Annotated in this window: 46 protein-coding genes and 1 pseudogene; 27 read left to right on the top strand and 20 right to left on the bottom strand. The window is 70.0% G+C overall.

Annotation, left to right across the window (positions count from 1 at the left end; translation table 11 throughout):
• Positions 1-53: 53 nt before the first annotated feature.
• Together ABZV40_RS39660 and ABZV40_RS39655 are read right to left on the bottom strand one after the other, a co-directional pair.
• Entirely contained in the window at positions 54-623 is a 570-nt protein-coding gene (locus ABZV40_RS39660) for a CBS domain-containing protein (protein WP_355454185.1), read from the bottom strand.
• The gene (locus tag ABZV40_RS39655; RefSeq protein WP_355454183.1) at positions 602-1,282 is read right to left on the bottom strand and encodes a hypothetical protein; all 681 of its coding nucleotides are present in this window, start codon (positions 1,280-1,282) and stop codon (positions 602-604) included. Before ABZV40_RS39655 ends, ABZV40_RS39660 begins: the two co-directional genes overlap by 22 nt.
• A 127-nt stretch (positions 1,283-1,409) precedes the next feature.
• On the opposite strand from ABZV40_RS39655, the gene ABZV40_RS39650 reads away from it, so the two are divergent.
• From ABZV40_RS39650 to ABZV40_RS39640, 3 genes are all read left to right on the top strand, one after another.
• The gene (locus ABZV40_RS39650) at positions 1,410-1,679 is read left to right on the top strand and encodes a DUF1876 domain-containing protein (RefSeq protein ID WP_355454181.1); all 270 of its coding nucleotides are present in this window, start codon (positions 1,410-1,412) and stop codon (positions 1,677-1,679) included.
• Positions 1,680-1,689: 10 nt separating this feature from the next.
• Positions 1,690-1,908 (top strand): SHOCT domain-containing protein, encoded by a 219-nt coding sequence (locus tag ABZV40_RS39645; protein ID WP_355454179.1) that lies wholly within the window; start codon positions 1,690-1,692, stop codon positions 1,906-1,908.
• Positions 1,909-1,987: 79 nt separating this feature from the next.
• Positions 1,988-2,548, top strand: coding sequence for a response regulator transcription factor (locus ABZV40_RS39640; RefSeq protein ID WP_355454177.1), 561 nt, complete (start codon positions 1,988-1,990; stop codon positions 2,546-2,548).
• A gap of 224 nt (positions 2,549-2,772) precedes the next feature.
• On the opposite strand, the gene ABZV40_RS39635 is transcribed toward ABZV40_RS39640, so the two are convergent.
• Positions 2,773-4,464, bottom strand: a complete 1,692-nt coding sequence (locus ABZV40_RS39635; RefSeq protein ID WP_355454175.1) for a GAF domain-containing protein — start codon at positions 4,462-4,464, stop codon at positions 2,773-2,775.
• 136 nt (positions 4,465-4,600) lie between these two features.
• Here ABZV40_RS39635 and ABZV40_RS39630 point away from each other — a divergent pair, with 136 nt between their 5' ends.
• A complete protein-coding gene (locus ABZV40_RS39630) occupies positions 4,601-5,605 on the top strand; it encodes a nitroreductase (RefSeq protein WP_355454174.1) in 1,005 nt (334 codons plus the stop codon).
• A gap of 21 nt (positions 5,606-5,626) precedes the next feature.
• Here ABZV40_RS39630 and ABZV40_RS39625 read toward each other — a convergent pair whose 3' ends face one another.
• Positions 5,627-7,000, bottom strand: coding sequence for an MBL fold metallo-hydrolase (locus tag ABZV40_RS39625; RefSeq protein WP_355454172.1), 1,374 nt, complete (start codon positions 6,998-7,000; stop codon positions 5,627-5,629).
• A gap of 152 nt (positions 7,001-7,152) precedes the next feature.
• On the opposite strand from ABZV40_RS39625, the gene ABZV40_RS39620 reads away from it, so the two are divergent.
• The 5 genes from ABZV40_RS39620 (at position 7,153) to ABZV40_RS39600 (ending at position 10,376) form a co-directional block, all read left to right on the top strand.
• Positions 7,153-7,845, top strand: a complete 693-nt coding sequence (locus tag ABZV40_RS39620) for a universal stress protein (RefSeq protein ID WP_355454170.1) — start codon at positions 7,153-7,155, stop codon at positions 7,843-7,845.
• Positions 7,793-8,386, top strand: coding sequence for a hypothetical protein (locus ABZV40_RS39615; RefSeq protein WP_355454168.1), 594 nt, complete (start codon positions 7,793-7,795; stop codon positions 8,384-8,386). Before ABZV40_RS39620 ends, ABZV40_RS39615 begins: the two co-directional genes overlap by 53 nt.
• The gene (locus ABZV40_RS39610; RefSeq protein ID WP_355454166.1) at positions 8,383-9,273 is read left to right on the top strand and encodes an ABC transporter ATP-binding protein; all 891 of its coding nucleotides are present in this window, start codon (positions 8,383-8,385) and stop codon (positions 9,271-9,273) included. The genes ABZV40_RS39615 and ABZV40_RS39610 overlap by 4 nt, the downstream gene beginning before the upstream one ends.
• On the top strand, positions 9,263-10,063 hold the full coding sequence (locus ABZV40_RS39605; RefSeq protein ID WP_355454164.1) for an ABC transporter permease subunit: 801 nt from the start codon (positions 9,263-9,265) through the stop codon (positions 10,061-10,063). Before ABZV40_RS39610 ends, ABZV40_RS39605 begins: the two co-directional genes overlap by 11 nt.
• A 214-nt stretch (positions 10,064-10,277) precedes the next feature.
• Positions 10,278-10,376 carry a DUF397 domain-containing protein gene (locus ABZV40_RS39600; protein WP_355454162.1) on the top strand — a complete coding sequence of 33 codons (99 nt, stop codon included), beginning with the start codon at positions 10,278-10,280 and terminating at the stop codon, positions 10,374-10,376.
• Here ABZV40_RS39600 and ABZV40_RS39595 read toward each other — a convergent pair.
• The 5 genes from ABZV40_RS39595 to acsA are packed head-to-tail and all read right to left on the bottom strand — an operon-like array spanning position 10,360 to position 15,604.
• Positions 10,360-10,602 carry a phosphopantetheine-binding protein gene (locus tag ABZV40_RS39595; RefSeq protein ID WP_355454160.1) on the bottom strand — a complete coding sequence of 81 codons (243 nt, stop codon included), beginning with the start codon at positions 10,600-10,602 and terminating at the stop codon, positions 10,360-10,362. The two genes, ABZV40_RS39600 and ABZV40_RS39595, sit on opposite strands and share 17 nt — an antisense overlap.
• Positions 10,599-11,948, bottom strand: a complete 1,350-nt coding sequence (locus ABZV40_RS39590; RefSeq protein ID WP_355454158.1) for a dihydrolipoamide acetyltransferase family protein — start codon at positions 11,946-11,948, stop codon at positions 10,599-10,601. The genes ABZV40_RS39595 and ABZV40_RS39590 overlap by 4 nt, the downstream gene beginning before the upstream one ends.
• Positions 11,941-12,918: an alpha-ketoacid dehydrogenase subunit beta gene (locus tag ABZV40_RS39585; protein WP_355454156.1), complete on the bottom strand. Its 978-nt coding sequence runs from the start codon at positions 12,916-12,918 to the stop codon at positions 11,941-11,943. Before ABZV40_RS39585 ends, ABZV40_RS39590 begins: the two co-directional genes overlap by 8 nt.
• On the bottom strand, positions 12,915-13,868 hold the full coding sequence (pdhA, locus tag ABZV40_RS39580) for a pyruvate dehydrogenase (acetyl-transferring) E1 component subunit alpha (RefSeq protein WP_355454154.1): 954 nt from the start codon (positions 13,866-13,868) through the stop codon (positions 12,915-12,917). The genes ABZV40_RS39585 and pdhA overlap by 4 nt, the downstream gene beginning before the upstream one ends.
• Positions 13,865-15,604 carry an acetate--CoA ligase gene (gene acsA / locus ABZV40_RS39575; protein WP_355454152.1) on the bottom strand — a complete coding sequence of 580 codons (1,740 nt, stop codon included), beginning with the start codon at positions 15,602-15,604 and terminating at the stop codon, positions 13,865-13,867. The genes pdhA and acsA overlap by 4 nt, the downstream gene beginning before the upstream one ends.
• A gap of 192 nt (positions 15,605-15,796) precedes the next feature.
• Here acsA and ABZV40_RS39570 point away from each other — a divergent pair, with 192 nt between their 5' ends.
• Positions 15,797-16,678 (top strand): hypothetical protein, encoded by an 882-nt coding sequence (locus tag ABZV40_RS39570; protein ID WP_355454150.1) that lies wholly within the window; start codon positions 15,797-15,799, stop codon positions 16,676-16,678.
• Positions 16,679-16,681: 3 nt separating this feature from the next.
• On the opposite strand, the gene ABZV40_RS39565 is transcribed toward ABZV40_RS39570, so the two are convergent.
• Positions 16,682-16,819 carry a hypothetical protein gene (locus ABZV40_RS39565; RefSeq protein WP_355454148.1) on the bottom strand — a complete coding sequence of 46 codons (138 nt, stop codon included), beginning with the start codon at positions 16,817-16,819 and terminating at the stop codon, positions 16,682-16,684.
• Positions 16,820-16,990: 171 nt separating this feature from the next.
• Here ABZV40_RS39565 and ABZV40_RS39560 point away from each other — a divergent pair, with 171 nt between their 5' ends.
• The gene (locus tag ABZV40_RS39560) at positions 16,991-17,416 is read left to right on the top strand and encodes a hypothetical protein (protein ID WP_355454146.1); all 426 of its coding nucleotides are present in this window, start codon (positions 16,991-16,993) and stop codon (positions 17,414-17,416) included.
• A gap of 21 nt (positions 17,417-17,437) precedes the next feature.
• Here ABZV40_RS39560 and lexA read toward each other — a convergent pair whose 3' ends face one another.
• The 3 genes from lexA to ABZV40_RS39545 form a co-directional block, all read right to left on the bottom strand.
• Positions 17,438-18,112, bottom strand: coding sequence for a transcriptional repressor LexA (lexA, locus tag ABZV40_RS39555; RefSeq protein WP_355454189.1), 675 nt, complete (start codon positions 18,110-18,112; stop codon positions 17,438-17,440).
• Positions 18,113-18,957: 845 nt separating this feature from the next.
• Positions 18,958-19,581 carry a TIR domain-containing protein gene (locus ABZV40_RS39550; protein WP_355454144.1) on the bottom strand — a complete coding sequence of 208 codons (624 nt, stop codon included), beginning with the start codon at positions 19,579-19,581 and terminating at the stop codon, positions 18,958-18,960.
• A gap of 138 nt (positions 19,582-19,719) precedes the next feature.
• Entirely contained in the window at positions 19,720-20,346 is a 627-nt protein-coding gene (locus ABZV40_RS39545; RefSeq protein ID WP_355454142.1) for a TetR family transcriptional regulator, read from the bottom strand.
• An 81-nt stretch (positions 20,347-20,427) separates the two neighbouring features.
• Here ABZV40_RS39545 and ABZV40_RS39540 point away from each other — a divergent pair, with 81 nt between their 5' ends.
• The 10 genes and pseudogenes from ABZV40_RS39540 to ABZV40_RS39495 form a co-directional block, all read left to right on the top strand.
• Entirely contained in the window at positions 20,428-21,717 is a 1,290-nt protein-coding gene (locus tag ABZV40_RS39540) for a nucleotide disphospho-sugar-binding domain-containing protein (RefSeq protein ID WP_355454140.1), read from the top strand.
• A gap of 238 nt (positions 21,718-21,955) precedes the next feature.
• Positions 21,956-22,117 (top strand): hypothetical protein, encoded by a 162-nt coding sequence (locus ABZV40_RS39535; RefSeq protein ID WP_355454187.1) that lies wholly within the window; start codon positions 21,956-21,958, stop codon positions 22,115-22,117.
• A gap of 491 nt (positions 22,118-22,608) precedes the next feature.
• Positions 22,609-23,604, top strand: a complete 996-nt coding sequence (locus tag ABZV40_RS39530; protein ID WP_355454138.1) for a sporulation protein — start codon at positions 22,609-22,611, stop codon at positions 23,602-23,604.
• 104 nt (positions 23,605-23,708) lie between these two features.
• On the top strand, positions 23,709-25,007 hold the full coding sequence (locus tag ABZV40_RS39525; RefSeq protein WP_355454136.1) for an alpha/beta hydrolase-fold protein: 1,299 nt from the start codon (positions 23,709-23,711) through the stop codon (positions 25,005-25,007).
• Positions 25,008-25,036: 29 nt separating this feature from the next.
• Entirely contained in the window at positions 25,037-25,543 is a 507-nt protein-coding gene (locus tag ABZV40_RS39520; RefSeq protein WP_355454134.1) for a hypothetical protein, read from the top strand.
• Positions 25,544-25,753: 210 nt separating this feature from the next.
• Positions 25,754-26,980: a heparan-alpha-glucosaminide N-acetyltransferase domain-containing protein gene (locus ABZV40_RS39515; protein ID WP_355454132.1), complete on the top strand. Its 1,227-nt coding sequence runs from the start codon at positions 25,754-25,756 to the stop codon at positions 26,978-26,980.
• A gap of 122 nt (positions 26,981-27,102) precedes the next feature.
• On the top strand, positions 27,103-27,762 hold the full coding sequence (locus ABZV40_RS39510) for a response regulator transcription factor (protein ID WP_355454131.1): 660 nt from the start codon (positions 27,103-27,105) through the stop codon (positions 27,760-27,762).
• Positions 27,759-28,862 (top strand): histidine kinase, encoded by a 1,104-nt coding sequence (locus ABZV40_RS39505; RefSeq protein WP_355454129.1) that lies wholly within the window; start codon positions 27,759-27,761, stop codon positions 28,860-28,862. Before ABZV40_RS39510 ends, ABZV40_RS39505 begins: the two co-directional genes overlap by 4 nt.
• A gap of 126 nt (positions 28,863-28,988) precedes the next feature.
• On the top strand, positions 28,989-31,349 hold the full coding sequence (locus ABZV40_RS39500; RefSeq protein WP_355454127.1) for an HAD-IC family P-type ATPase: 2,361 nt from the start codon (positions 28,989-28,991) through the stop codon (positions 31,347-31,349).
• Between the two features lie 205 nt (positions 31,350-31,554).
• Positions 31,555-31,759 (top strand): annotated as a pseudogene (locus ABZV40_RS39495) (hypothetical protein); the annotation flags it as partial.
• Between the two features lie 445 nt (positions 31,760-32,204).
• Here ABZV40_RS39495 and ABZV40_RS39490 read toward each other — a convergent pair.
• On the bottom strand, positions 32,205-33,266 hold the full coding sequence (locus ABZV40_RS39490; RefSeq protein WP_355454125.1) for a hypothetical protein: 1,062 nt from the start codon (positions 33,264-33,266) through the stop codon (positions 32,205-32,207).
• Entirely contained in the window at positions 33,266-33,766 is a 501-nt protein-coding gene (locus ABZV40_RS39485) for a SigE family RNA polymerase sigma factor (protein ID WP_355454123.1), read from the bottom strand. Before ABZV40_RS39485 ends, ABZV40_RS39490 begins: the two co-directional genes overlap by 1 nt.
• Before the next feature lie 122 nt (positions 33,767-33,888).
• On the opposite strand from ABZV40_RS39485, the gene ABZV40_RS39480 reads away from it, so the two are divergent.
• Positions 33,889-37,449, top strand: a complete 3,561-nt coding sequence (locus tag ABZV40_RS39480; RefSeq protein WP_355454121.1) for a S8 family serine peptidase — start codon at positions 33,889-33,891, stop codon at positions 37,447-37,449.
• 187 nt (positions 37,450-37,636) lie between these two features.
• On the opposite strand, the gene ABZV40_RS39475 is transcribed toward ABZV40_RS39480, so the two are convergent.
• Positions 37,637-38,218, bottom strand: coding sequence for a helix-turn-helix domain-containing protein (locus tag ABZV40_RS39475; RefSeq protein ID WP_355454119.1), 582 nt, complete (start codon positions 38,216-38,218; stop codon positions 37,637-37,639).
• Positions 38,219-38,331: 113 nt separating this feature from the next.
• On the opposite strand from ABZV40_RS39475, the gene ABZV40_RS39470 reads away from it, so the two are divergent.
• On the top strand, positions 38,332-38,766 hold the full coding sequence (locus ABZV40_RS39470; protein WP_355454117.1) for a DUF6069 family protein: 435 nt from the start codon (positions 38,332-38,334) through the stop codon (positions 38,764-38,766).
• A 128-nt stretch (positions 38,767-38,894) separates the two neighbouring features.
• Positions 38,895-39,158, top strand: coding sequence for a hypothetical protein (locus tag ABZV40_RS39465; RefSeq protein WP_355454115.1), 264 nt, complete (start codon positions 38,895-38,897; stop codon positions 39,156-39,158).
• A 61-nt stretch (positions 39,159-39,219) separates the two neighbouring features.
• Here the strand turns inward: ABZV40_RS39465 and ABZV40_RS39460 are convergent, their stop codons facing one another.
• The 4 genes from ABZV40_RS39460 to ABZV40_RS39445 form a co-directional block, all read right to left on the bottom strand.
• The gene (locus ABZV40_RS39460) at positions 39,220-40,224 is read right to left on the bottom strand and encodes a zinc-dependent alcohol dehydrogenase (protein WP_355454113.1); all 1,005 of its coding nucleotides are present in this window, start codon (positions 40,222-40,224) and stop codon (positions 39,220-39,222) included.
• A gap of 91 nt (positions 40,225-40,315) precedes the next feature.
• On the bottom strand, positions 40,316-41,530 hold the full coding sequence (locus ABZV40_RS39455; protein ID WP_355454111.1) for a GAF domain-containing protein: 1,215 nt from the start codon (positions 41,528-41,530) through the stop codon (positions 40,316-40,318).
• A 175-nt stretch (positions 41,531-41,705) separates the two neighbouring features.
• Complete coding sequence (locus tag ABZV40_RS39450; protein WP_355454109.1) at positions 41,706-42,314, bottom strand: DUF4360 domain-containing protein; 609 nt, start codon at positions 42,312-42,314, stop codon at positions 41,706-41,708.
• Positions 42,315-42,449: 135 nt separating this feature from the next.
• Entirely contained in the window at positions 42,450-43,013 is a 564-nt protein-coding gene (locus tag ABZV40_RS39445) for a TetR/AcrR family transcriptional regulator C-terminal domain-containing protein (protein ID WP_355454107.1), read from the bottom strand.
• A gap of 76 nt (positions 43,014-43,089) precedes the next feature.
• Here ABZV40_RS39445 and ABZV40_RS39440 point away from each other — a divergent pair, with 76 nt between their 5' ends.
• From ABZV40_RS39440 to ABZV40_RS39430, 3 genes are all read left to right on the top strand, one after another.
• Positions 43,090-44,343, top strand: a complete 1,254-nt coding sequence (locus tag ABZV40_RS39440; RefSeq protein WP_355454105.1) for an FAD-dependent monooxygenase — start codon at positions 43,090-43,092, stop codon at positions 44,341-44,343.
• A gap of 256 nt (positions 44,344-44,599) precedes the next feature.
• On the top strand, positions 44,600-46,051 hold the full coding sequence (locus ABZV40_RS39435; RefSeq protein WP_355454103.1) for a glutamate decarboxylase: 1,452 nt from the start codon (positions 44,600-44,602) through the stop codon (positions 46,049-46,051).
• A 243-nt stretch (positions 46,052-46,294) separates the two neighbouring features.
• Positions 46,295-49,072: an RICIN domain-containing protein gene (locus tag ABZV40_RS39430; protein ID WP_355454101.1), complete on the top strand. Its 2,778-nt coding sequence runs from the start codon at positions 46,295-46,297 to the stop codon at positions 49,070-49,072.
• Positions 49,073-49,397: the final 325 nt, after the last annotated feature.

The raw sequence follows: 49,397 nt of genomic DNA, 5'->3' as shown, positions 1-49,397 counted from the left end.
CGCCGACGACGAACCGTCGACACCGACCACAACCGGGGCATCAGGTCCCTTCATCACTTTCCCTCCGTCAGCACACGCACGCGCAACACCCCGGGAACCGACCCGGCGAGCGCACTCAGCACGCGTTCGGTCTCGGCGTCGGCGGCCTCCCCGCCGACCACTGCTTCACCGTCCCGCACCACGACCGTCCACTTGCGACTGCCGCCGCTGTACAGGTCGAGCATTCGCTGGGCTTCGGCCGACACGGTCGTGTCCGTGCGGGCGAGGACACGCACGAGATCGCGCCGGGTGACCACGCCGACGACCGTCGATCCGTCCACAATGGGCACGCATCGGATGCGGTCGTCCACGAGCACACGGGCGATCACGGCCCCTTGTGCGTCGGCGTCCATCGCGACGGCGGGAGACGTCATCACCTCGCCCGCGGTCTTGCTGCCGTTGTCGTCGAGGTAGCCGTTGCGCAGCAGGTCGGCCTCGGTGACGATGCCGATCAACCTCTTGTCGTCGTCCACGACCGGCAACGCGGTGAACCCGTGCGACACGAGCAACGCCGCGGCGCCGCGCACCGGCACCTCCGGTCGCACCGTGATGGCCGGACTGGTCATGATGTCGCGAGCACGCATGGCGCTTCTTCCTTCCGGTCCTTGGCACCCACGAGCAGCAGCGCCTGCGGGAAACCCGCCAGCTCGTGACGTTCGATCAGCCCGGCCCGCCACTGCTGCCGGTGCATCAGGTGGACCACCGGACGGACCCGCAGCCCCGCCGGCCGCGCCGCGAGCACCGCCGCCTGCAACGCGGCCCCGCCCCGCACGTGGTCCGGCCGCCCGTCGCCGACCGTCACGACGACAAGGGTGTCGTCGTCGACCGGGTGCAGCTCGGTGCCCGCCCAGTGGCTGGCGGACACGAGGTCCCGCGCCTGCCCGTCTCCGGTGCCCTCGGGCAGCCGCATCGCCTGGTACTGGGAGAGCTCACGCAGGTCCGGAGGTTGCCGCCGGTCGGCTTTCACGACCGCGATCAGGTCCGGGTTCGCCCGGTCGGACGGGAACACCACCTTGGCGTGCCACCCGGCGGCCCGGACCGCGAGCACGACGTGCTCCAGGGCCGCACCGCAGGTCAGCAACCGGTCCATGCCCAGCGGGTCGTGCGACGACCTGTGCCGGACCTCGTAGAGGTACACCGACCGGTTGTGCAGTTCGAGCACCCAGGGTTTGCCCGGGCTGTACACGGGCGCGCTCCTGGCCGCTTCCACGATTTCCGCCGCCTCCGCGGCACTCCAGCGCATGCCTCGACGATCCGGCGAACAGCGGTGTGCCGGACAGGGCGCAGGGTCTCGCCCACCGCGGGACGTTGGACTCTGCGAGCGGGTGCGAGTGCCGTTCCACGCTGGAATCCCCGGACGAGGAGGTTCCATGAGCACCGCCAAGAAGTGGTCGGTCGAGATCCACATCGACGAGCACGAGTCTCGGACCAGGGCGGAGGCGCGCCTGCACACCGCGGACAGGACTCATCTGGTCGGGTTCGGCCTGGCCCGCCTCAACCCCGCGGACCGCGACGTCCCGGAGATCGGCGACGAGCTCGCCGTGTCGCGTGCGCTCGCCGACCTCGCGCACCAGCTGCTCGACGCGGCCGCCGGCGACATCGAGGGCGTCACGCACGCCTCAGCACAGCTGAACAAGTGAGGAGCGGACGATGTACTACGGCACCCCGATGGGCTGGGGCGGCTTCGTGGTGATGACGCTGGGCATGATCGTGTTCTGGAGCGTGCTGCTCACGGTCGTCGTGCTCCTGGTCCGCCGTCGCGACGAGCACGGCGGTGCGGCGCTGCGCATCCTCGAGGAGCGGCTGGCGAGAGGCGAGATCGACACCGACGAGTTCGACCGGGTCCGCAAGACCCTGCGCTCTCGTTGATCAGAGCCTTTGGTCCCTGCGCCGACTCGCCCGTGCGGAGGATCGTCCGATTCGAGGTCGCGAGCGAGAGGTGATGGCGGTGGTTGCGCGAGTCTTCCTGGTGGACGACCTCGAGGTCGTCGGCGAGGCGTCCTCGGTCGCCGAGGCGCTCACCAGGGTGCCCGCGACGGCGCCGGACGTCGCCGTCCTCGACGTGCGGCTGCCCGACGGCAACGGCATCGAGCTGTGCCGGGAGCTGACGTCCCGGTTGCCCGGCCTCAAGTGCCTGATGCTCACGTCGTTCACCGACGACGAGGCGTTGTTCGACGCGATCATGGCCGGCGCGGCCGGGTTCGTGCTCAAGCGGATCGTCGGCACCGACCTGACCAACGCGGTGAAGACCGTTGCAGCCGGGCAGTCGCTGTTGGACGCCCGGTCGACCGAGGCGCTGCTCAACCGGATCCGCCGCGAGCGCCAGACCGGCGACCCGGTGCGCATGCTCACCGAACAGGAGCGCACGGTGCTCGGCCTGATCGGTGAGGGCCTGACGAACAAGCAGATCGCGCAGAAGATGTTCCTCGCCGAGAAGACGATGGAGCGCCGCACGCAGGCTGCCGTGCTCGCGTCGAAGCTCGTCAGAACGATGCCCGGCGAAGGCTGAGCAGGTAGCCGGAACTCGAGTTCGCAACTCGCCGTCTGGTTACGTGGAGAAGGCGCCCTTCATCCACGTGGTATGCAACGCCAGAACTTAAGGGTGCTGGGCGGGTTGTGTCCTGGCGGTTGGTTGTCGCGCCCGAGGTGGCCGTGACGGTGGATGAAGGGCTCCTTGCTCCACCTGGTGTGGATGAAGGCGCCCTTCATCCACGTCACCGCCCAGCAGGCGGGTTACGGGCAAGACGCCTGGTTCAGCGGCACCTGCCACGTCACCCGCGTGCCCCCGCCGGGTTCGTCCGCAACGGAGCAGGATCCGCTGTGCCCTGCCGCGCGCTGTTCCAGGTTGCGCAGGCCGCTGCGGGCCACCTGTGGCGGCATGCCGACGCCGTTGTCGACCATCGTGATGGTCAGTGCGTCCCCAGCCTCGACGGTGAGCGTCAGGTCGGTGGCACGGGCGTGCCGCAGCGCGTTGCTGACGAGTTCCTTCACCACGGCCTCGGCGTGCTCGCCGAGGCCGTCGGACACCAGGTTGTCGATCGTGCCGCTCATCCGCACCGCGGGTGTCACCGCCTCGCCCTCGGTGAGTTCGGCGACGATGTCGAGCAGCCGGCGGCGAAGCCCGCTGTCGTCGGCCGACTGCAGGTCGAAGATCGAGGTCCGGATCTCCAGCACCGTCTGGTCGAGCTGGTTGACCGCCTTCTGCACCCTGCGCTTGGCCTCGGGGTGGTTCACCCACGTCAGCGCGCCCTGCAGGCTCATCCCGGTGGCGAACAGCCGCTGGATGACGTGGTCGTGCAGGTCCCTCGCAATGCGGTCGCGGTCCTCCAGCACGTCCACGAGCCGCCTGGCCTTCTGGTTCTCCGCGAACTCCAGCGCCACCACCGCCTGGTCGGCCAGCGAGGCCAGCAACGGCATCAGGTCCGCCCCGAACGGCACCGCGCCTTTCTCCCGCACCGTCACCAGCAGGCCGGTCACCGCGGTACCCGCGCGCATGGGCACGACGACGCACGCGCCCAGCTCGGTTCCTGGCGAACCGAACAGCCCTTCCAGGTCCTCGACCAGCATCGGCGCACCCGATTCCAGCACCTCGGCGAGAACCGTCCCCGTGGGGTCCATCATGCCGTCGACCAGCGATGCACCTGCCTGGGCCACGGCACGCACACGCGGGTCCGCGCCGTCGGCGAGCAGCACGGCCACGCTGTTCGCGGCCGCCAGCTCCAGGGACCGGTGGACGATGAGCTGGAGCGCGTCCTCCGCGGAGGCACCGCCCAGCAGCTGCGAGTTGATCTCGGCGGTGGCCTCCAGCCACCGCTCGCGCAGCCTCGACCGTTCGAAGAGCCGCGCGTTCTCCACCGCCACGCCCGCGGCCGCCGCCAGCGCTTCCAGCACCACCTCGTCATCCGCGGTGAAGTCCGAGTCGTCCCTCTTCTCGGTCATGTAGAGGTTGCCGAAGATCTCGTTGCGCACCCGCACCGGAACGCCCAGGAAGCTGTGCATCGGCGGATGGTTGGGAGGAAAACCGACGGAGGCCGCGTGCTCGCTGAGGTCGTGCAGGCGGATCGCGCGCGGATCCTTGATCAGCAGGCCGAGCAGCCCCTTGCCCTCCGGCAGATGGCCCATCCTCGACCTCGTCTCGGGATCGATCCCGACGTAGACGAACTGGGAGAGGTTGTCCCGCTGCCCGAGCACGCCCAGAGCGCCGTAACGCGCCCCCACGAGCTCGACAGCGGCCTGGACGATGCGCTGGAGGGTGGAGTCGAGCTCGAGGCCGGCGCCGACCGCCAGGACGGCGTCGAGCAGCCCCTGCATCTTGTCCCTGGTCGAGCCGATCTCGGCGAGGCGCTCGCGCATCTCGTCCAGCAGGTCGTCGAGCCGCAGCCCGCCCAGCAGGCTGCGCGAACGGTTCTCTGCCGACCCCGTCATGGCTCGAAGCCTGACACGTGGTCGTGGCAAGGCCAAGCGGTCCCGGCCAGGTCAGGACCTTTGGCGCTGGAGTGTGCTCCGCGAACGGGTGAACGTTGCGCAAACCGAAGTCGGCAAGCAGCGCACGGGGGGACGGATGGCAGAGATGATCGGGGCGTTGGGACTGGCATCGGAGCAGGTGGAGAGGGTGCTGAGGTCCGCGTCGCTCGCGCCGTCCGTGCACAACAGCCAGCCGTGGCGGTTCCGGCTGTTGCCGGACCGCATCGAGCTGCACCCCGACTTGTCCCGCAAACTGCCCGCCACCGACCCGGAGAACCGCGAGCTGCGCCTGTCGTGCGGTGCCGCGCTGTTCAACCTGCGCATTGCACTGCAAGGTCTTGGCGTGCGGCCGCTGGTCACCGTCCTGCCCGACCAGAACCCGTCCGGCGCATTGGCCACCGTTCGCAGAGGCGGCACGCTCAAGCCCGACGACGAGATGCTGGCACTGCTCAAAGCGGTGCCCACCCGTCGCACCAACCGCCGCCCGTTCTTCGAGTCCGGTGTGGACTCGCGGTACCGGCACGCCCTGGTACGGGGGGCTGAGCTCGAACGCGCGTGGCTGCACATCGTCGGATCCCGCGAGGAAGTGGCCAGGATGAAGGGATTCGTGCGCAAGGCCCACCGGATCCAGCAGGAAGACCCCGGAGTGCGGGCCGAGCTCGACGCCTTCACCGGCCACCGGCCGGGCGCGACCGACGGCGTGCCACCCGCCTCCGCCGGCGCCCGCCCCGAGGCGCAGGACGAGTGGGCGTTCCGGGACTTCCACCCCGGCCAGGAACACGACCGGCTGTCGGGGAAGGACTACGAGTCCAATCCCCTCGTCGCGGTCGTGTGCTCGTACTACGACGGTGCGCTCGCCGAGGTCCAGGCAGGTCAGGCCATGCAACGTGTGCTGCTCACCGCGACCACGCTCGGGCTGTCCGCGTCGTTCATGTCCCAGCCGGTCGAGGTGCGCTCGGTGCGCGAGGAGCTGCGCCGGTCGCTCGGCAGCCTGCTCGTGCCCCAGACCGTGCTGCGGATCGGGTTCAGCACCCCGGTCCCCGCGACGCCGCGGCGACCGGTGGCCGAACTGCTGATGGAGCCCACGATCTCGAAGGGCTGAGCAGTTCTGTGCTGGGCGGGATCACACGAGGACCCGCTCGCCGGCTCTCGGCACCACGGCCGTCCACCCGTGCTCGGCCGCGAGGCGGTCGGCCAGGGTCGCGGCGCTCTCCGGTTCGCCGTGGACGACGTACGCCACAGCAGGAGCGGGTCCGCTCGTGGCCCATCCGATCAACTCGTCCGCGTCGGCGTGTGCGCTGAACGCGTCCAGCACCTGGACCTCGGCCTTCACCGGCACGTACCGGCCGTGGATCTTGATCTCCCGAGCGCCGTCGACGAGGGACCGAGCCCGCGTGCCCACTGCCGCGTAGCCGACGATGAGGACGGTGTGCTTGTTGTTGGGCAGCATGTGCTTGAGGTGGTGCAGCACGCGGCCGCCGGTGGCCATGCCGGACGCGGAGATGATGATCGAGGGCTTCTTCGGGTCGTTGGCCTGCATCGACTGGGTGGCGGTGTGCAGCTCGGCCAACTGACCGGGGTCGAACGCGTCCTCGCCGTCCATCAGCTCCGGCCGGATCTCCGGCCAGCTCTTCGCGATCGCCTGCCGGTAGACCCGCAGTGACGCCAGCGCCATCGGGCTGTCGACGAACACCGGCAGGTCCGGAATCTGCCCCGCGTGCGCCAGCTTCGCGAGCTCGATCAGGATGACCTCGGTGCGGTCGACCGCGAACGCCGGGATCAGCACGCTGCCACCGCGCGCGGCCGTGCGGCGGATGGTCTCCGCGAACAGCGCGGTCGCCGCGGCGTCGTCGTGCGGGCGGTCGCCGTAGGTCGACTCGATCAGCAACGCGTCGCAGGCGGGTCTCGGCTGCGGTGCCAGCAGCACCCGGTGCGCGGGCCTGCCCAGATCACCGCTCACGACCACGCTGCGCTCGCCCAGCGTCAGGTGCGCCCAGGCCGAGCCGAGGATGTGGCCGGCACGGCCGAACTCCAGATCCACACCGCCCGCGATCGATCGTGCCGCTTCGAAGTCGATCGGCCGGAACAGCTTCGTGGCGCGCTCCGCGTCGTCCGCGTCGTACAGCGGCAACGCGGGCTGGTGCTTGGACCAGCCGGACTCGTTGGCCTGCCTGGCCTCCTCCACCATCAGGTGCGCGCTGTCGGCGAGCACGATCGCCGCCAGATGGGCCGTGCCCTCGGTGGTGAACACCGGGCCGCGCCACCCGTGCCGCACCAGCACCGGCAGGTAACCGCAGTGGTCGAGGTGCGCGTGGGTGAGCACGACGGCGTCGAGGCGGTCGAGGTCGAGCGGCGGCCGCTGCCAGTTCCGCCGCCGCAACGGCGCCAGCCCCTGGAACAACCCGCAGTCCACCAGGACCTGCGAGGTGCCGGTGTCGAACAGGAACTTGCTGCCGGTGACCGTGCCGGTACCACCCAGGAACGTCAGCGTGCTCATCGTCGTGCCTCCTCGTACTTGAGATCACACAGTCGTTCCTGAGCGGGCGGCCCCACAGCGGCACGGGGCCTGGTGACACGAGGACTTTCGTCCCTCGCAGGTGGCTCCCCTCCGCACTGGGAACGGCTCCCGCGCCAGGCGACCGTGAAGGCATGGAACCTGTCGTGGTGATCGCAGACGGCTCCCCGTGGACCGAGGAAGCCGAGCAGTGGGCAGCCGCTCACGCGAAGCTCGTCGACGCCGAGGTGGAGGTCCGCCGGCTCGAGGAGCACTTCCACGCTCAGCTCGTGGTGCTCGGTCACCAGGGCCGGACCGCCTCACCGCTCGGCCTCGGCAGGCACGTCCTGGCCGCCGTGTGTGCTGCCGGTTGCGACGCGGTGGTGGTACGCGGCACTCCGGACGCGCGACACGGGTTGCACGGCCGCATCACCGCGCTGGTCAGCGGAGGCGTCGACGACGAGGGTGTGCTGGCCCGTGCCGTGGTCTTCGCCCAGAGCCACGGCGCCGCACTGCGAGTCCTGCACGCCGCACCGCTGTCGGTGGTGCGCGCGGACCTCGACGAGGACCACAGCTGGGTGCTGGAGCGCTCGACCGACCTGCTCGCGGGGTTCCCGCACAGCGCGGTGCTCGTCCGCAGCCAGCCGCACGAGGCCATCAGCCGTTGCGTCGACACGGACCTGCTCGTCGTCGGCCCCGGCGAGACCCGCACGTGCGGCGCAGTGACCAGGGCCGCACTGCACCACGCCCCCTGCCCCGTGCTCGTGGTGCACCGATCCGCTCAGGAGGAACACCGTGGCGCCCCTTCCCTTCCCGCTCCTCGCCGACCAGTACGCGCCAAGGTCTGAGTTCGGTCGCACCGACCACGTCGTCGTGGACGCCGACCCGGACTCCACGTACAAGGCGGTGCACGACCTCGACCTCACCGACCTGCACGGCTTCCTCGTCACCGCGGCCGTGCGGCTGCGCGAGCTGCCCGAACGATGGCGTGAGGAGCAGGCTCCCCGGCAGCGCACGAGGCTGACGCTCCACGACCTCGACGCGGGCACCGACTGGGTGCTGCTCGGCGAGAACCCCGGCTACGAGATCGTGTTCGGCGCGATCGGCAAGGCCTGGAAACCCGTCGTCAGGTGGAAGCCCGTCGAGGCGCGGGACTTCATGGACTTCAACGAGCCCGGCTACGCGAAGGTCGTCTGCTCGATCTCCACACTTCCCTACGGCCGGCGCCGCACGCTCGTCACCGCCGAGATGCGCGTGATGCTCACCGACCCGCGCGCCTGGCTGAGCTTCCGCCGCTACTGGCGGATCAGCACACCGTTCGTGGGCGTCATCAGCCGCGCGATCCTGCGGACCGTCAAGCACTCCGCGGAAACCGGCGGTCTGCGATGAACGTCATCAGCACCCGGCAGCTGAGCAAGTCCTACGGCAGAACCGTCGCGCTGCGGGACCTGAACCTCGAAGTGCGTCCCGGCGAGGTCTACGGGCTCCTCGGCCCCAACGGCGCCGGCAAGACCACCACGCTGCGCCTGCTGATCGACGTGATCAGGCCGACCGGCGGCACCATCAGGCTCTTCGGTTCGCCCATGTCACCCCGGCTGCGCGGCCGGATCGGGTACCTGCCCGGCGACCTCGTGCTCTACGACCGGTTGACCGGCGCCGACTACCTGCGTTTCTGCGGGGCGTTGCGCGAACATCCCGACCTCTCCGAGGCGTTGCGGCTCGCCAAGCGCCTCGACCTGGACCTCGACCGGCGCACCGGCGAGCTCTCCAAGGGCAACCGCCAGAAGCTGGGCATCGTGCAGGCGTTCGGGCACCGGCCGGAGCTCGTGATCCTCGACGAACCCGCGAGCGGCCTGGACCCGTTGGCGCAGCGGGAGTTCCACACCCACCTGCGCGAGTACGTCGACGGCGGCGGCACGGTGCTGTTCTCCTCGCACGTGCTGTCGGAGGTGGAGCACGTGGCCGATCGAGTCGGCATCCTGCTCGCCGGCCGCCTCGTCGTCGAGGACACCGTCACGTCGTTGAAGGCCAAGGCGATGCGGGAACTCACGTTCACCTTCGGCGAGGAGGTCGCGGCGGCTTCCTTCAGCGGGATTCCCGGTGTGCGGGCGGCGGTTCAGGTGAGCGGCACCGAGGTCCGCTGCCGCGTCACCGGCGCGGTCGGCGAGCTGGTGCGCACCGCGGCCCGGTTCCCGCTGCTCAACGTCACGAGCCACGAACCGGACCTCGAGGACATCTTCGTCCACTACACCGAGGAGCACTCCGATGACGACTGAGCTGGTGACGAAGTCGTTGCGGGACAACCGGGGCAGCACGACCGGCTGGGGCATCGCCCTGGTGGCGAGCGTGCTGCTGCAGCTCGCCGTGTACCCGGCCGTCCGGGACGCCGCCGGCGAGTTCGAGAAGCTGCTCGACTCGTACCCGGAGTCGTTCAAGGCCTTGTTCAACCTCCAGCAGTCGCTCGCCAGCGGGGTGGGCTACCTGCAGGGCGAGGTGTTCGGGTTCCTCGCGCCGCTGGTGCTGCTCGGTGTCGCCATCGGCCAGGCTTCCAGGGCCACCGCGGGCGAGGAGAAGGCGCACACGATGGACCTCTTGCTGGCCAACCCCGTTTCCCGCACCCGCCTGTTGCTGGACAAGGCGCTCGCGGTGTTCGTCTCGGTCGCTCTTGTCGCGGTGGCGTTCGGCGTGGTGCTCGTCGTGGGCAGCTCGGTCGCCGGACTTGGCGTGCCGTGGCTCGACCTGGTCTTCGCGGTCACCGCGAGTGCGGTGGTGGCGCTGCCGTTCGGCGCGCTGGCGTTGCTCGTCGGTGCGCTCACGGGCCGTCCGGGTCTCGCGGTCGCGCTGCCGGTGGGGCTCGGTCTGCTGACCTACCTGCTCGACGCCCTCTCCCCGCTGTCGGAAGGGCTGCGGCCGTGGCGGGTGCTCTCGCCGTTCCGCCACGCCGCGGTGAACGCCGCGCTGAACGGAGACCCGAACTGGCTCGGCCTGACCGGACTGGTCGCGCTCACCGCGGTTCTCCTCGCGGGTGCGGCGCTGGCCTTCGAACGCCGGGACGTCCGATCCTGATGCCGCGCCCGCCTCGCCGTCGTGGATGAAGGGTTCCTTCCTCCACCTGGTGTGGATGAAGGGCGCCTTCATCCACGTCACCACGCGCCTGGCGAGGCCTGATCACACGGTGCACGGCAGCGCGGCAGATCCGGTACGCCCGGCGTGAGCGGCGAACCCGACCGGGATGAACGGCGCCGTTCATCCCGAGCCTGGCGTAAGAGCACGTTCAGCAGTGCCAACGGATCAGGTGCGGGACTCGAAGAACGCGGGCGGCGACGTGCTCGCGTTCTCGGCCCCTGCCTGGCGTGCGCTGGTCAGCTGGCTCGGCTGACGAACGTCATCCCGGCCGCGAGCGTGGTGAGCCTGCGCTGGTCGTCCTCGGTGACCGGCAGGCCGCTGCGCTTGCTCAGCTCGGCGGCGTAGGCCTGGAAGTCGATGGAGTCGAGGTCGAGCTCCTCGCGCAGGTCCGCATCGGGAGCGACGTCGCCGAGCTCCGCGTCCGGCGCGACGGTCAGCAGGGCGGCCTGGATCATGTCGCGGGCTTCGTCGGGTGTCATGGCTCCTCCGGTGTGGTCAGCAGTTTCTCGACGATCTCCAGGTAGCGGGCGCCGGTGTGCCCGTCGGTGGCGCGGTGGTCGGCGGACAGCGTCACGGTGACCACGGGCCGCACGCCGAGCAGTCCGTCGACGGCCCACGGGCGTTCGAGCACCTTGCCGACGCCCACGAGCGCGACCTGCGGTGGGTGGATCACGCCGAAGACCGACTCGACGCCCCGGTCCCCGAGGTTGGTGACCGTGATGGTCGCCTCGGTCAGCTCGCTGCCGCGCAGCCGTCCGCCGCGGGCGCGGGTGACGAGGTCGCGCACCCGGTCCATCATCTCGACCGGTCCGAGGCCGGTGGCGTCCGCGATCACCGGGACGATGAGGCCGCCGCCGCGCAACGACACCGCCATCCCGAGCCGCACGCCTTCGCCGGGCTCGAACCCCTCGCTGTTCCAGAACCCGTTGAGCTGCGGCACCTTCTCCGCCGCGCGGGCGCACGCCCGCAGCACCAGTGCGACCGGCAGCACGCGGCGTTCCACCGGCAGGTCGCGGTTCAGCTCGGCGAGCCGGGCCAGTGCGACGGACATGTCGATCGTGGTGCTCAGGTAGTAGTGCGGGATCTCGCGCTTCGACCGTGCCATCAGCTTCGCGGTGGCCTGCCGCATGGTCGCGGTCCGATCGACGACAGGCGCGGCCGGTTTCACGGCCTGCGGTGCGGGTTTCACGGCCTGCGGTGCGGGTTTCGCCGCACGGACGTCGGCCGCACGAACGATGCCGTCGCGCGACACGACCTGAGCGAGATCGACGCCGAGCTCCTTCGCGAGACGCCGGGCGTACGGCGTGACCTTGGCGCGCGGGGGCGACTCGGTCTCCGTTCGCGGCCGGGCGGCCCGTTGCACGTCGGCACGGGTGATCGCGCCGCCCCTGCCGGTGCCGCGGACTCCGGTCAGGTCGACGCCCAGCTCCGCAGCCTGCTTGCGCACCAGTGGGCCGACGACCGGAGGTCGCCGCCTCGGCGGTGGCACGGGTGCGGACGGCGCAGCCGCAGCGGCCTCAGCCGGTTTCGCCGGCACGGCCGGAGCAGGCGCAGCCGGTTTCGCCGGCACGGGCTTCGCTGTTGCGCCGTCCGCCGTCCCGATGGTGGCGAGCGGCGTGCCGACCGGCACCGCCTTCCCCGGCTCCACCAGGATGTCCTCGATCACGCCGCTGTCGAAGCACTCGACGTCGACGGCGGCCTTCGAGGTGTCCACGACCGCGACGACGTCACCTCGCGCGACGGTGTCCCCCGGCTTCACCAGCCACTCGATCACCGTGCCCTCGTCCATGTCGGCGCCGAGCGACGGCATCCTGAACTCAGCCACCGCGCACCACCTCGCGGGCCGCGGCGGCGATCGACGCCGGTTGCGGCAGCGCCGCCTCCTCCAGGTGCTTGGCGTACGGGATCGGCACCTCCGCGCTGCACACCCGCCGGACCGGCGCGTCGAGCTCGTACAGGGCCTCCTCGGCGATGCGCGCGGCGATCTCCGCCGACAGGCTGCCGGTGCGCCAGCCCTCGTCCACGACCACCGCGCGATGCGTGCGCCGCACGGACTCCAGGAACGTGTCCGCGTCCAGCGGGCGCAGCGTGCGCAGGTCGATCACCTCGGCGTCGATGCCGTCCGCCGCGAGCTCGTCGGCCGCGGTCAGCGTCTTGGCGAGGCTGCCGCCGTAGGTGATGAGCGTGACGTCGCTGCCCGGCCTGCGCACCGCGGCGCGGGTGAGGTCCACCGGGCCGGCGTCGTCGGCCAGCTCGCCGGAGAGGTTGTAGAGGGCGTTGTGCTCGAAGATCAGCACCGGGTCCGGGTCGCACAGCGCGGGCCACAGCATGCCGCGCGCGTCCTCCAGCGTCGCGGGCGCGAGCACCCGCAGTCCGGGGATGTGCGCGTACCAGCCTTCGAGGCTGTGGGAGTGCTGCGCGGCCAGCTGGCGGCCCGCGCCCGTGGTCATCCTGATCACCAGCGGCACCGGGAACTGGCCGCCGGACATGTGCAGCAGCGTGGCGGCGTTGTTGAGGATCTGGTCGAGCGCGAGCAGGCTGAAGTTGACCGTCATGATCTCGACGATCGGGCGCATGCCGTTGAGCGCCGCGCCGATGCCCGCGCCGACGAACGCCGACTCCGACAGCGGGGTGTCGCGGATCCGTTCCGGGCCGAACTCCTCCAGCAACCCGAGGCTGACGGCGTAGCAGCCGCCGTAGCTGCCGACGTCCTCGCCCATCAGGAACACGCGGTCGTCGCGCTGCATGGCGTCGCGGATCGCCTCGCGCAGAGCCTCGCGGTAGGTGGTCTTCACGGGATCACCTCCGAGGTGACGAACCGGGTGAGGTCGGTGACCGGCTCGAGATCCGCGGCGTCGGCGGTGGCCACGGCGTGGTCGATCTCCACCGACACCTCGGCCTCCAGCGCCCCCAGTTCGTCGTCGGTGAACTCGGGCTTCATCACCGCGACGAGCCGGTCGATCGGGTCCAGATCGCGCCACCGCGCGACCTCCGCCTTGTCCCGGTAGCGCTCCGGGTCGTACATCGAGTGCGCGCGGAACCGGTACGTCCGCAGCTCCAGCAGGCACGGACCGCTGCCGGCCCTGATCGACTCCGTGGCACGACGGGCCGACTCCTTCACGGCGAGCACGTCCATGCCGTCGACAGACCAGGCCGCGAGGCCGTACGACGAAGCGCGCAGCGCGAGGTCACCGGCGGCGTGCTCCTTGGCGAACGCCGTGCCCATCGCGTACTGGTTGTTCTCACAGCAGAACAGCACCGGCAGCCGCCACAGCGCGGCGAGGTTCAGCACCTCGTGGAACTCGCCCTCCGCCGCCGCCCCCTCGCCGAAGAAGCACGCGACGACCCGAGGCTCGCCCCGCATCACGTGCGCCAGCGCGAGTCCCGCCGCGACCGGCAGGCCACCGCCGACGATGGCGTTGCCGCCGAAGAACCGGTGGCTCGCGTCGAACAGGTGCATCGACCCGCCCCTGCCCCGGCTGCACCCGGCCACCTTGCCGAACATCTCGGCCATCACCGCGTCCATCGGCACGCCGCGCGCGAGCGCGTGCCCGTGGTCGCGGTAGGTGGACACGACCGCGTCCTGCGGGTCCAGTTCGGACATCACGCCGGTGGCGACCGCCTCCTCGCCCACGTACAGGTGCAGGAAGCCGCGGATCTGCGCGGAGCTGTACAGCTCCGCGCACCGCTCCTCGAACCGGCGGATGCGCACCATCTCGCGCAACAGGTCCAGGTGTTCTTTCACCGTCCCACCTCCAGCGTGGACGTGTCGCCTTCCGGAAGCCCCAGTTCCCTCGCCTTCAACAGCCGGCGCATCACCTTGCCGCTGCGGGTGTGCGGTAGGTGCTGGTCGAACGTGATCTCCTTGGGCGCCACCGCACCCAGCCGCCGACGGCCGAACGCGATCAGCTCGGTGCGCAGGTCCTCGGTGGGCTCGTTGCCGGCGCGCAACGTCACGAACGCCTTCACGACCTCGCCGACGACCGGGTCCGGTTTGCCGATCACCCCGGCCTCGGCGACGGCCGGGTGTTCCATCAGCGTGCTCTCGACCTCGAACGGCCCGACCAGGTGGCCCGCGGACTTGATCACGTCGTCGGCCCGTCCGACGAACCAGTAGTAGCCGTCGGGATCGCGCCGGGCCAGGTCTCCCGTGAGGTACCAGCCGTCTACAAAGGACTTGGCGTAGCGTGCGTCGTCGTGCAGGTAGCCGCGGAACATCGACGGCCAGCCCGGCCGCAGCGCCAGCTCGCCGACCGCTTCCGGGTCGGTCACCTCCACCACGTGTGCACCGTCGCCCGTCACGATCCCGGCCTCGACACCGGGCATCGGCAGTCCCATCGAACCCGGCCGGATGTCCTCCGCGGCGTAGTTGCTGATCATGATCGCGCCGGTCTCGGTCTGCCACCAGTTGTCGTGCACCGGCAGGCCGAGCGCTTCCTGGCCCCAGACCACGACTTCCGGGTTCAGCGGCTCACCGACGCTCGCGACGAACCGCAACGCGGAGAGGTCGTACCGCTTGGCCAGCTCGGCACCCGAACGCATCAGCATGCGCAGCGCGGTCGGCGCCGTGTACCAGACCGTGACGTGTTCGTCCTGCAGCACCTCGTACCAGCCGTGCGCGTCGAAGTCCGACGCGTCCACGATCATCGTGACGCCGTGGGTGAGCGGGGCGATGATGCCGTAGGACGTTCCGGTCACCCAGCCCGGGTCCGCCGTGCACCAGTACACGTCGCCGGGGTGCAGGTCGAGTGCGTACGCGGCGGTGACGTGGTGTGCCAGCACGGCGCCGTGCACGTGCACCGCGCCTTTGGGCTTTCCGGTGGTGCCGCTGGTGAAGTGCAGCAGCGCCATGTCGTCCGGCGACGTCGGCGGGATGGTGAACTCGTCGCTCGCCAGCGCCATCACCTCGGCGAACGACCGCGTACCGGGAGGCGGGTCACCGATCACCAGCACGTGTTCCAGCGCGGGCAACGACTCCCGCAGCTGCTCGACCCGCTTGCGGTACAGCTGCGGCGTGGTGACCAGGACTCGCACGTCGCCGAGGCGCAGGCGTTCCCGCACCGGCTCCGGCCCGAACGCGGAGAACAACGGCGCGTACACGCTCGTGTTCTTCACCGTGCCGATGGCCGTGACGTACAGCTCCGGCACCCGGCCGAGCAGCGTCGCCACGCGATCGCCCTTGCCGATCCCGAGGCCTCGCAGCACGTTCGCGAACCTGTTGGTGGCACGGCGGAGGTCGTCGTAGGTCAGCTCGGTGGTGTGCCCGCCGCGGCCGCGGCAACGCAGCGCGACCTTGTCGCGCAACGGACCTGCCGCGTGCCGGTCCACGGCCTCGTGCGCGATGTTGAGGCCGCCGCCCGGCAACCCGGCGAGCTGCCGCCGGGCGCCGGCCCAGCTGAACTCCGCGCGCACCTGCTCGTAGTCCGCCAGGTTCGGCCTGACCGCCCCGGCGTGACGTTTCCTGATCGGCTCCCAACCCATGACTCCAGGCTGGAGCGGAGGGGGCCGGCGCAGCAGGGACGAAGGTCCCCGGTGTGAGCGCCGTTGGCATGCAGCTGATCCGCGTCCACGGGTCCGTCGGCACCGGTGCGCGAGGGGATTTGGCCCCTGGCTCTCGCCCGTACTCGCGAGCTAAGTGTGAACGGTCCAAACGATTCGCGAGAGGGAACCCCGATGAGCAGCATCCGCCCAGTTCTCGCGCTGATCGCGTGCGTGGTCGCGGTCGGCGGTACGGCACCGGCGGCGGTGGCCGCGCAGCAGACTTCGACCCTGGTGGCCATCAGGGCCGCCCATCACCCCGACTACGACCGGGTCGTGTTCGAGTTCTCAGGACCGGTTCCCGCCCGACGGGACGTCGGCTACGTACCCGAGCTGATCGGTGATCCGTCCGGTCTGCCGGTACCGGTGGCCGGGGACGCGATCCTGCAGGTCCGGATGGCACCCGCGCGTGGGCACGACGACAACGGCAACGTCACCTACGGGCCGGCCCGCCGCACCTATGCGCTGCCCAACGTCATCCAGGTGGTCAACTCGGGTGACTTCGAGGGCGTGCTGACCTTCGGCATCGGGCTCGCCCAGCGCACCGGTGTCACGGTGTCCACGCTGACCGGCCCGAGCCGGGTCGTCGTCGACATCGCGACGCCGTTCCGCACCGTACCGGTGAACGTCCACTTCCTGGACCTCTACCGGTTCGAGCAGGGTGTCGAGCCCTACACCCGGCCCGTGTCCCGGCAGGTGATCCCCCCGGCCACCGCACGCGGCGCGCTGCAGCGGCTGTTCGCCGGGCCGACCCAGGAGGAACTCGCGCAACGGCTCCGGTTCGCCGACTCCGACGCCACCGGCTTCACCGACCTGTCCATTGTGGATGGAATCGCCAGGGTGCGGCTCACCGGCGGCTGCTCCAGTCACGGCTCGACCTTCACCGTCGCCGGCGAGATCTTCCCGACGCTCAAGCAGTTCGGCTCGGTGCGGTGGGTGAAGATCTACGATCCGCAGGGCCGCACCGAAAGGCCCGCCGGGCAGAGCGACTCCATTCCCGAGTGCCTGGAACCCTGAGCCTCACTCCAGGCGCCCGCTCAGCGGTTCGTCCTCCTCGCCGGCACCGGGCCATCGGGCCTGGGAGGGAACCTCACCGGAGCTCGGCCAGATGACGTCGAGTTCCTCGGCGAGCGCGTCGAAGATCGGTGTGCCCGTCATGCCAGCCACCATGTGGCATGCCGCCGTCACGGCGTAAGGGGCCGTTCTGGGCCGTGCGAAATGCGCATTGCGGTCGGGAACCGCCTTCGCGACAGCATCCGGCGAAAGGCCCGCAGCGGGGCGGGCCCCAGGCCTCTGGCCCGGCGTGCACCGCAGTCCGACGCTGGAGACATGGACACCGACAGCTACATCGCCTTCCTCGTCATCAGCACGCTGCTGGTGGTGATCGACGCTGTGATCATCACCATCAGCGGCCGCAAGTACCTCGGCGACGACGCGCACCCCGGCATCAGCATCGCCGCGAGCTGGCTCACCTCCACCCTGTTCACGCTCATCGTGCTCGGTCTCGTCGCCCTCATCTCCACCGTGGACCTGCCCGTCGACGGCTCGCTGCAGAAGACCGTGACCAAACTCGGCCTGGTGCTGCTCCTGCTCGCCATCGCCCACGCGATCACCATGGCCGTCCTCACCCGCTACCGGGGCCAGGAACGCCAGGAACACCTCGCCGAGGAACTCGCCGAACAAAACCGCGGACACACGAAGAAACCCGAAGTGTCACGCTCGATCGAACGCGACGAACCGTACTCGACGGTGTAGCTGGCTCGTGATGCCGGAAGCTCAGAGACGCCGCACGATCGTCACCACCCTGCCGAGGATTGTCGCTTCATCCCCGTTGATGGGTTCGTACGCTTCGTTGTGAGGCAGCAGCCACATGTGCCCGTCTTTGCGTTTGAGCGTCTTGATCGTCGCCTCGCCGTCGATCATCGCTGCGACGATTTCTCCGTCGGCCGCCGTCGCCTGCATCCGGACCACGACCCAGTCGCCGTCGGTGATGGCCGCGCCGCTCATCGAGTCACCGGCCACCCGGAGCAGGAACAGCTCTCCATCACCGACGATCTCCCGTGGTAGCGGGAAAACGCTCTCGATGGCCTCCTCCGACAGAATCGGCCCACCAGCGGCAATGCGACCCACCATCGGCACGTAGGCGGGCGTCGGCTTGGGCGCGGGGCCTGGCCCGGCGTCAATCCCGGTGGGCAGCATGCCGACCGCGCGCGGCCGGTTGGGGTCCCTGCGCAGGAATCCCTTCCGCTCCAACGCGCGCAGGTGGTAGGCGACGGACGACGTCGAGGTCAGCCCGACCGCCTCGCCGATCTCGCGCACGCTCGGCGGGCAGCCGAAGCGGTCCACCCAGTCCCGGATGACCTCCAGGACCTTGCGCTGGCGCAGCGTGAGGCGCTCACTGCCGGCGACTTCCGCCACCTGCGCGATCGGCAACGGCAGCGCCACCGTCAACTGACTCGGCGCCGAGGTCTGCGATACGCCCCAGAGGCTCGCCAGGTACTCGGCCGCTTGAGGGGTCTCAGCACGACGCGGCTGGAGAGCCGGTTCGACACTGGTTCCGGGCGCCGGGTGCGGGAGTTCCAGGTGGACGTCAGGGGCGTCCGACGGAAAGCCATCACGGTGCTCGGCCGCGGACACGTAGCCGTCGGGATCGGCGACCAGCAGGTCGGTTCCCGCGAACCCGTTGGCGAGCAACGCAGCCAGCACCCGGACGTCGTCCTGGGCGAGCGCCGAGACCTGTTCCGGACGCACGGTGGCGTGCACCCAGGTGAGCGTCCAGCGTTCGACGTCCTGCACCGGCCCGTGCAGCGGCAGGACCAGCAGTTCCGCCCGGCCGTACGGCAGCAGGTGCCGGGCGTCGGACGCCGAGGCGAGTGCGGCCGCGCCGACACCCCTGCGGTCGACGACCACGGCGTCGGGCAGATGCGCGACAACGATCCCGCGGCTCGGGTGGCCCACGGCCGCGTCCCGGACCACGACGATCTCGTACTCCGCTCGCCACCGCTCGGCGCAGGTCTCCACGAGGTCGCCCAGGTCGTCGGAGTACGCGGCGGCCCAGTCCCCGTCGACGCGGTCGAACCCGATGCCCGCGACGACGTCCAGGACGCCGCCGCCCGGCAGCCAGGTGCGGACGACGGCGGCGAGCGGATCGCCGGGATCGGCGAGCAGCGATGCCTGGCGGCCCGGTGACTCGTCGGGGTTCCAGTCGACGTACAGGACGAGGTAGCCCCAACGGGCGAGGAGTGCGGCAACCGTCACCGCGGTGTTGTCGGGCCGCTGCGCGGTGAAGGTGACGATCACGGCTGGAACACCGGGAAGGCCGGCTTCGGCGCGGCCTCCGGCTCGGGGACCTGGCACTCCGGCCAGTCCGCTCGCCAGGGCGGCACCGCGGTGATCGTCTTGGCCACCTCGCCCGCGATCATCCGGACCGTGTCGAACAGATCGGCCTGGCGGTGCGAACCGGCGAACGCGGGGAACGGGTTGGACACCCCGCGCACGTCGAAGTGCTGCCGCTGTTTCGCGTCGTCGGGGAAGTTGTCCCCGTCGGAGTACCGCACCGGGTACACCAGCCGAGCGGTCCCGCCCAGCGCCCGCTCCCTCGCCTCCATCGTCCGCCACTCGGCCAGGCACCACGGCGAGTGGAAGTACGGCGGCGACCAGACGGCCACGAGCATCTTGCTGCGCGCCAACGCCTCCCGCAGCAGCGACGGCCACACCGCCCCGGTCTCGACCGCCAGGTCGATGAACACCGCGGTACGGCCGAGCTCGTCAGCGAGGCAGTCCTCCAGCATGCGGTGGAAGTGCCCGCGCACCCAGGCCGCCGCGTTCCCCGGCCCGGATCTGCGATAGCTGAGGAACACGTCGAACTGATAGCCGTCAAGCAGGGGCAGCAGCCCAGGACGCCCGGTCAGTTCCGCCATGTGCCGAGCATCGCGGCGCTCGAAAGGGTCGTTACCCGGCCCCTCAAGATTGAATCGCTCCCGCAACAGCAGCCCCGCCCGATGCGACAAGCCCGCGCTGTGCCGCCGGCCTGGACGGCACCCGGAAGAACGGTGCTTTCATCGGTCGAGCAGTTCCAGGAACCGCTCGAGCAGCATGTCCCGGTACGCCTCCTGGGTCCATCCGCAGTCCCGCACCAGCAACGTGTAGGCACTGTGCTGCGCGGTGACCCAGCACAGGTCGACCGTGCGGTCGACGTCGTCGGGAGGACGGCAGAGTCCCCACTCCACCAGACGGTGGATCAGGCGGCGGCCTTCCTCCCGCATGTCCTCGATCCTCTTGCGGTAGGCGACCGCGAGCACCGGGTCGGTGTTCGCGCCCTCCACGAAGGCCGACCACATGCCGACGCTGCGCCGGTTGGCGTCCGTCAGCGTGGCGGCGACGAGCGCGAGAGCGTCGCGGAGCGTTCCTCCCGGCGGCGGTGCCGCCAGTTCCGGGCGCGCGTAGAGGGCCGTTCCGTCGGTGGTTCCGCTCAGCGTGATCTCCAGCGCCCGGAGGAACACGTCGGCCTTGCCCCCCAGCGCGTAGATCGTGTCCATGGAGACACCGGCGACGGTGGCGAGCTGGCGCATCGACGTGGCCGCGTAGCCCTGTTCGGAGAAGAGGGGCTCGGCGGCCAGGCAGATCTGGACTTTCGTCTGCTCAGCCCGTTTCTCTCGCGACGGCGAGCGATAGGTGCGGGCCACTTCTCTCCTTTCACCCCTTACGAGATAGTCTAGGGCGATATTCGCCAGAACAGTGTTACGCCTAATTCAGGAGAGCACCCCGTGAGCCGTGTTGTCGTGGCCGCCAGTCCGCTGGCGGGCCACACGTTCCCGATGATCCAGATCGCCGGCGAGCTCGTCACCGCCGGACATGACGTCACCTTCGTCGGCGGCGAGCGGTTCGCCGACCACGTCGCACAGGCGGGCGCCACTCTGCGGCCGCTGACCGGCAAGGCCGCCTACGACGACCGCCGGATGGCCGAGTTCTTCCCGGAGCGGTCCACCCTGTCCCCCGGCCCGGAGATGCTCACCTGGGACGTCTCGCACGTCTTCGGCGACGCCATCCCCGACCAGCACGCACTGATCCAGGAGTTGCTGGCCGAAGATCCGGATGCCGTGGTCGTCGCCGAGCTGATGTTCCTCGGCGGCCTGCCTTCGCTGCACGGCGCCGGTGCCCGGCCGCGTCGCTGGATCGGCGTCGGCATCTCGCCGCTCTACTACCCCAGTGACGACACCACGCCGTTCGGCCCGGCGCCGGTTGCTCCGGGTACCGACCAGGTGGAGGCGAACCGCGCGATGAACGCCGGGCTCGCCGCCGCGCTGTCCGGTGCGGCCGAATACCTGCAGCGCGTGGTCGACGGCCTGGGCGCGACCGGGTTCACGATGCCGAACTACTTCTCCACGATGTACACCGAGCCCGACGACGTGCTGCAGCTGACCGTGCCGGAGTTCGAGTTCCCCCGCTCCGACCTGCCGGAGAACCTGGTGCGGTTCGTCGGGCCGCTGCCGCCGGTCGCCCCCGCGGGCTGGACCGAACCCGCCTGGTGGCCGGAACTGGACGGCGACCGCCCGGTCGTCGTGGTGACGCAGGGCACGCTGGCCAACGACGACCTCTCCGAACTCGTCGAGCCGACGCTGGCCGCGTTCGACGGCGAAGACGTGCTCGTGGTGGCAGCGCTGGGACGCCCGGCCGTCGCACTGACCGGTCCCGTGCCGGCGAACGCCGTCGTCGAGGAGTTCGTGCCGTTCGACCGGCTGCTCCCCCGCGCGGACGTCTTCATCACGAACGGCGGCTACGGCGCCACGCAGCAGGCGCTCGCGGCCGGCGTCCCGGTCGTGGTGGCCGGGCAGACCGAGGACAAACCCGCGATCGCCGCACGGGTCGGACTGCTCGGCCTCGGCATCGACCTGCGGACTCAGCGTCCGGCACCGGAGGAGGTGGCCGGCGCAGTGCGACAGGTCCTGGCCACACCGTCCTTTCGGGACAGGGCGGTCGAGCTGTCACGGGCGTACGAGAAGGTCGACGGTCCGCGGCTGATCGTGGACGTCGTCGCGGAAGCGTTCCGGAAGTGAGACGTCGGCGGGCGAGGCCGCACAGTCTCGTCCGCTGCACGGCGAAGTGCCGACGACGGCCGCAAGCACCGCGGATCCACGCCAGCGCCCTGAATCAGGTGATCGTCCTGTGGCGTTGCGCCGGAGCGGTCGCTGACGACCCAGGGCTTCGAGCCTGCTGAGCAAGCGCTGGTCACCATGCGCCTGTGCACCGAGCGGGTTTCCGGTCGAGCCGACGTTGTGGACAGGCCTGACCAATGTGGACTATGCGGTGCGGGAGGAGATCTTCGGCCCGGTCGCCGCGCTGATCCCCTTCGACACCGAGGACGAGGTTTGTCGCGCCGGCCAACGACACCGACTACGGCCTCGCCTTCTCCCTGTGGACCAACGACCTGAACCGCGGCCACCGGAGCCGTGGTGATGTCCGGCGCGCTCGGTCCGATGGTCCCGATCACCGGAGCCGGTCGGTACCGGCTGGTGCTGGAACCCCGCGGAGGACGAAGCCGGGTGTCGCAGTCCCGCAGGATGGACGTGGTCAGCAGTTGATGCTTTCGAGCGCGGACACGACTTCGGCCGTGGTGCCGTCCACATTGAACAAACACCGGTCGACGGCCACCTCGACATCGCGCCGACTCTCATTTGCCCTCAAAAGCTGAACGGCGGATGCGCTGCCCAGCCGCCTGGCGGGGGTGGGCCCAGCCGGGCAGCGGGTTGTTCCGGACGTCCGGCAGCTGGGAGCGACGCGAAGAACCCACGACACTGGGAACACAACACCCGCAGAGCGCGAGGTGGCGAAACGGAAGTGGTTCGTGACCCGGATTCCCTGATCTTCTCAGGGAATTCCTCCTCCGTCGCGATGACTTCTTGATCGAACTGCGCCGGACCCGATCCGTCCCAGAAGGAGACCCTCTCATGTTCAACCGGATGCTGAGCGCGTTTGGCATTGGTGGCCCGTCCGTCGACACCGTGCTGGACTCGCCGCACGCCGTGCCAGGTCAGCCCCTCACCGGGCAGGTGCGCATCCAGGGCGGCAGCTCGGACGCCGAGATCGGCCAGGTCGTGCTGTCCGTGGTGACGCAGGTCGAGGCCCAGGGTGGTGGCTTCGGCGGCGGTGGTGAGGTCACGGAGTTCTTCCGGACGGTCGTGCAGCAAGGGCTGCGGGTGCCGGCGGGTCAGCTGGTCTCGGTCCCGTTCCAGCTGGCACTGCCGTGGGAGACGCCGATCACCGCGGTCGGCGGCGCTGCCCTGCCGGGCATGAGCGTGGGCGTGCGCACGGAACTGCACGTCGCGGGCGCGCCCGACAAGGGCGACCTCGACCCGGTCCTGGTCGGCCCGACGCCCTCGCAGAACAAGGTGCTCGACGCGTTCGGGCAGCTCGGCTTCTCCTTCCGCGGCACCGGCGTCGAGGCCGGGCGTCTGCCGGGTGTGCCGCACGAGCTCGGCTTCTACCAGCGGCTCGAGTTCTTCCCCCCGGCCCAGTTCGCGGGCCGGGTGAACCAGGTCGAGCTGACCTTCGTGGCCAACGCGCACGAGCTGCACGTGATGCTCCAGGCCGACCGCCACCGCGGCGGGTTCCCGGCCGGTGGTGACACCACCGGCCACCTGCGGCTCTCCCACCAGGAAGCACAGGTCACCGACTGGGCCGCGGCGATCAGCGGCTGGCTCGCGCAGACCGCCGAGCGCAGCCAGATGAACCCCGCCTTCGGCGGTCAGCCCGGTCACAACCCCGCCTTCGGCGGCCAGCCCGGGTACGGCGGCCACGACGACTACAACCAGCAGGGTCAACAGCGCGGATCGGGCAGGGGCGGCATGCTCGCCGCCGGTGCGGCCGGTGTCGCCGGAGGTCTGCTGGGCGGGATGGCGCTCAGCGGAATGGCCGACGAGTTCTTCGGCGACGACGAGGAATGATCCGGCACCATCGAGTCGCCGGACTTCCAGCCATGGGGTAGGTGTCCACAGAGGATATTTCTCTCCCCTGAACGACCCAGGACACTTGTCCAGGAACGGAACGCATGCTCAGCCCACTGGACCTGTCGCTGATCCACGGGCCGATCCCCATCACCGCGACCGTTGCCGGTGCGCTCGCACTGGTCACTCTGGCAGTCCGGAAGAACCGCAGGTGGTGGACCCGGATCGTGCCGGCCGTGGTGCCGGCATGCGCTGTATCGGTGGCTGTGCTGAAGTTCGTGGTCGACCACGTGTGGAAGCCGTGGCCGGAGCGCCTGCCCACAATCCTGTCCGTGTGGGTGGGCGCGGTGTTGCTCGCGGTGTGCCTCGCCGTCGCGCGGCTGCGGGTGGGGCGGTGGTGTTCACGCGTGCTGAGCGTGGTGCTGGCGCTTGTCGTGACGGCGAGCGCGGTGACGGCCACGAACGCCCACTTCGGCTTCTACCCCACATCGCGAGCGGTGCTCGAGGTGTTCACGAACAACCGCGTCGACCTCGACGAGGCCGCGAAGCCCGCGTCGAGCCTGGTCGAGGTGCCCGCGGGCGGCAAGCTCGCTGACGTCTGGAGGAAGCCCGCCGACCTGCCCGACAAGGGCACGGTGTCGGAGGCGGAGATTCCGGGCGCGTTCAAGGCGCGCAAGGCGTGGATCTACCTGCCGCCCGCCTACTCCGCGACGCCGCGCCCGCGCCTGCCGGTCCTGGTGCTGCTCGCCGGGCAACCGGGATCGCCGCGCGACTGGTTCGACGCGGGCAGGCTCCCCGAACGCCTGGACGCGTTCGCCCGCGAGCACGACGGGCTGGCACCGATCGTGGTCGCGGCCGACCAGCTCGGCTCACGCACGGCGAACCCGTTGTGCCTGGACTCGAAACTCGGCCAGTCGGAGACGTACCTGGCCCGCGAGGTCCCCGCGTGGATCAAGCAACGGCTGACCGTGGACGAACGCCGCGGAGCCTGGACCATCGCGGGCCTCTCCCACGGCGGCACGTGTGCCCTGCAGCTCGCCGTACGCGCACCGGACGTCTACGGCAACTTCATCGACCTCACCGGGCAACGCGAACCCACTCTCGGCACGCGTGCCGAGACGGTCAAGGCCGCGTTCGACGGGGACGAGGCGGCGTACGTGCGCGTCAACCCGCTCGACGTCCTCGCCCGTGAACAGTTCCCGCGAACCGCGGGCGTGATCGTCGCGGGACGCGACGACCTGCCCTACCGGCAGGCGGACGCCGAGGTGTTCGAGGCCTGCCGCAAGGCCGGTATGGACGTGGTGTGGAAGGAACTGCCGGGAGCACACGACTGGAACGTGTGGCGCCCGGGCCTCTACGACTCCCTGCCCTGGCTCGCCGCACGAACGGGCCTGAGCAGGTGACCCGCAGTCACCACCAGGAAACGAGAACGATGAGCACACAAGTGGACGACACGGCGTCCGGCACCCCTGAAGCCGGTCCACTCGCCCGGGGCTTGGACCAGATCACCCGGCCGATCGGCCGGCTGTTCCGGACCGCTCCGCTGACGTGCGTCTTCCTCGTCGTCTTCTGGACCGCCGGCGCGCTGACCGGTGCGCTGGGCGGTCCGAACGACGACTTGCTCGCGCGGGTCGGCTTCGGCACAGGCAGTCCGTTGTGGACGGCGTTCTCTTCGGCGTTGTGGGCCATGGATCTCATGGGTTACGTCGTGACGACCGTGCTGTTGCTGGTTTTCGGCCCCTTGGCGGAACGCGAGTTCGGGGCGCTGCGCACCGCGGTGATCTTTCTCGGTGTTCTTCCTGCGCCGCGACGAAGCCCGGCCTACCCGGATGCCGCCGCACTACCCCGTATCGCCAACGCGGTCAGCCGCGCCTACCTGCCCCACATCACCCCGCGCCAGGGCTTCCGCCTCGCCGCCAAGATGATCAGCCGCTCCTGACCGGCCACAGTGGACCCTTCCGGCCGGCTCGGGAAATCCGGCCGACCGGCGGGGCCCGCACCCCGACCTGACGGATGGCCCCGCCGCCCACCGCACCGCCAAAGTTGCCGCATGACACAGATGCCACCACCGCAGGACACCTCAGCTGCGCCGGAGACATCGCCACCCCAGTCCCGGACTCCGGCAGCGCCCGCTGAGCCGGCCCCCTCGATGGGGCGACTGGTCGGGGTGGACCTGGCCCGCGCGCTGGCCGTGTTCGGCATGTACGTCGTGCACCTCGGTCCCTCGGTGACCAACGCGAGCGGTGTCGGCGCCTGGGTGCGGCACGCGACAGAGGGCCGCTCGTCGGCCCTGTTCGCCACTCTCGCCGGGTTCTCGCTGATGCTGATCGCCGGTCGCCTGGAACCGAAGACCGGTGTGGCCGGCCGGCAGGCGAAAGCCCGGATCGCGATCCGGGCCGCGGTCCTGCTCGTCCTGGGCACCGTGATGATCACGTTCTACGGCGACGTGGTGATCCTCGCCTCCTACGGGCTCTTCTTCCTGCTGGCCCTGCCACTGGTGCGACTGAGCGCCAGGACGCTCGCGATCATCGCGGCCGGGATCGCCGTCGTCGGGCCGCTGGTGGCCTTCGGCCTCAAGGCCCTGATCACCGAGCCGGTCAGGGCTGCCGCCAAGGCCTACGACCCGCTCGCCCAGCTCGGCGGCGCGGGACTGCTGGACCTCACGCTCACCGGCTTCTACCCCGCGATCCCCTGGATGGCGTTCATCGTCGCCGGCATGGCCCTGGGCAGGCTGGACGTGTCCTCCGGCGCCGTGCGGAAGCGGCTGGCCATCTTCGGTCCCGCCCTCGCCGTGTTCGCCTACGGCACCTCCTGGCTGCTGGCCCAGCTGATCGACGGCGTCCGGGAAGCCGCGGACCTGCAGTCCGCGAGGGGACCCGGTGGGGACAAGGGCGCGGGGGTGAAGGACCTCGGCTCCGCCGGCGACGTGATGCCGCCCAGCGGGAGCGGTGACATGATGCCGCCCAGCGGGACCGGATCGGCCTGGTCGTTGCTGACGTCAGGGCCGCACAGCGGAATGCCGTTCGACGTCATCGGCTGCATCGGGGTCGCGATCACCGTCATCGTGCTCGCGATGACGGCGGTCGACCGCCTGCCGCTGCTGCGCCGCGTGGCCGCACCGGTCATCGCGGTGGGCACCATGTCCCTGACCTGCTACGTCGGCCACTTCGTGCTGTCCTCCCAGATGTCCGGGGCCTCCGGTGGATCCGGGACCGGCGTGACCGCCGGGTCCGAGGCCCAGGCGTCCTGGACGCCGGTGCTCATGTTCGTCTTCGGCGCCATGGCGTTCGCCTTCATCTGGTCCCGCTTCTTCACCAGGGGACCGCTGGAGTACCTGCTCAACCTCGCCACCAAGCCGGCGAAGTACCTCCGCTGACCCCCGCCGACCGGCTGGCCGAAACCTGCCGGTCGGCGACCAGGACCTGCCGGTTCTCGGATGGCGTTCCCTCGTAGCCCTGACGAGACTGCACGTGTGAAGCGTCCACAGAGGGGAGTGACATGATCCGGGTGGTTGTCGTCGACGACGAGGAACTCGTGCGAACCGGGTTCCGCCTCATCCTCGAGGCGGCCGGGGACATCGAGGTCGTCGCCACACCGACCGGCGCGCAGGCGGTCCGCGAGATCAGCCTGCGGAAACCCGACATCGTGCTGCTGGACATCAGGATGCCGGACGTGGACGGCCTCACGATCCTGCGTCAGCTGCAGGGCCTCAGGCCGCCGCCGGTCGTGGCGATGCTGACGACGTTCGACTCGGACGAGTACATCGCCACGGCGCTGCGGGCCGGCGCGGCCGGGTTCATCCTCAAGGACACCGGCCCCGAACAGCTCGCTCAAATGGTGCGCACCCTTGCCAGCGGCGGTGTGGTGCTCTCCCCCAAGGCCACCCGCACCGTCGTCGACGGCTACCTGGGCTCCGGCGCAGGCTCGGCGGCCACCGAACAGATCGGACTGCTGACCGAACGCGAACGCGCGGTGCTCCTGCTGATCGCCGAGGGGTTGTCCAACACCGACATCGGCGCCCGCGTCCACATCAGCATCGGCACGGTCAAGGACCACGTCAGCGCCATCCTCACCAAGCTGCGCGTGGGCAGCAGGGTGCAGGCGGCACTGGTGGCGCAGCGAGCCGGCCTGCTGGACGGGAGCAGGGAGCCGGTATGAGCCCCCGCCCGTCCAGCAGGCTCGTCGACGCCGCGGTGCTCGTGGCCGCAGTGGTCGAGGGAGCGCTGACCACGATCGCCGAGGGCACCCCGTACGGGGTCGTCACGATCGTGATCGCCGTCCTCGCCCTCCTGGTGCGCGAACGCCTGCCGTTGGCCGCCTTCCTGGCGACCCTGCCGGCGGTGCTGTTCCCAGGCGCGATCATTCCGGCGATCGTCGCCCTTTACGTGATCTCCAGCCGCTGTCGCGACTGGTGGTTGCTCGCGGGGTGCGGGCTTCTCGCCACGGCCGGTTTCGTCTTCCCGATGTCGGAGTTCGCTCCGTCGATCTGGAGTTCCCACACGCTGCTCGGCGTCATCTACGCCACGATGACCGCGGTCGCACCGATCCTCCTCGGCCAGTTCCTGCGCTCCCAGCACGAGCTGGCTCTGCGGCTGGAAGAGGTCAGGGAGGCACGGGGGCACGAGCGGCGGCTCGACGCCGAGGCGATCCTCGCGCGAGAACGCAACCAGCTCGCTCGCGAAATGCACGACGTCGTCTCCCACCAGGTGAGCCTGATCGCCGTGCAGGCGAGTGCGCTCACGGTCAGCACCACGGACCAGAACGCCAAGCAGGCGGCCGAGAACGTGCGGCAGCTGTCGGTGAACACGCTCGACGAGCTGCGCCACATGGTGAACCTGTTGCGCAGCTCGGGCACACCGTCGACCGAGCTCACCCCACAGCCCACCTTGACCGATCTCGAACGCCTCATCGGCAACAGCGCGATCGACGCACGGCTGGTCGGCGTCGCGCCGGAAGGGCTGGAACCGCCGGTGCAGCGGGCGATCTACCGCACCATCCAGGAAGCGCTGACCAACGTGCGCAAGCACGCCCCCGGCGCCACCGCCACCATCGACATCAGCCACGACGACACCGACCTCACCGTCACCGTCACCAACACCGCGCCCACCCGACCGAACCTCGCCCTGCCCAGCGCCCACCACGGACTCGTCGGACTGCAGGAACGAGCCGCACTGCTGGGCGGAAAGCTCCACACCGGTTCCACACCCGACGGCGGGTTCCGGCTGCGGTTGCGGCTACCGGTCACGGCACACGGATGACGGCGGCAGGACCGCCCGCAGGACGGGTGTTCCTCCACATCGGCGCCGGCCCATCGTCGAACTGCTGACACCCGAACAGCAGGCGACCACAACATCCTGGAACAACTAGTGAATGGAGTCTGGTCTGTGAGACAAGACCAGCAGGGGCTGACCGCGGCCGAGGTGGCACACCGGATCGAACTCGGCCAGACCAACGACGTTCCCGCCAAGGCCGGCCGCAGCACGTGGGAGATCGTGCGGTCCAACGTCTTCACCCGGATCAACGCCGTGTTCGCGGTGCTCGCGGCGATCGTGTTCTCGACCGGGCACCTGCTGGACGGCCTGTTCGCGGGCTTGATCGTCGCCAACAGCGTGGTCGGGATCGTGCAGGAACTGCGCGCCAAGCGCACCCTGGACCGGCTGGCGATCGTCGGACAGGTGAAGCCGCGGGTCCGGCGTGACGGTGTGACCGTCGAGCTCGCCCCGCACGAGGTCGTGCTGGACGACGTGATCGAGATGGGTCCCGGCGACCAGGTCGTCGTGGACGGTGTCGTCGTGGCGGAGACCTCGCTGGAGGTGGACGAGTCGTTGCTGACCGGCGAGTCCGACCCGGTGGTCAAGAAGACGGGCGACCCGGTGCTGTCGGGCAGCTTCGTCGCCTCCGGCAGCGGCGCCTACCGGGCGACGAAGGTCGGCCGCGAGGCCTACGCGGCCGAACTGGCCGAACAGGCAGGCAAGTTCACCCTCGTCGACTCCGAGCTGCGCAACGGCATCGACAAGATCCTCAAGTTCATCACCTACCTGCTGATCCCCGCGGGCGCGCTGTCGATCTACAACCAGATCTCGGGTGCCCAGCCGCTGCCGGACGCTCTGCGCGGCATGGTCGCCGCACTGGTGCCGATGGTGCCGGAAGGGCTGATCCTGATGACGTCGATCGCGTTCGCGGTCGGCGTGGTGCGGCTGGGCAAACGGCAGTGCCTGGTCAACGAACTGCCCGCGATCGAAGGTCTGGCCAGGGTCGACGTCGTGTGCGCCGACAAGACCGGCACTCTCACCGAGAACGCCATGCGAGTCGGGGAACTGCGAGTCGTCGACGGCGACGAGGAGACAGCCGTACGGGCGCTCGCGGCGCTGGCCGCCGCCGACCCGCGTCCCAACGCCAGCCTCCAGGCCGTCGCCGAGGCCTACCCGCACGCACCGCAGTGGCGCGTCGAGGGTGTCGTGCCGTTCTCCTCGGCCCGCAAGTGGAGCGGGGCCGAGTTCGGCGCCGACGGGAACTGGGTTCTCGGAGCGCCCGACGTGCTGCTCGACGCCACACCGGTGCGCGCGGAGGCCGAGCGGCTGGGCGCGCAAGGCCTGCGCGTGCTGCTGCTGGGCCGCACCGACCACCCGCTCCGGCAGCTGGAGCGTCCGCAGGCCCTCAAGCCGGTCGCCCTGATCGTGCTGGAACAGCGGGTCCGCCCGGACGCCGGGGACACCTTGGCGTACTTCGCCGAGCAGGGAGTGGCGGTGAAGGTGATCTCCGGCGACAACGCGGTGTCGGTGGGCGCGGTGGCGAGCACGCTGGGACTGCCGGACGGCGACCGTCCCGTCGACGCCCGCACGTTCGCCGGCGACCCCGCCGCCCTCGCCGGAGCGGTCGAGCGGGGCACCGTGTTCGGCAGGGTCACGCCGGCGCAGAAGAGGGAGATGGTCGGCGCTCTGCAGTCGTCCGGGCACACCGTCGCGATGACCGGGGACGGCGTCAACGACGTCCTGGCGCTCAAGGACGCCGACATCGGCGTGGCCATGGGCGCCGGTAGCCCGGCCACCCGGTCGGTCGCCCAGATCGTGTTGCTGGACAACAGGTTCGCCACCCTGCCACACGTGGTCGCCGAAGGCAGGCGCGTCATCGGCAACATCGAGCGAGTGGCCAACCTGTTCCTCACCAAGACCGTCTACTCGGTGCTGCTGGCGCTCCTGGTCGGTGTGCCAGGGCTGATCGGGCTCGAAGCACTGCCCTACCCGTTCCTGCCCCGGCACGTCACGATCGTCGGCTGGTTCACCATCGGCCTGCCCGCGTTCGCACTGTCGCTGGCCCCCAACCTCGAACGCGCCCGCAGCGGGTTCGTCGGACGCGTGATGCGCACGGCCGTACCCGCGGGCGTGGTGATCGCGGCGGCCTCCTTCACCTGCTACGCACTGACCTACCGGGGAGCAGCGTCGACCGCCGCGGAGAAACTGCAGGCGAGCACGGCGGCGTTGATCACCCTCATCGCCATCGCGCTGTGGGTGCTCGGCATCGTCGCCCGGCCCTACCAGTGGTGGAAGATCGCACTGATCGGTCTCATGGTCACGCTGTCGTCGCTGATGTTCCTGCTCCCGATCACCCGGTCGCTGTTCCTGCTCGACCTCGGCGACGGCGCCACGATCGCGGTCGCCATCGCCTGTGCCACGGCGGGAATCGCGCTCCTCGAGGCAGGCTGGTGGGTGGACGGCCGGCTGCGCGACAAGAACCGGCCCGCCTGAGGGCCCACGGGGTCGTCGCGGGTGTCCACTTGGGACTGACTCAGCCAGATCAGCGACTCAGGCGGTTTCAGCCGGGCAGCTGAGCGGTTCCAGTCACCCGGCGGGATGCGGACACAGGCCGGAGACGTGTGTGCTGTCGACGGGTACCGCGCCATGCCACGCCACCCCTTGGCGCGGTACCCGTCCACGAGTCGTCGAGCTTGACGAGATCGATCGACTGGCACCGCACAACGTTCTCCGGCAACTCGACCACCTCCGGCACTATCCGCGTGTGGCCGAGGCGGAAGCGCGGGGGCGAACTCACCCTCACCGGAACGTACTTCGGCATCGGCTCCGCCCGGGTGTCGCTGTGGGGCAGCCGATCCGGAGACTTCGTCCCCGCCGGCGTCACGACATCAGCCGCTCGATGACGAGGAGTCCCGCCCGCGGAGGCCGGCCGAGCCGCCCGGCAGGAACTGCACAGAGGTCCGGAAACGGTTGTGAGAGGTCGGCTTGTGGTTCCACCGCGCCTTGTCCATCGGCTGACTCGTGGTACGTCCCGGTAGGCCGAGTGCGTTGTGGAATGCCGTAAGCCCGCGAACTCAGCGGGTGTGCCAACACCGTCGTCCAGCACCGCACGACTGATGTCGTAGCTCGTCACGCTTTTGCCGTACTCGGGCTTCGCCGCCCGCTGCTGCGAAACCCGGCCGAGCCGGTGTCGTCGTCACAACCGCGCCGGCCACTGCCAACGGCCGCCGGACGACAACACCGGCTCTCTGCACGACGTCGCCGCATCTGCATCCCTGTCAACACCAGAACCCGTACCCCCAGTGTTGAACGGTGACAGGTTCTGGTTCAACCCCGGTTGAGCCGCAGTCAGTGCGGCAGGACGAGCCGGTTGGCGATGTCGTACAGGTCGGTCTGCGGTACCCGGCCGGCGATGACGACCGGGGCTCCGCCGACCGCGTCGAGGACCCACAACTGGTGGTAGCCGTTCTCGTCGGCGTAGCGCGTCTCGTGGCCCTGCACGGGTTGTCCCGGTGTGCCGGTCGGGTTGCCGCCGACAGCGCTGTTGACGTGGATCGACGGCTGGACGGTGCACGTGCCCAGCGAGTAGCTCGTGTTGGTCCCCGGTCCGGCCGGGGCCCGGCCCATGCCCTGTTCGACGTCGAAGGCGCAGATGCGCATCCCGTTGGGCAGGTCGCGCAGGCCGTACGCCGGGGTGACGGTCGTCGTGCCCGGGAAGTGGATGTTCTCCGCGATCCGGCGGCCGGCGTCGACGAGTTGCTGCGCGGGGGCTTGGCTGCCGGGCGCGGCGGACACGTTCACGTACATCGAACCGCCGTCGGGGTGTGCCACGTACAGCTCGTAACCACCTGGCCCGGTGGACACCGAACTCTCGACCCCGCGCTGCCCGTTGATCGTCACGGACTTGCCCGGACCGGACTTGAACGTCGCCTCGTCCACCGGCACCATCCGGACCTGCTGGACGTCGACCTCCAGGACCTGGCCGCCGGCCGTGACGGTCAGCATGTACTCACCGCCGTACAGGGGCACGTCCGGGTGGGCCGCACTGGACCCGACGTTGATCCGGTGCGCCTGGTAGGTGACCGAGCCCGGCGGGAGCCAGCCGAGGGAGTAGGGCATCCGCAGACCCGCCGCGGCCTGCTCGGCGGCGGTCGGGGTCTGGCCGCCTTGAGACCCGTTGGCGGTGGCGGTGAGCTGGGACTGCTCCGCGGGGTCCGACCGGTTCAGCACCACGGCGGTGACCGCGCCGAGGGTCAGCACGGTTGCCCCGACGGCGACCGCGAACGGCCGGCTCAGCCCGGAGCGCCTGCTGTCGATGCGTTGGCGCGCCGCGGCGAGCACCGCTTCGCTGTCGGGCGCGTCCTGCTCGCGCGCCGTGAAGGTGTCCTTGATCAGGTTCTCGATGTTCATCACGTCTCCCTGGCCTGGGCCATCTGCTCGATGGCCAAGCCGTTTCGCAGTGCCGCCAATGCCTTGTGGGCGTGTGCCCGGACGGTGGCCTGGGCGCAACCGAGCAGCCCCGCGATCTCGGGATCGGGCAGCTGTTCGTAGTACCGGAGCACCATCACAGCCCGCTGGCGCTTGGGCAGCCGCGCCAAGCGCTGCCACATGTCCTCGCGCGCGGCGTGGTCCGACGCGAAATCGTCCGCCCGTGCCTCGTCGGGCAGGTCAGCCGACGCGATCACACGCGCAGACCAGCTATGTCGCCAGGACAGGTAGCCGTTGGTCACCATCCGCAGCACGTATCGGTCGGGATGATCCGCGCCGCTGACCCGGGACCAGTGCCGGTACACCTTGACCAGCACGTCCTGCACCAGATCAGCCGCCTGCTCCCGCTCGCCGGTGAGCATCGTCGCGTACCGCAGCAACCGCGGTAGTTGCGCACGGGCGAAGTCGTCGTAGTCAGCCATCACCCTTGAAGACTCGCCTCGACGGCGATGCGTTTACCGGCTTCCCGAATAAACAGGTTGATCCGCTCAACGAGTCATAGAGGTACTGGGGGAACACCAGCCGACGTCACGAGGGGCGATCTGTGCTCAAACGCCGTTTCATCCATGCGGTGGTGGTCTTCGCCGTGGTGGCCACCGGCGTGGCCGTCTCACCGGCAGCCGCGCAACAACTCACACCCGCGCCCGCCGAGGCGCCCAGGACGGTCACGCTGATCACCGGCGACAAGGTGACCGTGACCAGGAAGGACGGCACCTGGGACGCGAAGATCCAGCCGGCCGCCCGGCTCGGGCCGGTGCGGTTCGTCAAGTCGGTCAGCGCCAAGGGCGTCACGGTGATCCCGTCGGTCGCCGAGCCGCTGATCCGGGCGGGCAGACTGGATCGCAAGCTGTTCGACGTGACCGGTCTGATCGACCTGGGCTACGACGACGTCCACACGTCCGAGATCCCGCTGCTGGTCGAGTCCAAAGGCGCCCGGACGCTCGGCAAGATCACCCGTGACCTGCCGGCGGTCGGGCTCTCCTCGGTGGCCACGCCGAAGAACAAGGCCGCGGAACTGTTCGACAAGGCCGACGCGGGCAAGATCTGGCTCAACGGCAAGGTTCAGCCCTCACTGGACGTGAGCGTGCCGCAGGTCGGCGCGCCGGCCGCCTGGCAGGCCGGGTACACCGGTGCGGGCGCGACCGTCGCGGTCCTCGACACCGGCTACGACCCGAAACACCCCGACCTGGCCGGGATCGTGAAGGGCGAGAAGGACTTCACCGGCGAAGGCATCGTCGACAAGGTGGGGCACGGCACACACGTCGCCTCGACCGTCGCCGGCCGCGGCGCCAAGTACACCGGCGTCGCCAAGGGTGCGGACCTGCTGATCGGCAAGGTCTGCCAGACCAACGGCTGCTCGTTCGACGCGATCCTCGCGGGCATGCAGTGGGCCGCGGACAGCGGCGCCAAGGTCGTGAACATGAGTCTGGGTGGCGGCCCCGGCGACGGCGTCAGCGACCCGCTGGAGATCGCGGTCAACCGGCTCTCGGCCGAGAAGGGCACGTTGTTCGTGGTCGCGGCCGGAAACTACGGTCAGCGGACGCCGGTTTCGAGCCCGGCGTCCGCGGACGCCGCGCTGGCCGTGGCCAGCGTGAGCAAGCAGGACAAGTACAGCAGCTTCTCGCAGCCCGGACCGCGGTTCAAGGACTACGCAGTGAAACCGGACATCGCCGCGCCCGGTGAGGACATCGTGGCCGCACGGGCCGAGGGAACGCTCGCCGACCGTGCCGTCGACGAGCACTACGCGCGGCTGAGCGGCACCTCCATGGCGACGCCGCACGTGGCCGGTGCCGCGGCGATCCTGGCCGCGCAGCACCCGGACTGGACCGGCCAGCGGATCAAGGCCGCGCTGATGGGCAGCGCAACGCCGATCGACGCCACGATCTACCAGCAGGGCGCCGGCCGGCTCGACGTGGGCCGGGCGTCCAGGCAGACGATCACCCCCAGCACGGGCAGCCTGAGCCTCGGTTTCGTGCGGTGGCCGTACAACCAGCCCGCGCTGACCAAGCAGATCACGTACCGCAACACCGGCAGCGCGCCGGTCTCGCTGCGGCTGAGCATGGACGTCCCGGCGTTCCGCACGAACGCCGACCAGGTCGTGGTGCCCGCCAACGGCGAGGCGACGGTGTCGGTCACCTTCGACCACTCCGCCGCGCAGGTCGGCGTCTACGGCGGCAGGCTCGTCGCCAGGAGCGACGCCGGTGACACGGTGATCCAGACGCCGGTCGGCGCGTACAAGGAACCGGAGAGCTACGACCTGACGACGAAGCTGGTCGACCAGAACGGCAATGCGCCGGCCGACGGCCTGCTGGCGAGCGCGATGTGGGTCGCGCTGGGCACTGGCCAGGACGATTTCGACCTGATGGGCAACAACAGCACCGTGCGGCTGCCTGCTGGCCGTTACGCCGTGATGGGCACGATCCAGACCGTGGTGCCCGGTCAGCCCCTGCCGACGAGCACCAGGGTGGCCGACCCTGAGGTCGACCTGCACAAGGACACCGTGGTCACGCTGGACGCCAGGAGCGGCAAGAAGATCACCGTGCAGACCGACGAGAAGGACGCCCGCCCGATCTCCTGGACGAACGGGATGGTCATCGACACCGGTGCGCGTGGCGTGGGCTACTACAGCATGTCGGACAACAACGACTACGCCGCGCCCACCACCAAGCACACCAAGGAATTCCGGTACTTCGACCGGATGAAGCTCGAACGGCCCCAGGTCCGGCTGACGGTCGACAAGCCCGAGTCGTTCGAGGTCCCCGTGGAGTGGGTACCGGGCTCGCCACAGACGACCGACACCCGTGCGCTGTCCACTGTGGACGTCGGGCATGCCACCCCCGGCGAGATCGCGGCGGCCGACATCAAGGGCAAACTGGCGGTCTTCACGGTGGGCGACGGCGAGAGCCTCCAGTTCAGCCCACGGGTGCGGGCAATCGCCGAGGCGGGTGCGAACTCCGCACTGTTCCGCTTCTCCGGCAGCCCCGTGCGGTTGACGGAAACGCCGCCATTGCCGCTGACGGCCACGTTCAGCCCCGAGGGCGCTCGGCTGGCGAAGTTGCCGAACGCGTCCGTGACGTTGACCGGCTTGCCGGTGAGCCCGTACCGGTACGAGCTGGTGTTCCCCAGCTACGGGGACATCCCGGCGAACGTGACCTACCGGCCGCGCAACAGCGACCTGGCCACCGTGAAGACGACCTACCGGGCGCCGGTGGACGGCGCGGGCTACGCGTCGATGTTCGCCACCGACGGGAAGTACGACCTGGAGGGCGCGCTGGAGTCGACGCCGACTCCGCTTCCCCGGGAGCGGACCGAGTACTACTCCCCCGCAACCTGGGCGAACTCCGTGAGCGTGTCGGCCGGCGGTGCCACGCAGGACTACGAGGCCGCCAAGCGGGCCTTCAAGCCCGGTGAGAAGACCACTGTGGACTGGGGCAAGGCCGTGATCGGGCCGGGCGTCACCGGGTCGGTGGGCTTCTTCTCGACCGAGCCGCACCTGGCGTACCGCACGGGCGAGAAGATCAACGCCCATCTGCCGCTGTTCTCCGACTCGGCCGGCCACTCCGGGTTCCCCGATTCCAGTGACACCGGCGACACCGTGCTCTACGCCGACGGCAAGGAGATCGCCCGCAGCGGCCAGCCCGGCAGCGGGCAGTTCACGGTGACCGCGGGCGCGGCGAACTACCGGCTCACCGCCGAGGCGAACCGAAACAACCCGGGATGGCCGCTGTCCACAAAGGTCAGCGTGGAATGGGGCTTCCGGTCCGAGCACACGACCGCCGCCACACCACTGCCGTTGCTGACGATCGGTTTCGACCCCAAACTCGACCTGACGAACCACGCGCCCCGCAGCGCGCTGTTCCCGGTGCCGTTCCGCATCGACCGGCAGCCGGGCGCACAGGGCGGCAAGGCCGAGCCGAACCAGGTCGAGGTGTCCACCAACGACGGGCAGACCTGGCAGCAAGTGCCGGTGCTGCGCGCGAACGGCACCTGGTTGGCGGTCGTCCAGAACCCGGCATCCGGGTTCGTGTCGCTGCGCGCGAAGGCCGCGGACCAGGACGGCAACACGGTGACCCAGACGGTCATCAGGGCCTACCAGGTGAACTGACCCGCAGTTCCTGACTGCGCGGCGGTCGCGACAGCGTCCGCCGCGCAGTCGGATCACGCGGACGGCAGAAGACCAGGCTTGAGGCCGGGCTCTGGGACGGCAGTCGAACCGTGATCGATGTCGGTGGATTTCGACGTGAGCGATCGCGGTTGTGCCGCGTGCTGCCGGGCTCGGTGCGGGCTGCGCGTCAGGTGGCTGGACCTGTGGCGTCCGGCCGGTGTCCGCGGAGGAACCGCCGCACGACGACCTCGGGATCGACGGGCGGCTGAGTCGCCCGCCGGTCGACCCGCCTCGCGACGGCCCGCATCATCACCGGGCCGACCAGGGCGAAGAACGTCTGCCGCGGCGGTTCCGCCACCAGCGCCCCTCGCCGCTGGTGATGCAGGACGACCTCGTCCACCCGTTCCAGCAGTGACTCCGGTTCACCGAGCACCGCCGCCACCTCCTGGTTGAACTCGGCCTCCCGCATCAGGGTGAGCACCAGCCCTCCACGCGTCTCGTAGAGCCGCGAGTAGTAGTTCACGATCGTGAGCAGGTCGGCGGCCACGTCGTCGCCCGGTGAGCCGAGGTCGAGCGCGAACTCCGCGAAGCTGCCGCGCACGGCCTGGCGCAACAGGTTCGCCTTGGAACCGAACCGGCGGAACAACGTCGCCTCGTTGATCCCGGCGGCATCGGCGATCGCGCGGGTGGTGGCCCCTTCGTAGCCCTGTTCGGCGACCACGGCCAGCACCGCGTCGAACACCGTCTCGTCGGACACCCGGCCGGCCAAGCACGCCTCCTCGATCGCCGAACAATGCAAGTGGCTACTTGCATTGGCGAGAGCTCCACCCTACGGTAAATGCAAGTGCCCACTTGCAATCAGCCTACCGAAGGACAGGGCTCATGGCCGATACCGGTGTCCCCGCTCGTTCCGCGGGTCTCTCGCCCAGTGCACGAAAGATCGTCGTCGGCCTGCTCGGCGCCGCGGCCGTCTCGATCGCGGTCAACTCCCTGATCGCGCTCCTCGCGGGCGAGTTCATCCCCGCCGGAGCCCCGCGCACGGGCCTGGCCCTGGCCGAGCACGCGCCGGCAGCGGTGATCGGCATCCTGCTCGGCACGCTGGGCTGGTACCTCGTGCGACGCTCCGCCCGCCGCCCGCGGCGCGTCCTGCGCGTTCTGGTGCCCGCGGTCGTCGTGCTCTCGTGGATTCCGGACCTGGGCATCCTCGCGGCAGGCGCCACCGCGGTGAACTCACTCGCGCTGATGGCGATGCACACCGTCGTCGCCGCTGCCGCAGTGCCGGTGCTGACGCGGGTGCTGCCGATCGGAACCGACTGAGGCGGCACCGGCCCGGTGAGCAGGCGCCGCCGCGAGAGCCCCTGTCACGACGTGACTTTGTGCTCTGGGAGGACTGCTCCAGACGACGGAGAGTGTGGGCGTTCACCTGGCCCCACAGGAGGCACCCAGTGCAGCAGACCGGCGCCGTCCGCACCCCAGTCGCCGTCGCACGATACTTCGACGAGGTGGTCGACCGGCTCACCCGCGAAGGAATCGACGTCGCGCAGATCGTCCTGGATCTCACACCTGCCCGGCCGATGCGCGGCCAACTGGTCATCGATCGTGGTCGTGTGCTGCGCTGGGGTGAGGACCTCGGCTGGAGCAACGGCGTCAGGACCACCAGCCCGTCCGCTCACCCCCGCGAGGTCGCCGGACTGCTCGAGAACCTGTGAGCCGCACCCGCGAGGCAGCGGCCAGACCCTCACCCCGGCACACGAACACGGCGGAGCCACGTCAGAGCTCGAACACGAGCCGCGCGGGCACCCGGCCGTTGAGCACGTCGTCGAAGGATTCGTTGACCTGGTCCAGTGAGCGCGTCTGCGTGATCACCCTGGTGCGCCCGGCCGCGTGCAGAGCGAACACCTCGGCCAGGTCCGCGCGGGTGCCCACGATCGAACCGATGACCGAGATGCCGCCGAGCACGGTGTCGAAGATCGGGACCGTGATGGCGGCGTCGTCCGCGGGCAGCGCGACCATCACCAGCCGACCACCGCGCCGCAGTGACCGGTACGCCTGAGCGAACGGCTTCGGTGACGCGGCCAGCACCACGGCCACGTCGGCACCGCCCACCTCGCGGATGGCCTCGACCGGATCGGTCTCCGCCGCGTTCACCAGGTGGTCCGCACCGAGCTCCGCGGCGAGGTCGAGCTTGCCCTGCTCGATGTCGACGGCGGTCACGAGGCCACCGACCAGGCGCGCGTACTGCACCGCCATGTGCCCGAGGCCCCCGATGCCGAACACCGCCACCCGCTCCGCCGGCACCACTCTCGCCACCTTGACGGCCTTGTAGGTCGTCACCCCGGCGCACGTCAGCGGAGCCGCGTCCACGGAGGACACGGCATCCGGAACCTCGACGACGCCGTTGGCGTACGCGAGTGCGTACTCGGCGTAGGCACCGTCGACGGAGTACCCGCTGTTGACCTGGCTCTCGCACAACGTCTCCCAGCCGGAGATGCAGTACCGGCAGCTCCCGCAGGCCGACCCGAGCCACGGAATGGCGACACGCTTGCCCACCCACTCCGCTGAGACACCGTCGGCGACGCGCTCGACGCGGCCGATCCCCTCGTGGCCGGGGATGAACGGCGGCACCGGCTTGACCGGCCAATCGCCGTGCGCCGCATGGATGTCGGTGTGGCAGAGCCCGGACGTCTCGATCCGCACCAGCATCTGACCGGAGCCAGGGGCGGGCTCGGGGACCGGCAACTCCCGGATCTCCAACGGTTTGCTGAAGTTGGTCACGACCGCTGCTTTCACCGCAGGTTTCCTCTCCTGGAAGGGAGTGATCACGCTAGGCGCGCCAACGCTGCAGGGACGCTGCAACCAGCCGCGATCAGGGTGCTCCGACGAGCAGGCCACGAGCACGCCCCACCGCGGCCCCGTGCGCGGCGGAACCTCGCGGCAGGTGCGCGGCTAGGGCCTGCCAGGCGGCGGCGTCGTCGGCTCCCCAGCCGGCGCTCACCCAGCGGCGCAACAGCTGCACGTCACCACTGGCCAGCACGGCACCACGGATCTGCTGTTCGAGTGCGATGCGGTACTCCCTCACGAACGGAGCATCCGACGACGGCAGCAGCGGTCCGTCGTAGATCGCCATCGCGTCGCGCACCCGCCCCTCGGCCAGCAGCGCGACCACGCCGGTGAAATCGGCACTCACCGGCCGGCGCAGCGCGTAGGGCCGCGAGCCGAGCAGCGCGTCACCGAGCACCGCGCGCAGTCGCGACATCTCGGCCCGCACGGTCGACATGCCGAGCTCCACTTCGGACAGTTCGACGGCGAGGCGGCCCGCGGACAGGCCGCGCTGTGCCAGCGCGAGGACGACCAGGATCTCGCTGTGCCGCGGGCTGAGCGTCCGGACGTGCCCGTCGACCTCCAGCACAGCGGCGTCCCGGCCGAGTGCACGAATCCGCACACCGGGTCGCACCGGCCTCCTCAGGCCGGCCAGTTCCGCCTCCGCGGCCATCGCCACCGCCCGCACCAGAGCCAGCGCGTACGGGCCGGCGGCGCTCTCGTCACCGGTGATGTCCACGGCACCGAGGATCCGCCCGCTCACCGGGTCGCGGATCGGTGCGGCGGAACAGGACCACGGATGCACGACCTCGTTGTAGTGCTCGGCGGAGAAGACCTGCACCGGATGCCCCACGACGAGAGCGGTGCCGGGTGCGTTGGTGCCCGCCGACGACTCCGACCAGCCCGCACCCTCGACGAAGTTCATCCGCTCCGCCCGCTCGAGCGCGACCGCGCGTCCGCGGACCCAGAGCAGCGTCCCGTCGGCGTCGCTGATCGCGAAGACGTGCCCGCTGTCGTCGGCCGGGCCGCCGAGCAACGAGTCGAACACCGGCAGCGCAGATGCCAGCGGATGTTGCGCGCGGTGGTCCGCCAGTTCATCGGCGCCCATCCACACCGAAGGCAACCCGTGGTCGTCCCGGCTCGCGCGCCCGGTGACGCACCTGCGCCACGAGTCGGCGACCACAGGCCGGACGAACGGGAGCACCGTCTCCGTGCACACGAACAACTCGTGTGCCCTCAGCAGCTCCATCGCCGTCGCCACACATCAATCCGACCGCTGACGAGAGCCCGCGCTCAGAGCCGAACGTCCTCCGCCGGACAGCCGGAAGGCCCTCGCCTCGGGTGTCTCGCACTCCGCGAGAACGGCATCGGCGTCGACGAGCGCAGTCGTCGGGCCCGGAGCCGTCGAGGTTCCGGGCCTGCGACCAGGTTTCCCGTTACGGGCAACGCTTCCAGGAGAAGAAGTAGTCCGTCTTGGCGTAGCCGTCGAGCGAGTCCATCGCCATGAAGCTCGCCTTCTTCGGATCCGACGTGCCCGCGTTGACCCGCAGCTCGGTGTTGATGTTGAGGTTCCTGTTCACGCCGCAGGGCGGGTAGATGATCGGCGAGCCCACGTCCGTGGCCTGCCACTGGTCGTCCACCGGGCCCTGCCAGGTGTGGCTGCGGTAGCCCGTGTCCGCCATGCCCTGGAAGTAGAAGCTGGACTTCAGGGTGCTGGTGGCACCGCGTTCGAGGTGGAGGTAGCCGGCGTAGTCGACCTCGGAGATGCCGTAGACGAAGCCCTCCGGCGCGTTCACCCTGATGCTCAGCTGGCAGTTCTTCCGGAAGTCAGTCGGCGCGGCACCGGGGCCGACCTTGGCCGCGTAGCTGCTGAAGACCACGTGGAAGGCGGAGTTGTCCGGTGACACCGACACCGAGGTCGTGCCTTTGGGGCAGCCGCTTCCGTTGATCATGTCGATGGTGACCGCGCCGGGTGGCGGGACGTCGGCCTGCGGGAGGACGACGGTGGACATCGCCATGGCCGTGGCGACAATCGCGTGGATCATTGGACACCTTCCGGCTCGTACGCTGGGTAGCGGCGGCGAAGATGTACCCAACCCGATGACGGCGGCTTGGTGGGTTGCCCGCCGCCTTGCGATTACCTGACGATCGGTCCTCCCGTGTCCTGCCCACCCCGTGCCTCAGCGAGGACGACTGGAGCGGAGCTGCTCCAGACCTCCCAGGATGAGGGCCAGTCCCGCCTCGAACGCCGACTCGTGATCGATCACCGGGAGGTCGGCGGGTAGCTCGGCGGCGGCGCCGAGGTCCGCCTGCTCCTCCAGGACGCTGCCGACCGTGAAACGGCCGGCGGCCAGCATCGCCGTGCCCGCGTGGTGCTCGGGCACACCGGAGGCCACGAGGAAGTCGAGCTTGTGGCGGATCCTGTCGAGGTCGGCGACGGGAGCGGTGCCCGCGTGCAGCCGCGCGCCGTCCCTGCGTGCCAGCAACGTGCGCCGGAAGCTTCGCGTGTTCTCCGCGAACCACTCGCGCCAGTCGTCGCCGACCTCCGGAAGCGCCTGCGCGGCATGAGGCTCCATCGCCGCCTCCGCCATCGCGGCCAGCAGGTCGTTCTTGGTGCGGAAGTGCCAGTAGAGCGACGGCTGCTCGACGCCCAGCCGCTTCGCCAGCCGCCTCGTGCTCACCGCGTCCAGCCCCACCTCGTCGAGCAGGTCGAGCGCCGCGGCGATGACGGTCTCGCGGTTCATCTTGGTCACCTTGACAACCTATCGGTGATAGAGAAATCTGGAAAGGAACCTTTCACCGATAGATTTTGGAGCCGGCATGACCACCGGATCGTCCACGCGGCCGCTGCGCGTCCTCATCGCGGGAGGCGGGATCGCGGGACAGGCACTGGCTTTCTGGCTCACCAGAGGCGGGCACGAGGTGACCGTCGCCGAGCGCTTCCCCGTCCTGCGAGCCACCGGCGCCCAGGTCGACCTGCGAGGGCAGGGCATCGAGGCCGTGCGGCGGATGGGACTGCTCGACGCCGTCCGGGACGCGCTCGTGGACGAGGCCGGCGTCGCCTTCATCGACGCGCACGGCAGGGCCAAAGCGACGATCATGGCCAACACCTCGGGCCAAGGCCGCCAGACCCTGACGTCGGAGTACGAGATCATGCGCGGTGACCTGGTGCGCATCCTTCACGACGCGACGAAGGACGACGCCGAGCACGTCTTCGGCAAGAGCGTGGACGGGTTCGAACAGGACCGGCACGAGGTCGTCGCGCACTTCTCCGACGGCTCGTCCGGCGAGTTCGACCTGCTGATCGGCGCGGACGGCCAGGGATCGCGCATCAGGAAGTCGCTTCTGCCACCAGGCTTCGACCCCTACCGGCGCCTCGGCATCCACCTGGCCTACTGGTTCGTCCCGCGCATCGCGTCGGACAGCAACATCCGGGACACCTACATGGTGCCGGGCGGCCGCCAGATCATGCGCCGCAGCCACAACCCGGACGAGACCCAGGTGTACTTCGTGCTGCGGGAGCAGTCCGCCGAGGCCTCCGCGATCCACCGCGCCCCCGTCGAGCAGCAGCAGAGGTTCTGGGCCGACCGGTTCCGCGACGCCGGCTGGCAGACCGAGCGCTTCGTCGAAGGCATGAAGGACAGCCCGTTCTTCTACTCGCAGGAGGTCGTCCAGGTCCACACGGACACCTGGTCGAAGGGCCGCGTGGTGCTGGCGGGCGACGCCGCGCACTGCGCTTCGCCGTACAGCGGCATGGGAGTCTCCGGCGGCCTGGTCGGAGCTCATGTGCTGGCGGGCGAGATCAACCGTCGCCCCGACGACCTGCCGGCCGCGTTCGCCGGCTACGACACGACGTTGCGGCCGTTCGTCGACGAGATCCAGGGCGAGGTCAACCCGCGCCTGCTGCGCCTGGGAATGCCGACGTCCCGGTTCGCGATCAACGCGTTCCAGGCGGCCACCGCGCTCGCCTGTTTCCTGCACGTCCCGGACCTCGCCGCACGCTTCGCGAAGGACGACCGCGGCGGCGGCTGGCGGTTGCCGGAGGCCCCGGACCAGGCCCGGTGCCCCCTCTGATCACTCACCGCCAGACGGAACGGTGCCCGAGCGCTGTCTCGACCCCGGCCGCCTTTTCCGCGGTGTTCCGGGCCACCACTCCCCCGAGCGGCGGCCGTGCGTCGTCCCTGGGCGTTCCAACCGTGACGCGGGCAGGATTCCGTTGATCGGGTAGTCGTCGACGAGGACCCCGGCTGGCGCCCGATGGAGCCGGGCGAGATGGTGCACGTGGACGGGCACCGCCGCGTCCGCCCAACAGCTGACCAGGAGTCTCCTCATGCCGTTGCCAGAGCACTCGGGCGACCACCGCTCGAACCGCGCGGAGCTCGGGATCAACCCGGTGTTCACGCAGGAGCCCGTCACGATTCCACGCGACCGCCTCCCGGAGGGTGAGCTCGATCCGGGCACGGCCTACCAGATCGTGCACGACGAGCTGATGCTCGACGGCAACGCCCGGCTCAACCTCGCCACGTTCGTGACCACCTGGATGGACGACGACGCACGCAGGTTGATGGCCGAGTGCTTCGACAAGAACATGATCGACAAGGACGAGTACCCGCGCACCGCCGAACTCGAGCAGCGGTGTGTCAGGATGCTCGCCGAGCTCTGGCACGCCGAGGACCTCGACCGCCCCACCGGCTGCTCCACCACCGGTTCGAGCGAGGCGTGCATGCTGGCCGGGCTCGCGCTCAAGCGGCGCTGGCAGCACCGACGCCGGCGTGACGGCCTGTCCACCGAGCGTCCCAACGTGGTGATGGGCATCAACGTCCAGGTTTGCTGGGAGAAGTTCGCGAACTACTGGGACGTCGAGGCGCGCCTGGTGCCGATGGCGGGCGACCGCTACCACCTCACGGCGGAGGAGGCGGTCAAGCACTGCGACGAGAACACCATCGGGGTCGTCGCGGTGCTGGGCTCGACCTTCGACGGGAGCTACGAGCCGGTCGCGGACATCTGCGCCGCCCTCGACCGGTTGCGCGACGAACGCGGCTGGGACATCCCGGTGCACGTGGACGGCGCGTCCGGCGCGATGGTCGCACCGTTCCTCGACCCGGAGCCGGAGTGGGACTTCCGGCTGCCGCGCGTCGCCTCGATCAACACCTCCGGCCACAAGTACGGCCTCGTCTACCCCGGCGTCGGGTGGGTCGTCTGGCGCGACGCCGCGGCGCTGCCGGAAGATCTGATCTTCAAGGTCAACTACCTGGGCGGCGAGATGCCCACGTTCGCGTTGAACTTCTCCCGGCCCGGCGCACAGGTCGTGGCCCAGTACTACAACTTCCTGCGGCTGGGGATGGACGGCTACCGGCGCGTCCAGCAGTACTCCCGTGAGGTCGCGTCGAGCCTCGCCGACCGCATCGCGGGCCTCGGCGCGTTCCGCCTGCTCACCGACGGCACGCAGCTACCGGTGTTCGCCTTCACCCTGGCCGACGGCGAGGACGGCTACTCGGTGTTCGACGTGTCCGCCGCGCTGCGCGAACACGGCTGGCTCGTACCCGCCTACACCTTCCCCGCCGATCGCGAGGACCTCGCCGTGCTGCGCATCGTCGTGCGCAACGGCTTCACCCACGACCTGGCCGACCTGCTCCTCGCCGACCTGGCCCGCGAACTGCCCCGGCTGCGCCGCCAGAACGAGGTCCAGCACGGCCCGGACAGCGCGACGTTCTCCCACGGCGCGGCCTCGGGCCGGCCGTCGCCCGGCGCAGGACCTCGTCCTCCTGCTCCGGCAGCTTGATCCGCGTGGAGCGATTCGCCCGCGAGACCGGTGTTGCTCACGATGCCGGCAGCACACCTGGTTCGAACTCGGGCAGGCACGGCCGAACGATCAGGGCGACTGCCGCTTGACCGGTGAAAGGCCAGCAGCGTACGTTCCAGTCGAACCGGTTCGACAGAGCCGACCCGTTCGGTGTCGGCACCCACTGCACGTGCAGGTCCGATTGACAGTGTCCATCCGCCGCCCTGGCCGTGTGGAGACACCGTGAAGAGATGTGCTTTCTTCCTGACCGTTGTGCTGGTGGGTATCGCAGGGCTGGTGGTGACACCCGCGGCGGCCCGTGCGGACGCCCGGGCCGTCGCGAGCCAGGCCGACGTCACACCCCGGCAGAAGATCAACTTCAACCGGGGGTGGAGGTTCGTCCGCTCGGAGGTGGCAGGCGGCCAGAACCCCGGTTTCGACGACTCGAGCTGGGTGCCGGTGGCTCTGCCGCACGGCTTCGACGCGCCCTACGACGTGGGCGGTGCCAGTGGTGGGCGGTCCTTCTACGTGGGTTCGGGCTGGTACCGCAAGCACTTCGCGGTTCCCTCGTCCTGGAGCGGCCGGCGCGTGGAACTGGAGTTCGAGGGCGCGTTCTCGGTCACCGACGTGTGGGTCAACGGCACCATGATCGGTACGCATCGCGGGGGATACACCGGGTTCGTCTTGGACATCACGAACGCCGTCCGCACCGGTGACAACGTGATCGCGGTGCGCGTGGACAACCGGTGGCGGGCCGACCTCGCCCCGCGGACCGGCGATCACCAGTTCGGCGGGGGCATCTACCGGGACGTCTTCCTGAACGTCACCGACAACGTCCACGTCGCCTGGGCCGGCACGTTCGTCACGACGCCCGCGCTCACCAATCCGATGTGGGACACGAGCAATGCCGCCCACTACCGCAACATCGACCTGTCGCAGTACCCGAGCGACAGCGACCTGCGCGCGAACGTCGCGACCCGCCGCTCGAACGTGCGGGTGCAGACGGAGGTGCGCAACGACAGCTCCGCGGCGGTCGACGTGCAGGCTCGGCAGGAGGTGCGCAGGCAGGGTTCGGGCACCGTTCTCGCCACGTTCAGCTCACCCGCGCGGACGATCGGAGCGGCGACCACGGCCACTCTCGACGCTCTCAGCGGATCCCTCTCCGACACCGCCGCCATGGTGCGGGGGCTGGACCTCTGGGCGCCGAACAACCCCGCGCTGTACACGGTGACCACGTCCATCGTGGTCGGCGGGAGCGTCGTCGACACCTACAGCACGACGTTCGGCTTCCGCAGCGCCCAGTGGAAGGTGGACGGCTTCTACCTCAACGGTGTCAGGACACCGCTCGTCGGAGCGGACGTCCACCAGGACCACGGTGGCTGGAGCAACGCCGTCACCGACTCGGGTTTCGAGCGGGACGTGCGCTCCATCCGCGAGGCCGGCATGAACTTCGTCCGCGGCTCGCACTACCCGCACGACCCGTCCTTCGCCGACGCCACGGACGAGCTCGGCGTCATGTTCTGGTCGGAAGCCCCCTTCTGGGCCACCGCGACCGCGGGCCGGGAACCGACCCCGACCGGCACGGTCAGCGACTACGAGGCCGACGGCTACCCGCAGAAGACCGCCGACCAGGCCGGTTTCGAACAGAGCGCCCTGGACGCCCTGCGCGACATGATCAGGGTCAACCGCAACCACCCCTCGATCATCAACTGGTCCATGGGCAACGAGGTGTTCTTCACCTCCTCGGCCACGGCGGACAAGGCCAGGGCGCTGGCGAGCAGGATGCGCGACTACTCGCACCAACTCGACCCGACCCGCAAGGCGGCCCTGGGCGGCGTGCAGCGCAACTCGCTCGACCAGCTCTCGGTCTGCGATGTCGCCGGGTACAACGGGGACGGCGGGAAGATGACCAACACGTGGATGCCGAACATGGTGTCCGAGTACGGGTCGTACACCTCCGACCGCCCCGGTACCTACGACCCCACCTACGGTGACGTCAAGGACCCCGGTGACGGGACCAGGTTCAAGCTCACCACCGGCAGCGCCGGGCTGGCCATCTGGGCCGGTTTCGACCACGGCACGATCATGGACCCGAGCTACGCCCGCATGGGCATGATCGACTACTACCGGCTGCCCAAGGACCAGTGGTACTGGTACCGGGCCAACAAGGCGAAGTGGTCGGGCACCACCAACATCGCCGACCCGGCACCGGTCCCCCGCGAACAGTCCACACGGGCCACCGCGACCGCCATGACGCTGGAAACGGGCAGGAACTCAGCGGTGACCGTCACCGACGACGGCAGCACGGACACCCAGCTCGTGGTGACCATGCGCAACGCCTCAGGCGCGTGGGTCAACGACACCCGCACCGTGAAGCTGACCGTCACCAGCGGTCCGGGCATCCTGCCCGGCGGCAAGTCGTACACCTTCACCCCCGGCCGCCAGGCGTTCGACGGGAAGGCGGCCGTCGAGTTCCGCTCCTACTACGCCGGCACGACGACCATCACGGCCAGTTCGGCGGGACTGCCCGACGCCACCATCACCGTCACGACCACCGACACCGTGGGCGCCGGAAACGAACCTGAACCCCCCAACTTCGGCAACTCGGCTCTCTGGCAGGGCCCGCCCGGACCTGGCTCGCGGCTCGTCGGCGTCCAGTCCGGCCGATGCGTGGAGGTGCCGAGCTCGAGCACCGCGAACGGGACGCAGGTCCAGCTGCAGGACTGCGGCGGCGGCGGCAACCAGCGCTGGAGCAGTACCTCCGGAAAGCAGTTGCAGGTGTACGGCACCAAGTGCCTCGATGCCTTCGGCGCCGGAACCGCGAACGGTACCCAGGTGATCATCTGGGACTGCAACGGTCAGCCCAACCAGCAGTGGAACGTCAACGCGAACGGCACCATCACCGGCGTGCAGTCCGGCCTGTGCCTGGACGCCAACGGTGCCGGGACCGCGAACGGCACAAAAATCATCCTTTGGTCGTGCAGCGGCGGTGCGAACCAGCAATGGAGTCTGCTGAACTGATCACACCATCCACTTGGGACACCGCACGCCTCCGGTGCGGTCGCGCAACTCGACGAACTGGCGGGTGAACCCGCTCCGGAGGGCTCCGACGCGCGTCCTCTCGTGCAGGCCGTCGGCGGAACCAGCGAGACCGGCAACACATTCGTCTCGTACTGCCGCAACGGCCAGACGGCGACCTACACCGCTAAGCAGGTAGCCGGAAGTCGTGTTCGCGACTCGCCGTCTGGTGTTGTGGATGAAGGGCGCCTTCCTCCACCTGGTGTGGAAGAAGGCGCCCTTCATCCACAACACCTTCCGGCGCTGCGGCGTTTCCGCGTTCTGCTGG

The organism is Lentzea sp. NPDC004782, from assembly GCF_040609115.1.
GTDB lineage: Bacteria > Actinomycetota > Actinomycetes > Mycobacteriales > Pseudonocardiaceae > Lentzea.
Note: the sequence above shows the minus strand (reverse complement) of the source record. Positions and strands in the feature narration are given on the sequence as shown.

Excerpts from the sequence above, each read along its gene's own strand:
- ABZV40_RS39450 (WP_355454109.1), bottom strand. The coding sequence starts at position 42,314 with ATGATCCACGCGATTGTCGCCACGGCCATGGCGATGTCCACCGTCGTC.
- ABZV40_RS39550 (WP_355454144.1), bottom strand. The coding sequence starts at position 19,581 with ATGGCGGAACTGACCGGGCGTCCTGGGCTGCTGCCCCTGCTTGACGGC.
- ABZV40_RS39625 (WP_355454172.1), bottom strand. The coding sequence starts at position 7,000 with ATGAGCACGCTGACGTTCCTGGGTGGTACCGGCACGGTCACCGGCAGC.
- ABZV40_RS39490 (WP_355454125.1), bottom strand. The coding sequence starts at position 33,266 with ATGAACATCGAGAACCTGATCAAGGACACCTTCACGGCGCGCGAGCAG.
- ABZV40_RS39485 (WP_355454123.1), bottom strand. The coding sequence starts at position 33,766 with ATGGCTGACTACGACGACTTCGCCCGTGCGCAACTACCGCGGTTGCTG.
- ABZV40_RS39635 (WP_355454175.1), bottom strand. The coding sequence starts at position 4,464 with ATGACGGGGTCGGCAGAGAACCGTTCGCGCAGCCTGCTGGGCGGGCTG.
- ABZV40_RS39595 (WP_355454160.1), bottom strand. The coding sequence starts at position 10,602 with ATGACACCCGACGAAGCCCGCGACATGATCCAGGCCGCCCTGCTGACC.
- ABZV40_RS39515 (WP_355454132.1), top strand. The coding sequence starts at position 25,754 with ATGGGGCGACTGGTCGGGGTGGACCTGGCCCGCGCGCTGGCCGTGTTC.
- ABZV40_RS39605 (WP_355454164.1), top strand. The coding sequence starts at position 9,263 with ATGACGACTGAGCTGGTGACGAAGTCGTTGCGGGACAACCGGGGCAGC.
- ABZV40_RS39655 (WP_355454183.1), bottom strand. The coding sequence starts at position 1,282 with ATGCGCTGGAGTGCCGCGGAGGCGGCGGAAATCGTGGAAGCGGCCAGG.
- ABZV40_RS39660 (WP_355454185.1), bottom strand. The coding sequence starts at position 623 with ATGCGTGCTCGCGACATCATGACCAGTCCGGCCATCACGGTGCGACCG.
- ABZV40_RS39440 (WP_355454105.1), top strand. The coding sequence starts at position 43,090 with ATGACCACCGGATCGTCCACGCGGCCGCTGCGCGTCCTCATCGCGGGA.
- ABZV40_RS39620 (WP_355454170.1), top strand. The coding sequence starts at position 7,153 with ATGGAACCTGTCGTGGTGATCGCAGACGGCTCCCCGTGGACCGAGGAA.
- ABZV40_RS39470 (WP_355454117.1), top strand. The coding sequence starts at position 38,332 with ATGGCCGATACCGGTGTCCCCGCTCGTTCCGCGGGTCTCTCGCCCAGT.
- ABZV40_RS39525 (WP_355454136.1), top strand. The coding sequence starts at position 23,709 with ATGCTCAGCCCACTGGACCTGTCGCTGATCCACGGGCCGATCCCCATC.
- ABZV40_RS39610 (WP_355454166.1), top strand. The coding sequence starts at position 8,383 with ATGAACGTCATCAGCACCCGGCAGCTGAGCAAGTCCTACGGCAGAACC.
- ABZV40_RS39520 (WP_355454134.1), top strand. The coding sequence starts at position 25,037 with ATGAGCACACAAGTGGACGACACGGCGTCCGGCACCCCTGAAGCCGGT.
- ABZV40_RS39570 (WP_355454150.1), top strand. The coding sequence starts at position 15,797 with ATGAGCAGCATCCGCCCAGTTCTCGCGCTGATCGCGTGCGTGGTCGCG.
- acsA (WP_355454152.1), bottom strand. The coding sequence starts at position 15,604 with ATGGGTTGGGAGCCGATCAGGAAACGTCACGCCGGGGCGGTCAGGCCG.
- ABZV40_RS39565 (WP_355454148.1), bottom strand. The coding sequence starts at position 16,819 with ATGACGGGCACACCGATCTTCGACGCGCTCGCCGAGGAACTCGACGTC.
- ABZV40_RS39645 (WP_355454179.1), top strand. The coding sequence starts at position 1,690 with ATGTACTACGGCACCCCGATGGGCTGGGGCGGCTTCGTGGTGATGACG.
- ABZV40_RS39505 (WP_355454129.1), top strand. The coding sequence starts at position 27,759 with ATGAGCCCCCGCCCGTCCAGCAGGCTCGTCGACGCCGCGGTGCTCGTG.
- ABZV40_RS39650 (WP_355454181.1), top strand. The coding sequence starts at position 1,410 with ATGAGCACCGCCAAGAAGTGGTCGGTCGAGATCCACATCGACGAGCAC.
- ABZV40_RS39510 (WP_355454131.1), top strand. The coding sequence starts at position 27,103 with ATGATCCGGGTGGTTGTCGTCGACGACGAGGAACTCGTGCGAACCGGG.
- ABZV40_RS39530 (WP_355454138.1), top strand. The coding sequence starts at position 22,609 with ATGTTCAACCGGATGCTGAGCGCGTTTGGCATTGGTGGCCCGTCCGTC.
- ABZV40_RS39445 (WP_355454107.1), bottom strand. The coding sequence starts at position 43,013 with ATGAACCGCGAGACCGTCATCGCCGCGGCGCTCGACCTGCTCGACGAG.
- ABZV40_RS39560 (WP_355454146.1), top strand. The coding sequence starts at position 16,991 with ATGGACACCGACAGCTACATCGCCTTCCTCGTCATCAGCACGCTGCTG.
- ABZV40_RS39630 (WP_355454174.1), top strand. The coding sequence starts at position 4,601 with ATGGCAGAGATGATCGGGGCGTTGGGACTGGCATCGGAGCAGGTGGAG.
- ABZV40_RS39435 (WP_355454103.1), top strand. The coding sequence starts at position 44,600 with ATGCCGTTGCCAGAGCACTCGGGCGACCACCGCTCGAACCGCGCGGAG.